A 41,779-nucleotide genomic window follows, 5' to 3' on the forward strand; every position below is an offset into this window, starting at 1 on the left:
CGTAACGACTTCTCGACTGTCTCAACCATAGGCCCGGTGAAATTGCACTACGAGTAAAGATGCTCGTTTCGCGCAGCAGGACGGAAAGACCCCGGCGCAGCCGACGCACTGCCTCGGGGTTCGGGGCGAAGCCCCGAGAACCTCGACTGCAGGCGCATCGTGGCTGATCGCGCAGTTCCCCGCGCCCCCTACCGGGCACCGGTCCGGCACCCGTGCCGCCGGCACCCGGTGCTCCGTCACCACGATCTCCCGTGCCGCAACGCCGGGTTCACCGGCGGACCGGTACGTCAGGACGACCACGCCTGCCGCCGCCACCGCTCCGGCCGCAACGGCCAGCAGGCCGCCGGCCAGGCCGTACCGGAAGCCCTCCCCCAGCACCACGACGCCGACGGCCGCGGCCACCACCGGGTTGACGATGGTGACGGTCGACAGCGGGGCCGCCAGTCCGGCGCCCCGGTAGGAGGCCTGGGACAGCAGCATCCCGGCCGTGGCGAGCACGGCGATCACGCCGAGGGCGGGCAGCAGCGTGCTCATGCGGTGCGCCTCCAGGTCCTCGTCGGCGGCCTTGGTGAAGACCGAGGCCATCCCGAAGGCCGCCCCGGCGGCCGCCGCGTGCACCACGCCGCGCACGACGGGTCTGCGCATGCAGCGCGCGAGCAGCAGCAGCGCCGCCACGGCCGCGAGCACGGCGACGGTGAGGAACGGGCGTTGGGCGCCGCCCAGGGACTCGGTGCGCGACGGGCCGGTCAGGCTCAGCAGCCCGGCGAGGCCGACGGTGGCCAGGAGCGCGCCGCGCCATCCGGCGGCCCCGACGGGGCGCCGGTCGAAGAGCGCCGCCATGGGCAGCGCGAAGACGATCGTCAGCGCGCCGAGCGGCTGCACCAGGCTGAGCGGCCCGAAGGCGAGCGCCACCACGTGCAGCCCTGCGCCGGCGCACGTCAGGGCGACCGCGCCCCACCAACCCGCGCGGCGCAGCGGCAGATACGCCCCTCCGCCGTCCTCCCCGGTGGCGGCGACCCGCTCCTGCGCGATGGCCGCGGCCGCGTAGCAGCCGGCGGAGACCAGGCAGAGCAGGACGGACACCACCAGCGCGCTCACTGCTCTCCTCTGCGAGCCGTCCCGAAGTCGTCCATGCCTCCACGATGCCCCGCGCCGGAGGCTCCCGTCGTCGTCCCTGAGTACGGATCTTTTCCTACTCCCGGGGGAGTACGGACCTGACGCGGCCTCGGGGTACCGGGCCGCGTGCTCGGGCCCGCGACCGCAACGGGCGTATGCCGTCTAAGCATTCGTCGACACCTGCGAAGAATCCGGTACGGGTTTGCGGGCTGTCCTGAAACTTTATTGCACTCGTCAGGCGTCTATGAAAACTCTATGAGGGCTCAAACGGGGAATTGATGCACATTTACGGGGGGAAAATTCCATGTCCGACACCACGCGGATTTGGCATGCTCGCGACTTCGGCGGGCCGGCCGGCGGGGGCGGTCACGTCACGGTCATAGGCGCCGGAATAGCCGGCCTGGTGGCCGCCTACGAGCTGGAGCGGCTCGGGTACCGGGTGGACGTGCTGGAGGGCAACACGCGCATCGGGGGTCGCATCCACACCCATCGTTTCGGCTCCGGCCCGGGCGCGCCGTCCGTGGAACTGGGCGCCATGCGGATTCCGACGCACCACCGGCGCACTCTCGAATACATTCGGCGGCTGCGCCTGGGCAGCAAGCTGCGCGTGTTCACGACACTCCTGTCGGAGGAAAATGCATTTCTGCAGACGGCGGGCGGTTTCGTCCGCATCAAGGACGCGCCCGGTCCGCTGCGCGAGGCGTTCCGGGCCGACCTGGCAGCGCACTGCCCCGGACGTGAGTACTCCGACGACGTGGTGACGTTCGGCGCGTGGCTGACGGCCATCGTCGACGCGACCGCCCCGCCGGACCTGCGCGAGGCGCTCCGCGAGGACCTGCGCCGCCAGCTGCTGGACCTGGTGGCCCACGTGGACCTCGCCCGCCACCTGCGCGGCGCCGCCCGCGACCGGGTCGACCTGCACTCGCTCTTCACGGCCCACCCGGGCGTCCGGGCGGGTTGCAGCGGGCGGCTCAACAGCTTCCTCGACGACATCCTGACCGAGACGTCCCCGGCGCTGCTGCGGCTGGACGGCGGGATGGACCAGCTGCCGCGGCGGCTGGCGGGGCAGTTGCGCGCGCCGGTGTCCTTCGGGCACCGGGTCGTGGGCATCGACGTGCGCAGCGACGACGTGGTGCTGCGCATCCGTTCGGGCCCGCGCATCATCGTCCGGCGCAGCGACTTCGTCGTCTGCACGGTGCCGTTCCCGGCGCTGCGGCGGATGCGTCTGACGGGGCTGGACCCCGACAAGGTGGCGGTGCTGGAGGAGGTCGACTACTGCCCTGCCACCAAGGTGGCGTTCCACTGCCGTGAGCCGTTCTGGCGCGAGGGCGGGATACGCGGGGGCGCCTCCTTCACCGGCGGGCGGATCCGGCAGACCTACTACCCGCCCGTCGACGGCGACCCGGGCCGCGGGGCCGCGCTGCTGGCCAGCTACACCATCGGCGACGAGGCCGGGCGGCTGGGCAGGATGCCGGCCCGGCGGCGGCACCGGCTGGTGCTGCAGGAGCTGAGCGAGGTCCACCCCGAGCTGCTCTCGCCGGGCATGGTCCTGGACGCGGTGAGCGCGGCCTGGGCGGACTCCCCCTGGACGGGCGGGGGTTGCACCACCCGGTGGGGCAAGAGCGCGCAGGAGTGCGAGGAGGAGCTCGCGCGCTCCTCCCGTCCCGTGAACCGGCTGTTCTTCGCCGGCGAGCACTGCTCGACGGCCCCGGCGTGGATCGAGGGGGCGATCGAGTCGGCGCTGCGCGCCGTCGAGGAGGTCGAGTCCTTCGCGCCCGGCCGCCGGGCCCCGGCGGTATCCGGCCACCACGACCCTGCCGGAGCGTTGTGATGAGCGTCTTCGACCTGCCGCGGCTGCACTTCGCGGGCACCGCGACGACCAAATTGCCGACCGGCCCGCGCAGCGGGCTGGTCGACCTGGCCGCCCAGCGTGCGCTGGCGCACGACGGGCGGCCGTTCCCCGCGGACCGGCCCGCCGCCGAGTACCACGACCGCCTCCAGCAGGGCGGTCCGCGCTTCGGCGCCGACGGACGGCCGGATCCGCACGGGGAGTTCAGCGCCGCCAAGGGCTGGAACTTCGACGGCAACGGACACTTCTGGCTCGATGCGCGCATCGTGAGCGTAGAAGGACAGGACGGACGCGCAGACACCGGCGACCCGGTGGTGGGCCGGACGGTGGACGTCTGGGGCCACTACAACGAGTATCTGCGCACCACCGTCAACCGCGCCCGGATCTTCGATCTCGACCCGGCGTCCCGCTGGACCACGGCCCTGATGGTGGGGCGGTTCGGCTTCGGGCGCGTGGGGCGCTCGCACGACGAGGGCAGCGGCTACATGCTCAGCGGCCCGGTCGGCGGCTTCCTGCCGCCGCGCTGGGTGGACTTCGCCCGGATCCGGGATCTGGGCGAGGCCTCCGGGCACCCGTGGGCGTCTCAACTGCGCTACTGCGCGGTGCACCAGTTCGTGGTCACCGCGGACGGCGACGGCGGCGGGCCGGAGTGGCTGCCCGACGCGGAGTCCTCCCCCGCGGTACGTACGCTGCGGGAGGCCGTCGAAAGGGGTGCGGACGGGCTCGTCGTGCAGTTCGCGCTGGACGGCATGACCACACCTCTGGTCCCGGACGCGCCGAGCCACTGGCGCGTCCGGGGCACCATCGCGCCCTGGCACGCGCACGAGCTGCGCACCCACCCGGCCGGGCGGCTCATGGTCCCCCGGCAGGAGCGCGTGCTGCACCACCTGACCGTCGATGTTGCCGCCGGGCGGGCGCAGTTCAACATGGTCTCCGCGGTGCCGGTCACCACCCGGGCCGCGCAGCCGGGCCCCGGCCCGCTGCACCGGCTGGGCCCGCCGCTGGACGCCGGGGACCTGGAGCTGCGGACCGCGGCAGCCGGGCGCCTCGTCGCCCGGCTGCCGGCCGCCGTCTACCGCGCCGGCGACCTCACTTCGGGCCTCGTCCACGTGCCCGCCGAGCCGGGCTGGGAGGAGGCGGAGCACCAGGCCCTGTGCCTGACCGCCTCCACCCCGGGCGGGCGGCGGGTGACACTGCTGACCGAGAAGGAGACCACCGTCCACACCGACGACGCGCTCCTGGTCCTGCACCACCGCGACCTCGCGCGTGAGGACGACCACGCCGTGCGCGTACCGCTGCGCTCGTACGTCCGCGGCCGCCCCGCGGGCGTGGAGCGGGTGCACGTCCGCCAGTACTTCAACCCCCGCGCCCTGCCCGCCGACAAGGCGGCGGGCTCCTCGCAGGCCCGTACCGGCGACGCGGTGATCGTGGGCGTGGGCGACGGGGCCGGCGGCCACGCGGAGGAGTGCGTCGTACGGACCGACGAGCACGGCGACGGAACGCTCGTGCTGCGCGGCGAGCGGGCGGGCACCTGCCGCGTCCTGCTCTCCGCCGACCCCGACGACGTGCCGTGTCCCGGGCCCGGCGGCCCGGGCTCGGCGTGGGAGGCGTACGACGACGCCGACGCGCTCGGCTTCTGGGCGGGCGCCGGCTGGCTGGCCGTGCGCGTCCTGCCCGACGACTGGCACCTGGACGACATCCCGCGCCAGGACGTGGACTTCGCCCTGCTGCACGAGGAGATCTTCGCCTACTACGAGCAGATCTCCACCTTCATGCGCTCGGAGGTCTTCAGCCTGGCCGACCAGTGCAAGGTGGAGACGTACGCGGAACTCGCCTGGCAGATGTGCGACCCGCGCAACAAGCCGAAGACCTACTACATGCCGCCCACCCGCGACCTGTCCGACCCCAAGGCCCGCCTGCTGCTGGCGTATCTGCGCAACCAGCAGGCGCGGGTGCGCCCGCCGCTCACCGTCCCGGCGCTGACGGGCACCGGCCCGGCGATCAGCACCCGCGGCGAGCTGTGGGCCACGCTGAAGCAGGCGGCCGCACTCGAACTGGCCGTGACGCTGGAGTATTTGTACGCGGCCTTCTCCGTACCGGCCTACGGCGCCGGGCAGGAGTACGTGCGGCGCGGCCTGTGGACGCCGGAGCAGCTGGAGATCGCCTGCGGGCAGGGCGGGGCGACGCTGGACGACGGGATCCGCGGCAGCCTGCTGAACGTGGCCCGCGAGGAGATGATCCACTTCCTGCTGGTGAACAACATCATCACGGCCCTGGGCGAACCGTTCCACGTGCCGGCGATCGATTTCGGCACGCTCAACGCGGAGTTGCCGGTGCCGCTGGACTTCGCCCTGGAGGGGCTGAGCATCGGCAGCGTGCAGCGCTACATCGCGATCGAGCAGCCGGCGGGCCTCGCCCCGGACGTCCGCCGGGAGAACGGCGGCGGCCGCAGCCGCGTGGTGCCGCTGGGCTTCACGTGGAGCTCGGTGAGCGATCTGTACGCGGGCATCCGGGAGGGCCTGCAGCGCGTTCCCGACCTGTTCCTGGTGGAGAAGGGGCGCGGCGGCGGCGAACACCATCTGTTCCTGCGGGAGTCCGTCAACGACCGTCACCCGGACTACCAGCTGGAGGTGGACGACCTCACCAGCGCCCTGTTCGCCGTCGACCTGATCACCGAGCAGGGCGAGGGCGGGGCGGTGCCCGCGGGGGCCGCCGGGCCCGCGGAGGCGTCGCACTTCCACACCTTCCTGCGGATGGGCGAGGTGCTGACGAGCGAGCGCGTGCCGGGCCCGCACGGCAGGCTGCTGCCGTGGAACCCGGCCTACCCGGTGCTGCGCAACCCCACCCTGGGGGCGGGTGACGCGGCCAAGGAGTCGGTGACCGACCCCGAAGCACGGGCGGTGGGGCGGCTGTTCAACCGCTCGTACCACATGATGCTGCAGCTGATGGTGCAGCACTTCGGGGAGAGCCCGGACGGCAGCCTGCGGCGGTCGAAGCTGATGAACGCCTCCATCGACGTGATGACCGGCATGATGCGCCCGCTCGCGGAGCTGCTGGTCACCATGGAGTCGGGGCGGCGCGGCCGGACCGCGGGCCCGACCTTCGAGCTCGACGCCGTACCGGCCTGCATCCCCCGCCCGGACGTGGCGCGCCGTTCGCTGGCGCTGCGCTTCGAGCACCTGTCGGCGGCCGCGCGCAAGTGTGCTCCGGTGCCTGCGCAGGTCGCCGAACTGAGCGCTTTCTTCGCCGACTTCTTCCGCCGTGAGGGGACCTGAGGCATGACGCACCAGACGACACCGACGATGCTCGACACCGACGTCCTCATCGTGGGTGCGGGCCCGGTCGGCATGGCGCTGGCCCTGGACCTGCGGTACCGCGGCATACGGTTTCTGATATTGGACGCCTCGGACGGCACGGTCGTCCACCCGAAGGTGGGCACGGTGGGCCCGCGGTCCATGGAACTCTTCCGCCGCTGGGGAGTCGCCGGGCGGATCCGCGACGCGGGATGGCCCGGCGATCACCCGCTGGACGTCGCCTGGGTGACCGCGGTCGGCGGCCACGAGATCCACCGGCTCCCCTTCGGCACCGCCGACACCCGCCCGCCCCTGCCGTACACCCCCGAGCCGGAGCAGGTCTGCCCGCAGCACTGGCTCTCCCCGTTGCTGGCGCGGGAGGTGGGCGTGCACCCCGAGGGGCCGCTGCGGCGCGAGTGCCGGGTGGACGGCTTCCGCCAGGACCCCGACGGCGTCACGGCGTGGGCCACCGACCTGCGGAACGGATCCCGATTCACCGTCACGGCCCGCTACTTGGTCGCCTGCGACGGTGCTTCGTCCCCGATGCGCAAGACTGCCGGCATCCCTGCACCGTCCCGGCACGCGACCCGGGTCTTCCGCAACATCCTCTTCCGGGCACCGCAGTTACGCCGCCAGCTGGGCGCGCGGGGCGCCCTGGTGCACTTCCTCACCCAGCCGCCCGCCCTGCGCTTCCCGTTGCGCTCCATGGACGGGCGCGAGCTGTACCGGCTGACGGTGGCGGCGAGCGGGCACGCCGGGAACCGCGACCTCGACGAGGACGCCCTGGCCATGGTCCGGGCGGCCATCGCCTTCGACACCCCGCTGCAGATCGTCTCCGAGAACGTCTGGTACCTGACCCACCGCGTCGCCCGGCGCTTCCGCAGCGGCCGGGTGCTGCTGGCCGGCGACGCGGCGCACACGCTCTCGCCCTCCGGCGGCTTCGGCATGAACACCGGCATCTGCGACGCCGCGGACCTGGGCTGGAAGCTGTCCGCCGAACTGGCGGGCTGGGCGGGCCCCGGCCTGCTCGACTCCTACGACACCGAGCGGCGCCCGGTGGCCGAGCGCAGCCTGGAGGAGGCCAACGTGAACCTGATGCGGACGATGGCCCGCGAGCTGCCGAAGGAGATCCTCCTCAACTCGGAGGACGGCGCCCGGGCCCGCGCCGAGCTGGCGCAGGAGCTCGAACGGGGCGGGGTGCGGAGCGAGTTCGAGGCGCCGGACGTGCACTTCGGCTTCCGCTACGCCTCGGACCTCGTCGTCGGCGACGGCGACGGCGACGGCGACTGGCGCACCGACGCGGTGCCCGGCGGCCGGGCCCCGCACGCCTGGCTGGACGAGGGGACGTCGACGCTGGACCTCTTCGGGCAGGGCTTCCGGCTGCTGTCCTTCACCGACGAGCCCGCGGCCCCTCCGACGGCCCTGACAGCCCTGACAACGGCCTTCGCGGACCGGCGGGTTCCGCTGGAGACGACCCGCTGCCACGACGCATCGGTCGCAGCCCTCTACGGAAAGCCCCACGTCCTGGTCCGCCCGGACGGACACGTGGCCTGGCGCGGTACGCAACTGCCCGCCGATCCGGGCCGGCTCGCCGACACGGTACGAGGTGCGCGATGACGGTACAGACCCCCGACCCCTTCCGCACGGCGGACGTCCACCTCCCGGACCCGTACCCCCTCTACCGGCACTACCGCGCACACGACCCGGTGCACCGGGCGGAGGACACCTGGTACCTCTTCCGCCACGACGACGTGGCCCACGTGCTGACCCGGCGCGAGTACGGACGCGGGGCGCTCCCCTCCCGCATCCCCGGCACCTGCCCGCACCTCAAGCGGACCGCCTCGCACTGGATGGTCTTCATGGACCCGCCGGAGCACACCCGGGTACGGGCGCTGGTGGCCAAGGCCTTCACCCCGCGCATCGTGGAGGGCCTGCGCCCGCGCATCCGCGAACTGGCGGCCGGCCTGATCGCCGAGCTGGGAGCGGAGCGGGAAGCCGACCTGGTGGACTGCTTCGCCGCGCCCCTCCCCATCCTCGTCATCAGCGAACTGCTGGGCGTGCCACGGTCGGACCGCCCCTGGTTCCGCGCCCGCGCGGTGGACCTCCAGCAGGCCACCAGCTCGCGGGTGGCCCGCAGGCCGGACGCCTTCGCGGTCGCGGACGACGCCGCGCGGGAGCTGGACGCCTACTTCCGCGAGGAGTTGGCGAGGCGCCGGTCGAAGGAGGACGGTGAGGACGGTACGGACCTGATCGCGGCCATGCTCGCCGCGGCGGAGCCGGACGACGACGACACGCTCGTGGGCACGTGCATCCACCTCCTGACGGCGGGCCACGAGACGACGACGAACCTGCTGGGCAAGGGCCTGCTGGCACTGCTGGCCCACCCGGAACAGCTCGCGCTGCTGCGCGAGCGGCCGGAACTGCTCCCGGCGGCGGTGGAGGAACTGGTGCGCCACGACTCGCCGGTGCAGATGATCAGCCGCTGGGCGCACCGGGACGACGAGATCGGGGGCCGAACGATCAAGAAAGGCGACAAGGTCACCATGGTCCTGGGCTCGGCCAACCGCGACCCGGACCACTTCACCGACCCCGACCACCTGGACATCCGCCGGGACGCACGACGCCATGCGGGCTTCGGCATGGGCATCCACTACTGCGTCGGCGCCCCGCTGGCCCGCGCGGAAGCGGAACTGGGGCTGGGGGAACTGCTGCGGGGCCTGCCGCGGCTGACGCTGGCGGACGAACCGGTGCGGTACGCGGAGGACTTGGTCTTCCACGGACCGGAACGACTGATGGTACGGCCGGGTGACACCCCGCAAGGGGCGCGGGGAACGGCGCGACCGGCCGAGGAGGACCCGCAGCCGCCTTACTGAGCAGGCGGCTGCGGAGCGCTCTCGCTCAGGACTGCGGCCGCCTGCCGTGGTTGGCGGCCTTCACGCGCGACTTCCTCTTCTTGCGGCGTCGTTTCGAGGACATGCCGTCCCTCCTCTCCCGTACACCTTTAACCAATTTATCCCCATTGGCCGGGACGCGCCGGTCGAGCGGCATGCGCCCCGAAGGGGCGCGAGGAACTGCGCGACCAGCCACGACGCACCTGCAGCCGAAGAACCGCTCACCCCTTACCGGAGAACCACCGCTGCAGGTAGGCCTCCAGATCGTCCGCCCGATCGGCAACCAGCCCGATATGCCGATCGGGCCGCACCAGCACAAGCCCGGCGCCCGGCAACCTGCCCGGCGCCCCCCGCTCCAGCCGCGGCCGGAACACCTCGACCGGCACGGCGCACCGTGCGAGGACGTCCCCCAGCTCGCCCCCGTCCACGTCCGCGCCGGGCGCGACGAGCAGCGTCCACCGCTCGTACGAGAGCAGGTCGTGCAGCCGCCACGGCTCCCCGTCCACCGTGACGGGAAAGTCCGGCAGCCTGTCACCGGCCCGCAACCCGCCGCGTGCGGCGCGGTGTTCGGCCAGTGCGCCCTCACGGTGATGCATGGTGAGGTCGCTGAGGATGGCGCGGATGCGCGCCGGGAACCACGTACTGCCGAGCAGCCGGGGCCCGAGCGTCCGCATGCCCAGCAGGGTCACGGCCGTGGGCGGCAGTTCGAGCACGTCGTGCTGCATCTCCCGCATCACCTTCTGCGCCGTGATCCGCTGCTCGGAGGCGTAGGTGTCGACGATCTCCTCGCCGGCCCAGCCGCGCTGCACGGCGGCGAGCTTCCAGGCGAGGTTGTGCGCCCCGCGCAGCCCGGTGTTGAGCCCGTGCCCCCCGATGGGGGCCCACAGGTGCGCGCTGTCCCCGGCGAGCAGGGCCCGTCCCTCGCGCAGTGTCGCGGCGAACCGGTCCTGGAAGCGGGCCCGGTTGGCCCACGGCGGGTCGGTCGGCACGAGCCGCACGTCGGGGTCGTGGACGGTGTCGGCGAGGAGCGCGCGCATCTCCTCGACACCGGGCGGCTCGACCTGCGAGGGGTCGGGATCGGTGCGGAAGCAGAAGAACCGGTACCCGCCGCCGGGCCGGGGCGAGACGCCCATCGACGCACCACGCTCCAGGAAGAAGAAGCTCTGGTCCGGCCGGTACGGGTGTTTCCACTCGACTTCGGCGTTGAGCTGCACGCACTGCAGGTTGGGCCGCCGGTCCCCCTCGAAGGGGATGCCGAGCGATTTGCGCACGATGCTGCGGGAACCCTCGCACCCCACGACCCATGCGCACCGCACGGTCCGCTGCGTCCCGTCGGCCGAGCGCAGGTCGACCTCGGCGCCGCCCTCGTGCGTCCGTACGGCCACGGCCTCCGTGGACCACTCCACGTCACCGCCCACTTCGGCGAGCCGCTCGCCGAGCAGCCGTTCCACGGCGTCCTGTTCGATGGCCAGCGGCCGCGGGAACGGTGTGCGGGAGGCCGTCAGATCGATCGCGCCGACCTTGCGCCCTTCGGCGTGCACCTCGACGCGCTGCAGCGGGAGCCCGGCGGCGAGAAACCTTTCGGCGCACCCGAGGTCGTCCAGCACCTCCAACTCCCGCTGCCAGATGACCCCGGCCCGCGCCTCCCGCTTCTCCCGCGCCTCCTTCTCCACGAGGACCACGTCCACCCCGTACTGCCGCAACCCCACGGCAAGCGCCAGCCCCGTGGGCCCGGCACCGATGACCACCACGTCCCGGACGTCATTCGCTGCGTTCGCTGCATTCACTGCGAGCTCCTCCCCCTGCGGAGTGCATGGTGCTCCCACTGTGCCTCGGCGGGGTGGTAGATCGTCAGGAATTGGCGGAAAAAATCCGTCGATCGCCTGGTTTTACTTCCTGCCCGGGCGGGGTGAATCCCTTTGGTTCGCATCACTGAGCGTGTCCGGACGACTCTAAGGTGGCCGCGAGAATTCCGGAGTGGTAGCTGTACTTGTGTACGGCCAGGGGACGGTGATGAGGTTGGCGCACCCGACGGACGAGGACGCCGACCAGGGCGCGGCGGACTTGTTCCGCGTGCTGGGACGGCAAGTGAAGGCGCTGCGCGAGCGCGCCGGACTGACACAGCGGGAGCTGGGCCGACGGCTGGGATACAGCGAGGAGACGATCGCCTCGATCGAACAGGGGCGGCGGGTGCCGCAGCCGGAGCTGCTGGCGGCGATGGACGAACTGCTCGACGCCGGTGGCGTCCTGACGGCCGCGGCGGATGCGGTGGAGCGGGCAAGGCAGGCCATGCGTATCCGGCATCCGGTGTGGTTCAGGGATTACGCCCGGCTGGAAGCGGAGGCGGTCGAGTTCCACGAGTACGGAAACCAGGTGTTCCCCGGCCTGTTGCAGACCGAGGAACACGCCCGCGCGTTGTTCGGTATGCGCATGCCGCTGCTCGACGAGCAGACGAATCGAACAGCGCGTCACCGCCCGACTGGCCCGGCAGGAAATCCTCACGCGCTGGCCCGCGCCGCTCGTGACGAGCGTCATCGAGGAGTCGGTACTGCACCGCCCGCTCGGCGGGCGAGAAGTTCATCGCAGGCAGCTGGAACACCTGCTGCGACTCGGGCAGATGCGGAGCCTGCAGCTCCAGGTGATGCCGACGGACCGCACCGAGCACGCAGGACTGGGCGGGGCTTTCATCCTGCTCACCCCGAAGGGACAACCGCAGGTGGGGTATCTGGAAATCCAGAACGCCAGCAAACTGATCACGGATCAGGAAGAGGTCCGTATGCTTGCCGCACGTTACGGCAGCATCCGGGCCCAGGCCCTCACGCCCCGTGACTCCCTGACGGCAATCGAGAAGTTGCCGGGAGAAACATGAGATCAGTCTGGTTCAAAAGCAGCCACAGCACCAATGAGGGCGGTGCATGCGTGGAGGTGGCCGTCACGGACGATTCCGTCCGTATAAGGGATTCCAAGGACGTGACGAGGCAACACCTCACCGTCCCACGAACGGAATGGGCCCGATTCGTGCGCACCGCGACGCACGGCTGAGCCGGCAAGAGCAGGCCCAGCCGCGCCCGGCGGCGAGGACTACGCGGACGCCTTCGCCTTCCGCTTCCGCGCCTGCGCAGGAATCGGCTGCGGCTCGCGCGACACGGCGAGGAACGGCTGCAGGGCCTCGAGCAGCTTGTCCATGGACTCCTTGCCGAGGTCCACCTCCCGCCGCTCGTGGGTCAGGCACGGGCGGGTGGCGAGCACGAGGCTGCCGTCCTCGTTCGTCTCGCCGGTCTCGTACTCCTCGGTGCCCACGACCGGAACGAGAATTTCGACGGTGAACACGTCTTCCGTCACTGCCGGGTTGAGATCATCGTGATGAATCTTCCGCCAGTACGTTGTGATTTCCTGACCACCGACCGGAACGGCGACCGGCTCGACTCCCGGTGCATCCTTTTCGGCTTCTTCGACCTGCTCAAATTTGGTTGCCATCAGGCCCTTCCCTCCACGGTTCCAGCGCCAAACGATATAAGGAACAGGGCTGTTGATCCAAACCGCCGGTCCGGGCAGCCGGGCTGACTACCAGCCACCCGCGCCGATCTCGACGCGGCCCTTGAAGCCGCCGCTGGAGCCGTCGTTCGCGTAGAGGTAGAGCTTGCCGGTCTCGTGCGGGGCGGAGGCCACGGCGACCAGGTCGGTCTGGCTGTCGCCGTCGAAGTCGCCGGCCGCGTAGTCGGAGATGCCGTTCCAGCCTGCGGTGCCGAGTTCGATGCCGGGGCCGTCGAACATCCTGCCCTCGGGGCCGGGGGCGGACTGGAAGAGGAACAGCTTGCCCGTCTTGGTCTCGGTGGCGATGAGCTCGGGTCCGCCGAGGGCGTCGAAGCCGTCGGCCGGGACGAGCTTGTTCATGCCGTTCCAGTTGCGGCTGCTCACCTTGACGCGCTTGCCGAGCATGTCGGTACCGGGCTTGCCCGTGTTGGGGTAGCGGAACAGCTCGCCGGTGTCGGCCTTCACCGCGAAGAGGCCGGCCCTGCTGCCGTCGCTGTTGTCTGCGGCGAGGTGGTTCATGCCGTTCCAGGCACCGGTACCGATCAGGACCCGGTGTCCGAGGGTGTCCAGCCCCTTGCCCTTGGTGCCGGGGTACAGGAAGAGCTCGCCGGTCTCCTTCTTGACGGCGACGAGGTCGTCCATGCCGTCGCCGTCGAAGTCGCCGACGGTCAGGTTCCGCATGCCGTTCCAGGCGGCGGAGCCGATCTCGATCCGCTGGCCGAAAGTGTCGAGGCCCTTGCCGTTGGCCCGGGGGTAGAGGAAGAGCTTGCCGGTGGAGACCTGGACGGCCAGCAGGTCCTTCTTGCCGTCATGGTTGAAGTCGCCCGCCACCAGCTCGGTCATGCCGGGGTCGGCGGGCAGCGGCTCCGACGGGAAGGGAGCGGCGTGCGCGGCCGGGCCGAAGGCGAGTAGGGACACGGCGACGGCCGAGGCGAGACCGAGCGGGCCGAGGAGCGTGCGGATACGAGAGGAAGCAGGCATGCCGAACCTATTCGTCGGAGGATTGCGGGGAATTACCCCGAGTCAGACACCTGCCGGTGGCTGCATTAATACCGCGTCGGGCAAAACAGCCCTGAAGAGCCGCGCCAAGCGACGAGAAGTTGATCTTACCTGTCCTTTACGTGACCTATCAACGCGCTTGACTCATTTGTGGGTTGAATGGCCGATAACGATCGGATCGGGCCACTGGGCAACGCGTGCGGTCCGATCTGGTCAGGTCGACCCGAACGCCATGGCGCCGCTTCACCCACACCGGTGCATACAGCCGGCCCGGTCTTTCCCGCCCGGGCCGGCGTGGACGACGATGATGTCCCATGGCTGCGGAACCCCTCCAGCGACCGCGCTTCCTCACCCCGACCTCCACTCACGCCGCACTGGCCGCGCTCCTCGGCGCACTGGCGTCCTGGCTGCTGAGCGCTCCTCCCGCGACCGCGGCTCCCTCCGCCCGGGCCGGCGGCGTCCCGCACTGCGAACTGGGCGCCTACGTGAGCGACTTGTACGACATCGACCCCGCGAAGGACAGGTTCTCGGCGCGCCTGTGGCTGTGGACAGTGTGCCCGAACCGGAGCGTCGACCCTCTGCCCAAGCTGTCCTACTCCAACGCCGACGCCCCCGACACGACGGATCCGAACGTGATCGAGCAGGGCGGCCACGTCCTGGACCAGGTACGGCTGCAGAGCTCGTTCCGGCAGGACTGGGACGTACGCGACTCCCCTTTCGACCACCAGCGCGCCGAAGTGCTCGCCACCGCACCCGAGGACACCGGTCACTTCCGGTTCACGGTGAACAACTCCGATTCGGAGTTCAACCCGGAGATCCAGCCACGCGGCTGGCGGGTCACCCGCTTCCGGCTGGTCACTGCCGACAAGCACTACACCACCACGTACGGCGACAAGACCCTCAAACACGGCAGTACGTACAGCAGGGTCCGCATCCAGATCGACCTCGCACGCCGCGACCCGACCGCCTTCTGGAAGCTGACCACCCCGATCTACCTGGCCGTCCTGATCGCCACGTCCACATTCCTCCTGTCCGCACAGCACGAGGAACTGGCAACGGCCGAAAGACTGGACGCCCTGCACAACCGGCTCGCCGTGCTCGGCGGGGCGCTGTTCGTGACGGTACTGAACATGCAGCAGGCGAACACCGTCATCACCAGCACAGACGGCCTGCCCCTCATCGACGACCTGCACCTGACGACCCTGGCGTTCCTCCTCATGGCGGTCGCCGGCACCGTGCTCTCCTGGCGCTGGACGGCCGGAGGCGGGTCCACGGCCCGGGCCGAACAACTCGGCCACCGGGGCGCGTGGATCGCGCTCGGCGCGTACGTCCTGGTGTGCGGCGCCTTGGTACTCCTGGCCGCCGGCGCGTGATGGCGCCCGGGAAGACTTACGGCCCCGGGAGCGCACACGGCTCGTGAGTGAGCCTGTGCTCTCGCGGTCGCTACTTGGCCGGCCTGCCGGGCTGGTCGTGGGTCGAGCAGTGGATGCCGCCTCCGCCCGAGGCGATGGTGTCGATCTTCACCTGCACGATGTCGCGCTGGGGGAAGTGGTCCTGCAGGACCCCCTTCGCATGGTCGTCGGCCTTGGCGTCGCCGAAGCGGGGCATGAACACCGCACCGTTGGCGACATAGAAGTTCGCGTAGGTGGAGACGAAGGCGTCGCCCCGGCCGGTGATCCTGTCGAGGTCGGGCTGGGGCAGGTCGATGACTTCCAGGGACTTGCCGCGAGCGTCCGTGGTGTCCTGGAGCACCGACCTGGCCTGGTCGGCTGCGCGGGACCAGACGTCCGGGGGGCTGCCGGGGAAGGCGCGGTCCACGAGGACGACACCCGGCGCGGTGAACCGGGCAATGCTGTCGACGTGCGCGTCGGTGATGTCCTTGCCGCGCACACCGGCCAGCCAGATCACCTTCTCGATGCCCAGACTGCTCTTGATCTCGGCCTCGATCCGGTCGCGGCTCTTCCCCGGGTTGCGGTTCTTGTTGACCACCGAGCTCTCGGTGATCAACAAGGTGCCCTCACCATCCGTCTCGAAGGAGCCGCCCTCGGCGACCAGCGGGGCCTTGGCGCGCGGGATGTCGTACTTCCCCAGCAGGAGTCGGCCGACCTGGGCGTCGTTGGCGTGCTCCTGCTTGTTGCCCCAGCCGCTGAAGTTGAGGTCGACGCCGAGGACGCCCCCGGAGTCCTCGACGAACAGGGGGACGGTGTCGCGCGCCCACAGGTCGTCGACCATGAGCGGGATCACCTCGACCTGGGAGCCGCAGGCCCGCTGGGCCGCGTTCTGATGCTCGGGGCGGGCCATCAGCACCACGGGCTCGTACTCCGCGACGGCACGGGCCACCCGCGCGATGTCCTCGCGCACGGACGGCAGTTGATCGCCCCAGACCGACTCCAGGGCGGGCCAGGACATGAAGGTGCGGGTGTGGCTCTCCCACTCGGCACCGAACCGGCGGCCCTTCTGCTTCCGGGGGGGACGACGAGGAGGCGGGGGCAGCCGGATTGTCGCCCGGACTGCAGGCCACGGCGCCGAGTGCGAGGGCGCCGATGCCGGCGAAGGAGCGCAGGACGTTGCGGCGGGACACAGGGGAATGGGACACAGAGAACTCCGGCGTTCAGCTGGCTACGGTACGGGTTCGTGCATGGTGGAGCAGTGGATTCCACCGCCGCCGTCCATGAGACGGTCGACGTCCAGCTGTACGACCTGGCGTCCAGGAAATGCCTCGGCCAGGGTGCGGCGGGCCGCGTCGTCCTTCCGTGCGTCGCCGAACTGCGCCGCGATGACCGCGCCGTTGACGAGATGGAAGTTGAGGTACGAATCGACGAACGCCGAACTCCGCGATCGGACGGTGTCCGGCCCCTCCACACGGATCACCCGCAGGCGCCGCCCCTTCGCGTCGGTCGCGGCCGACAGAACGGCGAACTGCTCACGCGCATCCCGGGCCCAGACGTCGTTCTGGTCGTCCGGGGGAACCTGCACCATGACGACGCCGGGAGCGGCGAAGCGGGACGTGACGTCGATGTGGTTGTCGGTGATGTCCCGGCCCCGGACGCCGGGAACCCAGATCATTTTCTCGGCCCCGTACGCCGCCAGGACCTCCCCTTCGATCTCGTCCCGGCTCATTCCGCGATTGCGGTTCTTGTTGACCAGACTGCTCTCGGTGGCCATCACCGTGCCGTCGCCGTCGGTCTCGATCGATCCGCCTTCTCCGACGAAACCCGCCTCGCTGATGGGGATCCCGTTGAATTCGGCGACGCCCCATGCCACTTCGGCGTCATCGCGGTGCGTCTGTTTGCGACCCCACCCGTTGAAGTTGAGGCTGACGGCATCGAGATTCCCGCGGCCGTCGCGCCGGAAGACGGCGCAGGTGTCGCGCATCCAGAGATCGTCCGTGGGGATCGAGCCGATGACGGTCACCCCTGGTCCGCAAGCGGCCCGGGCGGCCCCTGCGGCGGTTTCGTCCGGCGCACACATGATGACGGGCTCGTATGCCGCGACCGTGCGGGCGATGAGGGCGATGTCCTGCTGGACACCTGCCAGCCGGCGGCCCCAGACGGACCTCCGTGACGGCCAGGACATCCAGGTCCGGCTATGCGGAACGTCGTCGGCCGGCACGCGCCACCGGAGGTCGTTCATGGGGGCTCCACATCGAGTCTGCTGCACAGCGCCGCTGATGCCCTGCACTCTGGCACTGACTGAATTTTCAGTCAACTTGATCTGCAAGCGAGTCCCCGTGCACTCGCGGCTGTGGTGGGTGGGGGGTGCCGTGCAGGGCAGCGGAAACGCCGGGGCCTACCGGCCCCCCAGTCGCTCCAACTCCGCATCGACGGCGTCCAGCACCAGTTCGCGGGCATGCCTCAGGGGCAGGATGCCGCCGAGCCAGCGCATGCTGAGCCCTTCCACCAATGCTGTCAGCCGCTCGGCGGCGACGGCCAGGTCGGCGGCGGTCGTCATGGGGCGCACCCGGCCGAGCAGGTCGGCGATCTCCTGGACCCAGACCAGCGTGGCCTTGGCCAGGTCCTCCCGCAGGTGGGGCTCGAAGATGGCGCTGGCGCGCAGCTCTCCCCATGCGGTGCTGTTCTCCCGGACGGTCTCGTCGTCCTGGAGCTCCAGCAGCAGGGTCTGTTCCAGCGCCTGCCGGGGCTCGAGGGGGGCGGCGTCCGGACCGCGCTCGGTGGTGTAGCTCCCGGCGCGGTCGTTGATGAACTCCAAGGTCTGGCGCAGGATGCCTGCCCGGTCCTTGAAGTGGTAGTAGATGAGCGCGGTGGACACCCCGGCCTCGGCGGCCAGCTCCTCGACCCGCAGCCCGCGGACTCCGCGCCGGGCGATGACCCGCGCAGCCGCCTCCATGATCGCTGTTCTACGGTCGCTCACGGTCACCCAGCTTAACCAGCCCTCGCGCGCGACTTCCCTCGGGGGGACTGACTGAAATTTCAGTAGACTTCAATACGCTTCACTCGCCCCTGGCCCGTGTGCGGCGGGCGTAGGCGCGGGCCGCGCGGGCACGGTCGCCGCAGCGTACCGAACACCAGTGGCGGCGGGCGTGGGTGCGCAGCAGGTAGCGCCGGCAGGGGGCCGAGTCGCAGGCGGCAAGCCGTTCGGCGTCGGGGCCGGTGAGCAGATCGGCGGCGTCGGCGGCGAGGACTGCGAGGGCGTGGTCGACGATCCGGTCGGTGGGATGCGCCTGGACCCGGTGCAGGCCCTGCGCGGGATCCCAGCGCAACAGGGCGGCCGCGGGGGCGCGGGTCAGTGCATCGTTGACGGCGCGCAGCGCCTCGTCCGGCGCGGGGAGGGCGTCGGTCCGTGAGGCGAGCAGCGCCCGCAGCTGATCCCGCAGGGCACGCAGCCGGGCCGCGCACACCTCGTACAACTCGACGTCCGGCGGCACGAGTTCGTGTTCGGCCAGCCAGCGCGCCGCCGCCTCGGGCGAGCCGAGCAGGTCCAGGAACTGGCCGCCCGGAAGGGCGAGCGCAGTGTTGGCGAAGTCGAGCGCACGGTACTGCTCCGCGCCCGGCGCGGGCGGCGGGGCAAGGTCGGCGGGCTCGCTGGTCGCGGTCTCCTTCACACCTCTCATGCTAACCCTTGCAGTTTTCCGTGAGACTCGATTACCGTGCCTCACGGAAAACTTTCCATTTACCGTGAGGATGTGGATGCGATGACCGAGACCGGCACCCCCACCGCGCCGACGACCCCCGTCAGCGTCTTCGGCGGTCCGAGCGCCCTGATCGAGTACGGCGGGCTGCGGTTCCTCACCGACCCCGCCTTCGACGCTCCGGGCGAGTACCCCAGAGGCAACGGCCACGTCCTCACCAAGACCGCCCCCGCCGCCATCGACCCGGCCGAACTCGCCCCGGTCGACGCGGTCCTGCTCTCCCACGACGAACACCCCGACAACCTCGACCACTCCGGCCGCGCCCTGCTGGCCGGCATCCCCCTGACCCTCACCACCCGCGGCGGCGCGGCACGCCTCGGCGGCACCGCCCGGGGCCTGGCCCCCTGGGAGACCGTCGACCTCCCCCGCCCCGACGGCGGCACCCTGACCGTGACCGCCACTCCCGCCCAGCACGGACCCGAGGGCTGCGAACCCGTCACTGGCGAGGTGATCGGCTTCGTCCTGACCGCCCCCGACCTGCCCACCGTCTACGTCAGCGGCGACAACGCCTCACTGGACGTGGTCCGACAGATCGCCGACCGCTTCGCCCCCGTCGACACCGCCGTCCTCTTCGCAGGCGCCGCCCGCACCGCTCTCTTCGACGGCGCCCTGCTCACCCTCGACAGCACCCAGACCGCCAAGGCCGCCGCCCTCCTCGCCGCCCGCCGCGTGGTCCCCGTCCACTTCGACAGCTGGGGCCACTTCACCGAAGGCCGCACTCACCTGATCGACGCCTTCACCGCGGCCGGGCTGCTGGACCGCTTGGAACTGGAGGCGGCCTGAACCACGGTCGGGCTCCGCACGGAAGGCGCAGCGGCGCACGAGGCGGTACTGGCCATGCTGACCGCCGGGCCGGGCCGGAAAAACAGAAAAACCCCAGCTGAGCTGGGGTTTCATCTAATCTTGCTGGTGTCCGAGGGGGGACTTGAACCCTTCCTTCAGGCACGAGCCCTCAAGTGCGAGAGATCACCGATACGTCTTCGGCGGGCTCGCCTTCCACGCTCGATCGAGAGAATCGTCCCAATCGCCGTCCCGGTCGAAACTGGCGGCCCGGCAGCCACGAGACATCGGCGCCGCAGCGGTATGGCGCCAGGGAGCGTCCCCGATCCGGGCTATGGCGTGGCCGCAATGCCGACAGGTTGCGTGGCCCATCAGCTCCTCGGTCAGCCGCTCGACTTGCGCGGTGCGGTCCGCAACCTCCTCTTGGACGCCCCGCAGCACCTCCTCGGCGCTGGAAACCCCCGCTGATCCGATGAGGTTGCGTACGAGTGCCGCCGCTTCCGTCGCGATGTCCGCCCGCCGCGCGGCCTCTACCAAGTTCCGTGCACCACCGCTGTCATGCGACTTGCGCACTGTCCGTTCCGCCAGATCCACCGACGGAAGGCTCGACACCGTCGGCCGGTCATCGCCGGCCTCGTGGTTCGTAGCCTCGTCCCTCAGGCGTTTACGGGCCATTTCGAAGGCCCACGCCTCGGTGGATGCCTTCTTGGGGACGTTGAAATGAGTGCTGGTCGCCGCGTCCATCACCGTGTGGAACTCTGCCATCAGCGCTCCCCAGTGGTCGCCGCCGGCGAAGTCATCTGGGCACCAGCCGTAATGACGCACAAGTTCGTCACGGACTCGGTCGAAATGGTGCAGGCTCTTCCGTACCGGCCCGGACGTGTCGATGTGGAGGCCGACACGTTCTGCTGCGGCCAGCATCTCCGGCTCCACGCCGTCCCACTTCATATGGCCGTCGCGTTGACAGGCGTAGTCCACCCAGGACCAGAACGCCTCAGCATCCGCGACGTCGGGCGCCTCACGGTGGTGGCGCGAGCAGAGGAGGGCGAAGTTGCGGACATCGTTGGAACCACCGAGCGACTCCGGGACCACGTGGGCCCTTTCCACAGGCGCCTGCCAGCAGATGAGGCAAATCGGCTCATCGAGGCCGAGGTAGTCAGCGATAGCTCGGACCGGAGGTCTCGACCGGCGCGGGTCAGGATTGCCATCCCGGTTTCGTACGTGCAACTCGCGGTGGTCGTAGCCATGTTCGCGGTCAGGGTCTCGTACGTTGAGGACGTCAGGTATGTCCTCGCGTTGCGATTCAGGGTTCCTCACACGGTAGAGCGGTGTGCTGATCTCCGTGAGGTACGGGCCGAGGAACCCCAGTAGGAATTCGCGAATGATCTCCAGGGCATCGGCGTCATATCCACCGGCGGCATTGCGGTGCCCTTGGACGTCTAGGTAGAGGTGACGGGGGGCGCCTGGACTCGTCGCCGCAGCCTTCTTGAGGATCGAAAAAAGGCGGGTGGCGCACTTGGCGAAGTCCTCTTCGACTCGCATGTCGTGATACAGCGCGATGCCTTTGGGCTGCACATCGACTCTCGGCCCTTCAGGTGAGGCCGCGTCCTGCGTGACCTCGGGGTGGGCTGAGCACCGAGCCGTCGTCGATTCCCCTGCGGTTGCTTCCATGGGCGCACAGTAGGCGCGGCCACTGACAACGGACGTTTGCGGCGTCCGATCCGGGTGGAACGGTGCACACTACGAATCCACTCGGACCTGTCTGCTCCCGGTCTGACCTGGGGATTCGCTGGGCCGTTGGTTACGTGGTTGGTCACTCCATGCCCCAGAAAAGCAGAAGACCCCTGGTGAACAGGGGTCTCAGCCGGTGTCCGAGGGGGGACTTGAACCCCCACGCCCGATAAAGGGCACTAGCACCTCAAGCTAGCGCGTCTGCCATTCCGCCACCCGGACTAGGTGTTTGTCTCTGCGGGGCGTTCCCCGCGGCGACATGGATAACTCTATCAAGGTTTCGGAGTGCCGTTGACCAGCACCTTCGCCGCAGACATAAGGTCGGTTTATGGGCAATGACGGACACTCCTCCGCACCGCGGCGCGTGCCGCGCCCCCTGTCGCCGTTGCGGGAGCATCTGCGGGACACGTTCTGGTTCGCGCCGACCGTCGGGCTCGCCGGTGCCGTGGTGCTGGCCTCGGGGGTGCTGGAGGTGGATCACCTGCTGATCCGGACGCTGCAGGAGGACGGGGACTACGGCGACGTCGACGCGCTGATCAAGATCGCGAACGACGCCAAGACGATCATCGGCACCGTGGGCTCGGCGATGCTGACCTTCGTCGGTGTCGTCTTCTCGATCTCGCTCGTCGCCCTGCAGATGGCAGCCGGGCAGATGACGCCGCGCGTGGTGCGGCTGTACGTCCGCAGCCGGGTCACCAAGTGCACGTTCGCCGTGTTCCTGGCGACGTTCCTGTTCGCGCTGCTGGTGCAGGCGTCGTACGAGGGGAACACCGACCCGCGCACGGTGACGACCGTGCCGTTCGTCTCCGCGATCCTCTGCGTGCTGATGGTGCTGGTCAGCCTCGGGCTGTTCGTCGCGTACGTGAACTCCACACTCCGGCTGATGCGGGTCGCCCACGTCATCGACCGCATCATCCGGGAGTCCTTCCGGATGCTGGACCGGCACGTACGGACCGTCCCGGGCACCCCGGACCTCCCGCCCGCCGGGGCGGAGATCGTGCACCGGGGGCGGGCCGGGGTGCTGCGGGACGTCCACATCACGCGCCTGGTGCGGGTGGCCCGCCGGCACGGCGCGGTGCTGCGGCTGATCCCGCGGATCGGCGACTACGTGGTGCCGGGCACCCCGGTGCTGGCCGTGCACGGCGGGACGGTGCCGCCGCCGCGGGCGCTCCGCTGCACCGTGTCGGTGGGCGTGGAACGGACCTTCCACCAGGACCTGGGCTTCGGGCTGCGGCAGCTGTCCGACATCGCCCAGCGGGCCCTGTCCCCCGCCGTCAACGACCCCACGACGGCCGTGCAGTGCCTGGACCGCATCGTCCAGTTCCTGGCGGCCATCGCGGACCGGCCGCTGGGCTCGCTGCACCACCACGACCGCAAGGGCACCATCCGGCTCGTACAGGACCTGCCCGGCTGGACGGACCTGGTCGACCTCGGCTTCACCGAGATCCGCGGCTGCGCCACCGGTCAGCCCCAGGTGACGCGCCGTCTGATCGCCGGGCTGGACGACCTGCTGCACCTGGCGCCCGAGGAGCGCCGCCCGCCGCTCGAACGGCACCGCGCGCTCCTGGCACAGGCCGTGGAGCGGGAGGTGCCGGAGGCACCGAACCGCGTGTTTGCCCTGCTGCCGGACCGACAGGGGATCGGCTGAGCAGTCCGGTGACTGCGGGTCCGCTGTGGCTGGTCGCGCAGTTCCCCGCGCCCCTTACGGGGCTACGGCATCAGGTGGTACTCCGGGAAGTTCCCCGGCACCCGGTCCTCCCCCGGCCCCTCCGTCACCGCCCGCACCAGCAGTTCCCCTCCCACGAACGCGCCCCGCCACGACGCCCCGAAGCCGCCGAAGAGCTCCTCGCGGTCACCGCGCGAACGCGGCACGCCGCGGCCCACCTTGAAGGCGCGGATCTGCGGGGCGAGGCGCTCGTGCACCGCAGGATCGTCACACGACAGCGTGGCCACCAGCGCTCCGTTGCTCGCGTTCATCGCGGCGAGCAACTCGGCCTCCGTGTCGACGAGAACGATCGTGTCGACGGGCCCGAACGGCTCCGCGTGATGCAGCGGAGACGCCGGGGGCGGGTTGAGGAGGGTGACCGGAGGGACGTACGCCCGGGTGTCCTGACCCGGCAGGAAGCGGCCTTCGTCGAGCGTGCCGCGGTGCAGCGGAACGGCACCGCGATCCACCGCCTCGTCGATCTGGGCCCTGAGCTCCTCGGCCTTGGCCGCGTTGATGAGCGGCCCGAAGTCCAGCTCGGGCAGCTCGTCCGCCGGGTCGTCGACCGCCAGCGGGTGGCCGAGGCGCACGGACCGCACGGCCGGCAGGTACACCGCCAGGAACTCCGCGAACGCGCTGCGCTGCACGACGAAGCGCGGGTAGGCCGTGCAGCGCTGCTTCGCGTAGTCGAACGTCTTGCGGATCTGCGGGGCGAAGGCGTCCCAGGCGGTGAAGTTCCAGATGCCCCAGGCGTTGAGGCCCTCCTGCTCCAGGATGTGCCGCTTGCCGAGGTCGGCGACGGCGGTGGCCACGCGGGCGCCGGTGTCGCGGCCGCCGACGAAGGACACACAGCCGATCTCCGGGGCGCGCACGAGCGCCTCGGAGAGCTCCCCGCCGCTGCCGCTGACCAGGGTCAGCGGCAGGCCCTCCCGGGCCATGAGGGCGGCGGCCAGGGTCAGGCAGGACAGGCCGCCGTCCGTGGGCGTCTTGGCGATGGCGGCGTTGCCGGCCAGCATCTGGACGAGCACGGCGTGGACGAGCACGCTCATCGGGTAGTTCCAGCTGGCGATGTTGCTGACGGGGCCGGGCAGCGGGGTGCGCCCGGCGAGCATTCCGTCGATCCCGTCGACGTACCAGCGCACGCCGTCCACAGCCCGGTCGACGTCCGCCCGGGCGAGCCGCCACGGCTTGCCGATCTCCCAGACGAGGAGCAGGGCGAGGAGGTCGCGGTGCTCGGCGAGGGCGTCGAGGGCGGCGCCCACCCGTGCCCTGCGTTCGGCGAGCGGCAGGTCGCGCCAGGCGTGGTGCTGGTCCAGGGAGGCGCGCACGGCGTGGCGGGCGGTGGCCCGGTCGAGGCGGGGCGGGCCCGGGACCGGGGTGCCGTCGACGGGGGTGGCGGCGGGCAGCGGACGGCCGTCCAGCTGCCAGGCGCCGTTCCAGAGGTTGAGGACGCGGTCGTCCCGGAATGCCTCGGGGGCGACGGCCCGGCAGCGCTGCCAGGCGGTGGCCCATTCGGTGCCGGGTTTCAGAACCAGCGGAACGCGCGGAACGCGCGGAAAGGTGGGTGCCATCACGGATCTCCGCTCTCGGTGCACGATCGGGTCGTTCGGGGCGGGGAAGGTGGCGCTGCGGTGCTGTGCGCTGTGGTGCTGTGGTGCTGTGCGCTGCGATGCTCACAGCTTGCTACCGAACGGTAGCCCCGGTGCGGGTTGCAGGAAGGGTGCCCGGCTCCGATGAGGCCCAGGTCACGTGAGACGGTTTTCCCGACACTGCCGCCAACGCGCACCAGGACTGATCGACACATGGGACGGGTCACCGAACGACGCCGCGTCATCCGCATCCGGGACGGGGTCGCGACCGCCCGCCCCGACACGCTCGTGGCCGAGGAGCCGCTGGAGATCCGGCTGAACGGCAAGCCCCTCGCGATCACCATGCGCACGCCGGGCGACGACTTCGCGCTCGCAGCCGGCTTCCTCGTCAGCGAGGGCGTCCTGGGCGGCGCCGAGGACCTGGCGAACATCGTCTACTGCGCGGGCGCGACCGAGGACGGCCGCAACACGTACAACGTCGTCGACGTCCGCCTCGCCCCCGGCGTGCCCGTCCCCGACATCACGCTCGAGCGCAACGTCTACACCACGTCCTCCTGCGGCCTGTGCGGCAAGGCCAGCCTGGACGCCGTCCGCACCACCGCCCGCTGGCCGGTGGCCGACGGCTCGTCACCGCTGCGCCTGGCACCGGAACTTCTGGCGGAGCTGCCCGGGCGGCTGCGCGAGGCACAGCGCGTCTTCGACCGCACGGGCGGCCTGCACGCCGCCGCGCTGTTCTCGCCGGAGGGCGAACTGCTGGACGCGCGCGAGGACGTGGGCCGACACAACGCGGTCGACAAGCTCGTGGGCCGCGCCCTCCAGCAGGGCCTGCTCCCCCTGTCGGGCACCGTGCTGGTCGTCTCCGGCCGCGCCTCGTTCGAGCTGGCGCAGAAGGCGGTCATGGCGGGCATCCCGGTGCTGGCAGCGGTGTCGGCCCCGTCGTCCCTGGCCGTGGACCTGGCGGCGGAGACGGGGATGACGCTGGTCGGCTTTCTGCGGGGGGCGTCGATGAACGTGTATGCCGGTGAGGAACGCATTGCCCTGGAGGAGCGGGCCCCGGAAGGCCCGTGAGGAGAAGGCTCAGCTCTTCACAGGGCGGAGGGTTCGCTCGTACGCGGAGGGCGCCATCGCCGTCAGCAGGCAGTGGCCGGTGGATGTGCAGCAGGTGCAGGACGAGACGGCTGTCGCCCGCCTCGGCCGGCTGATCGAGCAACTCGACGCCTTCATGGCCCGCGCAGCGCGCGAGGGCGTCATCCGCCCGGGCCTTCCGGACCGTTGGGCCCGCTCCCTGCTCATCCATCTCACCAACCTCGCCTCGCACGAGATGCCGGAGCTGACCACAGCACAGGGAGCCGACATGGTGACCCAGTCCCTGATCAGCGGACTCGGCGCCGCGTGACGCGCCACGGGCTGTGACGCAGGCCACCGGGAAAGGGTGACAGGGCGTTGTCGCGGACAGCTGAGACTGTCGATGCATGACGATCCCCATGACGGCCCGCACGACGACCACGGACGAGGACTGCCTCGTCGAAACCCTGGCATTCAACGAACAGTTCGAGGCTGCGGCCGCAAGCCGCCCGCCTCGCGGGCAGGCGCCGGATGCCGCCATGCTGGCGTTCCTGCGGCGCAACCGGCTCGGCGGCGACACGCCGCCGGTGAGACTGCCGCAGGGGCAGGACCGCGTCGTGGCCGGCGGGGTGAAGGTCCGGGCGTTCGTGCCGGATCACGTCGACGGCGTGTACCTGCACATACACGGCGGCGGCTGGGCGTTCGGCTCGGCGGACGGACAGGACGAGAGGTTGTGGCGGCTTGCCGTGCAGGCGCGGCTGGCCGTGGTGAGCGTGGAGTACCGGCTGGCGCCGGAGCATCCGTTCCCCGCCGGACCCGACGACTGCGAAGCGGCCGCCCGATGGCTGGTGGACCATGCCGCGGCGGAGTTCGGTACCCAACGGCTGCTGATCGGCGGCGAATCGGCCGGCGCCCATCTGAGTGTCCTGACACTGCTGCGTCTTCGTGACCGGCACGGCATCACGGGCGCGTTCCGGGCGGCCAACCTGCTCTTCGGCCCGTACGACCTGTCGATGACACCGAGCCAGCGGTCGTTCGGCTCCAGGCGCCTTCTCAGCAACACCGACTCGATACGGGGCAGTTACGAGCTCTTCACGCCGGGGACGGGGGCGGAGCAGCGCCGCGATCCGGAGGTCTCGCCGCTGTTCGCCGATCTGACCGGCATGCCGCCCGCCCGCATCGTCGTCGGCACTGAGGATCCACTGCTGGACGACTCACTCTTCCTGGCCGGGCGGTGGCAGGCGGCAGGAGCCCCCGTGCAGCTCGGCGTCGTCGCCGGTGCGATGCACGGCTTCACCCTCTTCCCGCTGACCATCACCGAGCGCGAGCTGCAGCGGGAGCGGGATTTCCTGGCCGGCGCGTGACGGTAGCGTCGGCCTCATGATCGGCCTCATGAAGCGCACTGCCCGGCTCTATGCGCTGGTGGAAGAGTTGCGTGCGGTGGCGCCACGGCCGTTGACGGTCGCGACGCTCGCCGCGCGGTTCGAAGTCAGCACACGCACGGTGCAGCGTGACCTGCAGGCGCTGATGGAGACCGGCGTCCCGGTGCGCACCACGTCCGGGCGGGGCGGGGGCTGGTCGATCGACCCGGCGATGACTCTGCCGCCGATCCGTTTCACCGCCGATGAAGCCTCGGCGCTTGTCGCCGCGCTCGCCTCGGCCGACGCCTCGGCCCCCTACGCCGGTGCGGCCCGCACGGCATCCCAGAAGATCGCGGCCTCGATGACGGGTCCCGCCTCGGTGGCGGCCCGGGAACTCGCCGCCCGGATCGTGGCGTTGCCCGCCCGGACCGCGGAGTCGGTACGCGCCGCAGTGGAACAGGCCCTCACCCACGGAACGGTGCTGCAACTGTCCTACGTCGACGCGGCAGGACGGGAGAGCCACCGCGTGGTGGAACCGGCCGGACTGCTCACCGCCGACGGCAAGTGGTACCTCATCGCCTGGTGCCGCACGCGACAGTCCGGCCGGGGCTTCCGGCTGGACCGCATCACAGCGGCGACTCCGACCCGCGAGCAGGCGCCGCCCCATGACCTGGCCGGCCTGCTGCTGGGCTCGGCCGCCGCCGGGGCGGTGCAGCCCACCGCGCTGGCACCACTCGTCTAGTTGCCCTCTCTGACTGCCCAAGTTCGTCAGCCTGTCTCCGTGGGACCACATCCCGGTGCTGCGAGCGATCGCGACGAAGAATCCGGAGTGAGGCCCCGGGACAATGAGTCCGCGGGGCCTTTCGTCATCCTGTCGGCACCGCCGAGGAATGGTGGTTGACGATGAGCCACTTGCCCCGGCACCGCTCGTAGACGAACGTGTAGCGGGCGTCGACCTTGGACTTGCTGCCGTCCTTGTTGGTCAGCGTGAACTCGTACAGTCCGCTGTCGACGGCATCGTTACGGCCCAGGATCTTGATATGGCGCTCCTGGATGCGGCCGACCGGCTTGCTCTCCAGGAAGTGCTTGAAGTAATCGACCCGTGCCGCCCGCGTGGTGCGGATCTCGGAGGAGACGGTCGGCAGCAGCACGGAGTCGGGGGCGTACAGATTCGCGACACGGTTCGCATTGCCGCTGGCCAGAGCCGCGTTCCAGCGGTCGAACAGGGCCTTGATCTGCCCCTTGGTGGGATGATGGTGCTTCCCGGTTCTCGACTCGGCAGCATGCGCCGTCCCGGCTCCAGTGAACAACGGCAGCGCCAGCACCGCAACGGTGGCAACGGCGGTCGAGGCGGAGAGTCTGCGCCTCAGCATGGAACACCTCCTGCGTGGGAACAGGCTCAGCCTCCCCCGGCGCAGTCGATCCCGCATGTCGGCGCAGCAGCCGGGGGAATGGCCGGTTCCGCCGGCGCAGATCCTAGTTGCCCGCCTCGCCCTCGACGACGCGCTGGAGGAGGGCGAGGAAGAGCTCGCGCTCGGCGGGCGAAAGGGCGGACAGCAGGGCCTCGTTGGCCTCGTCGCCGAGCTTGGCGAGGCGGGTGAGGCGCTTACGGCCTTTGGGGGTGAGGGTGATGGCGTTCTTGCGACGGTCGTTGGGGTCGGGGGCGCGGGTGACGAGGCCCTGGTCCTGGAGGTCGTTGAGGATGCCGACCATGTCCTTGGGGTCGAAGCCGGTGGTGCGCCCGAGTTCGGCCTGGGCGACCGGTCCGAGGTCGGCGACGGCGGAGAGCACCGCGTGGTGCGGCATCCGCATCCCGTCGCGCGCGAGCGCCTCGGCCACGAGGCGGCGGCCGCGCACGGAGGCGCGGTTGAGCAGCCAGCTGGGGAGGGCCTGGATCCGGTCGAGCGCGGGCGTGGGGTCCGCCGCGGTCCGTGCCGTGGCCCCTGCCGTGGTCTGCGCCTTGGTGTCTGCCATGGGGTGAGCCTATCCGGAAAACCATTGGAGTTCCCAATGAAGTCGTGTACGGTGGAGTCATTCATTGGGAAGCCCAATGATGGGGTTCCCAACGATGGGGTTCCCAGCGACGGGGCCCTGACGGCTCCGACCAAGCCCTGCCGAAGTCAATCTGTGGAGGTGCATGCCATGCGTCGCGTCCGGTATCACGAGAACGGCGGCCCCGAGGTCCTGCACATCGAGGAGACCGAGGTGCCCCGGCCCGGCCCGGGTGAGCTGCTCGTGCGCACCGAGGCGATCGGGGTGACGCTGCCCGTCGTCCGCAAGGTGCGCGAGGGCGGAATGCCGCTGCCGGCGAGCCTGGGCGGCGAGGTCGCCGGGGAGATCGTCGCCGTCGGCCCGGAGGTGACGGAGTTCGCGGTGGGCGAGCGCGTGACGGGCCTGTGCTTCGGCGACGGCTACGCGGACTTCGCTCTGCTGCACACCGCGATGGCCTCGCGCATCCCCGACGGGGCGACCTCGGCCGACGCCGTCGCGCTGGTCCGTTGCGGTCTGGTCGCCCTCGGGGCGTACGAGGCCGCCAGACCGGCCGAGGGCGAGTCGGTGCTGGTGACGGGCGCGGCCAGCGGCGTGGGCCACTTGGCCGTGCAGCTCGCCAAGGCGCGCGGCGCAGGGCGGGTCGTGGCGGCGGTGGGCTCGGCCGCCAAGGCGGAGTTCGTGCGGTCCCTGGGCGCGGACGAGGTCGTCGCATACGAGGAGGCCTCCTGGGGCGACCCGGTCGACATCGCCCTGGACGCGGTCGGCGGCGAGCTGCTCTCCCCGTGCCTGGCCGCGCTCGCGCCGGGCGGACGGCTGGTGACGTACAGCTCCGGCGGCGGCACCCTGCAGGCGTACGACCTCCTGGTGGGCGCGAAATCCGCCATCGGTTTCCAGATGGCGCTCATAGCGCGCAATCGACCCGCGCTGATGGAGCAGTGGCGGCAGGAACTGTGGGAGCTGTTCGCGGCGGGCCGGCTGCGGCCGCACGTTCACGCGGAACTGCCGCTGGAGGATGCGGCGAAGGCGCACGAGATCATCGAGTCGCGCACCAATCAGGGCAAGGTGATACTGCGGCCCGCGTAAACCTTTGTGCCTCCTTCGACTGACGGTCGCCGAGGGTTCCTTGTGAGAGCGGAGACCGCCCCGTACGTTGACCCACCGGACACGTGGGGCCCCGGCGGGCCCGTACGCGAAAGGGACGGGCCATGGCGGCGGCGCATCTTCCCAACAGCCATTCCAACAGCCTTTCCAACAACCTTCACTTTGCGTTCATCAGACACAGCATCAGTTGTCGTTTCCGACGGTTCGTCACCACCAGTTCTCGTAAAGCCAGACGGGCCACGGCGGCGTTGCTCTCCGGCGCCCTGCTCGCCCTGCTCCCCCACCCGGCCCCGGCCGGGGCCGAGGGTGCAACTGCGAACACCGGTGACGCGCGCGGCGGTTTCGAGGAGCGCGTGCTGTTCAAGGCGGAACAGGACCCCGGATACGCCTGCTACCGCATCCCCGCCGTCGTCACCACGACCCACGGCACCCTGCTCGCCTTCGCCGAGGGCCGCAAGCACAACTGCGGTGACGCCACCGACATCGACATCGTCCTCAAGCGCTCGACCGACGGCGGCCGCACCTGGGGGCCGCTCCAGGTCGTCGACCCCGGCGACGGCGACACCCACGGCAACCCCGCGCCCGTCGTGGACCGGCGCACCGGGCGCATCGTCCTGGCCAGCACCTACAACGAGGGGCGCGACGACGCCGCGAACTGCGACGTGCCCTGCAATCGCACCCCGCATCTGCAGTACAGCGACGACGACGGCGCCAACTGGTCGGAGCCGCGCGATCTGACGGCCTCGCTCCGGCCGTCCGGCTGGAACTCGTGGTACGCCACCGGTCCCGGCCACGGCATCCAGCTCGCGCGCGGCCCGCACCGCGGCCGCCTGGTGATCGGGGTCAACGCCGAGAGCCATGACGGCGTGCACACGTCCGCCAACCACGCCGCCCTCGCCCTGAGCGACGACGGCGGAGCCCACTGGCGCCTCGGCGCCACCGATACCTATCCCGTCGCCCGGGACGGCACCTACCGCCAGAAGCCTTCCGAACTCACCCTTGCGGAGCGCGATGACGCAGACATCTATGTGAACGGCCGCGAACAGGGCGGCACGGACCTCGGCAACCGCGACGAGGCCGTGAGCCGGGACGGCGGCGCGAGTTTCGCCGCACCGTTCCGGGCGCTGCCGGATCTCTACACGCCCATGGTGCAGGGAGCCGTCGTCCCCCTGCACCCCGGCCGCTGGCTGATCTCGGCGCCCGCCGATCCCGACCGGCGCCGCACCATGACCATCCGGTCCTCCTACGACCAGGGGCGCACCTGGGAGAGCGCCGATCACGGCCGGCGGGTCACGGCCGACTGGTCGGGGTACTCCGACATGACCGTGACCGGCCCGGGCACGGTCGGGCTGCTCTACGAGGCCGGGAAGCGCGACGCCCGCGACGAGATCCGCTTCGCCCGCTTCACCGAGGACTGGCTCGGCCCCCGGCGCGGGCCGGACCCCACGACTCCCGACCGCGCACCCGGCGCGGAGGGCGCCGCGGTCCTGGGCGGGGCGCGCCCGGTGGCCGGCCGGTTCGGCGGGGCGCTCGCCTTCGACGGTGAGGACAGCGCGGTGCACCTGCCCTACCGGAGCGAACTGCCCCTCGGCACCCGGGAGTTCACCGCTTCCCTGTGGTTCCGCTACAGCGCGGAGGACGGGGAGCAGCCGTTCCTGTGGATGGGCGGGGTCGGCGGGTCCCCGCAGGTGTCATTGCGGGGCGAGCCGGCAGCGGGGCGGGTCGCGGCGCAGGTCACCGCCGTCGCCGGGTCGGCGCCGGCCCGGACGGCGACGGTGTACTCGGCCGGGGCGCACAACGACGGCCAGTGGCACCATATGACGCTGCGCCGCGCGGCGGGCCGGCTCACGCTGACCGTCGACGACACCGCAACAGCAGTGCCCGACGTCCCCGGGTCGGTGAGCCGCACGTCGACGTTCGGGGTGCACCTGGGCCAGAAGCCGGACGCACGCGAGTTCCTGACGGGCGAGCTGGACGAGGTGAAGGTGACGTCCCAGGGAGACACCGTGCTGTGGCTCCCTCTGGACACGGTCAACACCCCTGCCCCGTAAGGGGCGCGGGGCTGATACATCATGCGGCTCCGCCGCGTGGGCGCGACCAGCCACGAACAACCCGCACGCGCCGTCAGACAACAGCCCCCTCCGCCACCCCCACGGGCGCAGTCGCCCCAGACTGCCGCCCGTACCGCTTGGCGAGGACCGCACAGACCATCAGCTGCAGCTGGTGGAAGAGCATCAGCGGCAGAATCATCAGCCCGGCGTCCGCGCCGAACAGCACGGTCGCCATCGGCAGCCCGGCCGCCAGGCTCTTCTTCGATCCGGCGAAGGTGATGGCGATGCGGTCCTCGCGCCCGAAGCCGAGCCGGCGGGTGCCGAGGCTGGTGAAGGCGAGCATGACCGCCAGCAACATGGCCTCCACCCCCAGGAGCGCCACCAGCCGCAGCGGTGTGACCTGGTGCCAGATGCCCCGGACCACGCCCTCGCTGAACGCGGCGTAGACGACGAGGAGGATCGAGCCCCGGTCGACGTAGCCCAGGACCTTCTTGTGGCGGGTGATGAAGCCGCCGATCCAGCGGCGCAGGAGCTGTCCGGCGACGAACGGCACCAGGAGCCGCAGGACGACGGACAGGAGGGAGTCGAGGGAGAAACCGACGGCGTTGTTGCCCAGCAGCGCCGCCGCGAGGAGCGGGGTCAGCACGATGCCCACGATGCTGGAGAACGAGCCGGCGCAGATCGCGGCCGCCACGTTGCCGCGGGCGATGGAGGTGAAGGCGATCGAGGACTGGATGGTGGACGGCACCAGGCACAGGAAGAGCAGCCCGGTCTGCAGCTGCGGGGTCAGGACGTAGGGGACGAGGCCGCGGGAGGCCAGGCCGAGCAGCGGGAAGACGGCGAACGTGCAGGCCAGGACGGTCAGATGGAGCCGCCAGTGGCGCAGGCCGTCCATGGCCTCACGGGTGGAGAGCCGTGCGCCGTAGAGGAAGAAGAGCAGGGCGACCGCGCCGGTGGAGGCGCCGTCCACGGTGGTCGCGGCCGTGCCGCGGGCCGGCAGCAGGGCGGCGAGGAGGACGGTGCCGAGCAGGGCGGCTATGTAGGGGTCCACGGGGAGGCGGGTGAGGATGCGGCGCATGCCGTCCAGCCTGCCCTTCCCCCGTCTCATCGGGAACCCCGTTCACCGTGCTCACTGCCATCACGCAATCCGATAACCAGAGCTACTCTGGCCATGTGTTCGATCCGACGCAGCTGCGCACGTTCCTCACCGTGGCCCAGACGCTCAGCTTCACCCAGGCCGCGCGCCGCCTCGGGGTGCGGCAGTCGACGGTGAGCCAGCAGGTGCGGCGCCTGGAGGAGGCCGCCGGGCGGCAGTTGTTCGCCCGGGACACGCACAGCGTGACGCTGACCGAGGACGGGGAGGCCATGCTCGGCTTCGCCCGCACGATCCTGGAGGCCAACGAACGGGCCGCGAGCTGGTTCGCGGGCACCCGGCTGCGCGGGCGGCTCCGCTTCGGCGCCTCGGAGGACTTCGTGCTGACCCGGCTGCCGGAGATCCTGGAGGCCTTCCGCCGCGACCACCCCGAGGTGGACCTGGAGCTGACCGTCGAGCTCTCCGGCACCCTGCAGCACCGGCTCGCGGCCGGGCGGCTGGACCTGGTGCTCGCCAAGCGCCGCCCGGACGACCCCGGCGGCCCGCAGGAGCCGCCGGGCCGCCTGGTCTGGCGGGACCAGCTGGTGTGGATCGGCAGCGAGCGGCTGCGCCTGGACCCGCACCGGCCGCTGCCGCTGGTCGTCTTCCCGCCGCCCGCGGTGACCCGGGCCCGCGCCCTGGAGGTGCTGGAGCAGCATGGCCGCGCCTGGCGGGTGACCTGCACCAGCGGCAGCCTCAACGGCCTGGTGGCGGCGGCCCGCGCGGGCCTGGGCGTCATGGCGCACACCAGCGGCATGATCCCGCCGGGCCTGGTGCGGCTCCCGGCCCGGGCCGGGCTGCCGGAGCTCGGCGGCATCGATGTGGTGCTGCTCCACGGCGCCGCCCGGGGCAGTGCGGCCCGCGGTGCCGCGGAGGCGCTCGCGGAGGCGGTCCTCGCGGGCGGCGACCGTCTCCAGGCCCCCGCGGCCACGGCGACAGGCCCGTGACGCACTAGCGCCCCGTGGGGGGCGCGGGGAACTGCGCGACCAGCCCCCACCAGCCTGCAGCCGACGCACCACCCCAGAGCCCCGGGACTTCGACCGCGGGCGCGTCGTGGCTGATCGCGCCCACGCGGCGGAGCCGCTGGGGGTACCTCCTGGGGGCACCCCCAGCGGTAGCTGGGGGAGGTAGCTCGGGGAGAAACGGCCCCGCGCCCCCCACGGGGCGACATGGTGCCCTGATACCCGTGGTCCTGCCGGGCCCCGCGGGTCCGTGACGCTCCTGTGCGGATCGCCGGTGGACGGCGCGGAGGTTCCGTGCGGATCCCGTCGAGGCCGCGCGGCGTGGCGCGGCGGAGGGGTTCGCTCCGCCGAGGAGCCGGGTACGGTCACGGCGCTGTGCGGGCACCCTGCCGTGCCGCGCCGGCCGTGCCGCCGCACGCCCGGACACCGCGAGGAGCGAGGAGCCGTTGCGCGAAGTCACCGAGCCGTCGCTGGTGACGGCGCCCCAGGCCGGAGGTCTGGCGGACGTCGTCTTCGACCATGCGGAGGCGGACCCCGGGCGGGTCGCCCTCGGCCGCCGCGTGGCCGGCGAGTGGCAGGACGTCACGGCGGCCGCCTTCCGGGACGAGGTGCTCGCCCTGGCCAAGGGCCTGCTCGCGCAGGGCGTCCGGTTCGGCGACCGGGTGGCCGTCATGTCCCGTACGCGCTACGAGTGGACGCTGTTCGACTTCGCGCTGTGGTGCATCGGCGCCCAGCCCGTGCCGCTGTATCCCACCTCCTCCACCGAGCAGGTGTTCTGGATGCTGCACGACGCCCGCGTGACCGCCTGCGTCGTCGAGCACGAGGACCACGCCATGACCATCGGCTCGGTCATCGGCCGGCTCCCGCACCTGGCCCGGCTGTGGCAGCTCGACGCCGGGGCGCTGGAGGAGCTGGCCGAGGCCGGGGCCCGCATCGACGACGAGGTCGTGCACCGGCACCGCATGGCCGTCACCCCCGACTCGCCGGCCACCGTCATCTACACCTCGGGCACCACGGGCCGCCCCCGCGGCTGCGTCCTGACCCACGCCAACTTCATGACGGAGACCGACAACCTCGTCCGCCGCTACGAGCCGGTCTTCCGCTCCCGGCCCGGCGACGAGGCGTCCACCCTGCTCTTCCTCCCCCTGGCCCATGTCTTCGGGCGGATGGTGCAGGTCGCGGCGGTGCGCGGCCGCGTCAAACTGGGCCACCAGCCCCAGCTGTCGGCCGAGGAACTGCTGCCCGATCTGCAGGCGTTCCGGCCGACGTTCGTCCTGGCGGTGCCGTACGTCTTCGAGAAGGTCTTCGCCACGGCCCGCCGCGAGGCCGAGCGCACGGGCCGGGAGGGCCCGTTCGAACGGGCCGCCGAGGTGGCCGTGCGCTACGCGGAGGCGCAGGAGGCCCGCGCCTTCGGCACGGGGCCCGGGCCCGGCGCCGCCCTGCGCCTGCAGCACCAGGTGTTCGACCGGCTGGTCTACGCGCGCTTCCGCGAGGTGCTGGGCGGGCGGGTGCGCCACGCGATGTCGGGCGGCTCGGCGATGGAGCGGCGCCTGGGGCTGTTCTTCGCGGGCGCGGGCATCACCGTCTTCGAGGGCTACGGGCTGACGGAGACCACCGGCGCCGCCACCGCCAACCCGCCCGAGCGCACCCGTTTCGGCACCGTCGGGGTGCCCGTGCCCGGCACCACGGTGCACATCGCCGACGACGGCGAGGTGTGGGTGCGCGGCGGCCAGGTCTTCAGCGGCTACCTCGGCGATCCGCGGGCGTCGGAGGCGGCGCTCCGGTCGGGCTGGCTGGCCACGGGGGACCTGGGCTCGCTGGACGAGGACGGCTATCTGACGATCACCGGCCGCAAGAAGGAGATCCTGGTGACCTCCGGCGGCAAGAGCGTCTCGCCGCTGGTGCTGGAGGAGCGGGTGCGGGCGCACCCGCTGATCTCCCAGTGCATCGTGGTCGGCAACGACCGCCCCTACGTCGCCGCGCTGGTCACCCTCGACCCGGAGGCCGTGGCCCACTGGCTGCAGATGCGCGACAAGCCGCCGATGGAGCCGGCGGAGCTGGTGCGCGACCCGGATCTGGAGACCGAGATCCGGCGAGGCGTGGTGGCCGCCAACACCCTGGTCTCGCAGGCCGAGTCCATCCGGACCTTCCGGATCCTGGGCGCGCAGTTCACCGAGGAGCAGGGCCTGCTGACGCCGACGCTGAAACTCCGGCGCAGGGCGATAGAGAAGGCGTATGCCGTGGAGGTCGAGGCGCTCTACGGCAAATGAGTCCACTTGGGTCCCTGAGCGGGAATGCGGCCAGAGTGGTTCCGGTTGACGCTTGGAGTAAGCGCTTCCGAAACCGAACCAGTAAGGATCGATTGCTCGTGAGCAAGGTCCCGTCCATCACCCTCAACAACGGCGTCGAGATGCCGCAGCTCGGCTTCGGCGTCTGGCAGGTTCCGGATGCCGAGGCGACCGCCGCGGTGTCGAACGCCCTCGAGGCGGGTTACCGCAGCATCGACACGGCTGCGGTGTACGAGAACGAAGCGGGTACCGGCAAGGCGCTGACCTCCTCGGACATCCCGCGTGACGAGCTGTTCGTCACCACCAAGCTCTGGAACAGCGCGTCCGAGACCTGGACGCGCGACGGCGTCCTGCGCGAGTTCGACGCGTCCCTGGCCAAGCTGGGCCTGGACCACGTGGATCTGTACCTCATCCACTGGCCGCGCGCCATGCGCGACGACTACCTGACCATCTGGCGCGCCTTCGCCGAGATCGCCGAGAGCGGGCGGGCGAAGGCCGTGGGCGTCTCCAACTTCCAGGTCCCGCAGCTGGAGCGGCTGCTCGCCGAGACGTCGCTGGTCCCGGCCGTCAACCAGATCGAGCTGCACCCGAACTTCCCGCAGTCCGAACTGCGCGCGTTCCACGCCGCCCACGGCATCGCGACGGAGGCGTGGTCGCCGCTCGGCCAGGGCGGCGAGCTGCTCAAGGCCCCGGTGCTGGCCGGTATCGCCGCCAAGCACGGCAAGTCGGCGGCCCAGGTGGTGCTGCGCTGGCACCTGCAGCTGGGCAATGTGGTGATCCCGAAGTCGGTGACGCCGTCCCGCATCCGCGAGAACATCGACGTCTTCGACTTCACCCTCGACGAGGACGACATGAAGGCGATCGCCGCCCTCGACAACGGCACCCGACTGGGCCCGAACCCGGACGACTTCGACTGGAACTGAGTCGCCGCCGTCGCCGACACGGTCGCTGACACGCCGGACGGGCCGCTTCGGTCCGTCCGGCGTGTCCGACGTGCGGGGTCACCGTGCGCCGTGCGCGGACGCAACCGCCTCCACCCGGCGGGCCAGTTGCACGTCCAGCTCCGTGACCTTGCCCCCGGCACTGTGCGTGTTCACGGCAAGTGACACCGTGTTGTACCCCAGCACCACATCCGCGTGATGCCCCAGCTCCTCCTGGATCTGCGCGATGTGGATCACCATGGCGGCAGCCGGGAAGTGCCCGTCGAAGGAATACGTCCGGGTGATCCGGTCACCGTCGACGGCCCAGCCGGGCAGTTCCTGAAGGCGTACCTCCACGTCCTTCTGCGAGAGCGGTTCGACAGCCATCGCCCATCCCTTCGTCGTCGCATCCGCAGTGATGCAAGCGTCCCATGGGACTGGGGCGTTGTCGCGCCCGCGCGCACCGTCCGGACCGCTGTGCACGGCCACGACGGCCGTTTGTACGGTCGGTCCATGACAACTGTGGTGGCACCCGGAACCGGTGCGGGCGGCGTGGGCGCGCTCTTGCGCGACTGGCGTACCCGGCGCCGTATCAGCCAGCTCGAACTCGCCCTGCGTGCCGAGTCCTCCGCCCGGCACATCAGCTTCATCGAGACCGGGCGCTCCCGCCCGAGCCCCGAGATGGTGCTCCGCCTCGCGGATCACCTGGACGTCCCCGTGCGCGAGCGCAACGCCCTGCTCGTGGCCGCCGGTTATGCCCCGCACTACCCGGAGCGTCCGCTGGACGACCCGGCGCTGGACGGCCTGCGGGAAGGGGTCGAGAGCCTGCTGAAGGGCTACGAGCCCTTCCCCGCGCTGGTGGTGGACGGCTCCTATCAGGTGATGGCGGCGAACAGCGGCATCGCGATGCTCCTGGAGGGCGTCGCGGAGCCGCTGCTCACTCCTCCGTTGAACGCCATGCGTCTCACCCTGCACCCGGACGGCATGGCCCCGCGCATCCGCAATCTCCGCGAGTGGCGCGGGCACCTGCTGCACCAGATGGAGCGGCAGCTGGCACACATGCGGTCGGCCGCCCTGCGGGCCGTCTACGACGAGGTGAGCGCGTATCCCCTGCCGGAGCGGCCGGATCGGCCCGGTGAGGAGGTCACGGCGGCCGGGCGGGCGGCCGCGCCCTTCGCGCTGCCGCTGGTGATCGAGCACGGTGGCCGGACCCTGTCGTTCGTCTCGACCATCACGACGTTCAACACCCCCATGGACGTGACCGTTTCCGAACTGGCCCTGGAGGCCTTCCTCCCCGCCGATCCGGAAACGGCCGCAGCCCTCAAGGAGTTCACGCGCTAGCGGCGGGCACCCGGTCGAGAAAGCCGAGGACGGTACGGATCCGGCCGTCCCCGGCCAGGGTGATCACGTCCGAACCGGCGACGGGCGCCGACCCGTCGGCGGCGGACACCAGCTCCCACGAGAACCGCGCGGTGTCGTGATGGCCGTCCACGGCGCCGCTCTGCCGGAACACGAAGCCGGGGAACTGCTCGTGCGCACCGGCTATCACTGCCGCAAGGTGCTCGTGCCCGCTGACGTCGGCGAGCGGGTCGGTGTAGGAACCGTCCTCGCTCCACGCGGCGGCCACGGCCTCGGCCCGGGCGGCGGGGTCGGTGGCGTTCCAGGCCGCGAAGTAGCGGGCGACGGCGGTCTCGTACTGCGACATGACGGATCTCCTCGGACGGCTGAAGGGGCTTTCGAAGGATGCTGAAAGCAAAGGGCCACGGTCCCTCCGGCCCCGCGTGTGCGGGTCCGGAGGTCCGTGGCCATCACCTTGCCGTGGGAGGGATCCCGGCGCGATTACCTCAGAAGTAAGGGGCGTCAGCCGGCGACGGACTCCGCCACCTGCTCCGCGGCCGGCTCCGCGGAAGCGGGAGCCGCATCGGCGGCCTCGGCCGCCTTGCGCCGCCCCGCCATCCACACGTAGACGAGGATGCCCGCGAACAGGAACAGCGTGCCCTGGTACACGGCCGCGTAACCGGCGCCCGCCACCAGCCAGAAGGAGAACGCGAACGCGCCCACCGCCAGCACCATGTCCCGCGTCATCCGGCCGGGGTTGACCTTGTGGCCCTGGCCCGTCAGCAGGAAGTACACCTGCGCCGCCGCGGCGAGCAGGTACGGGACCGTCGCCGAGAACGTCGTGACCAGGACGAGGATGTTGAACACCCCGCCCGAGCCGGACGTGTAGTTGATGACGGTCAGGCCGGTGGCCAGGACGGCCGCGGCCAGCACGCCGAAGGTCGGCACGCCGCGCTTCTCCTTGGCGAACGCGGCCGGGAACAGGCCGTCCTTGGCGGCCGCGAACGGCGAGTGGGCGCTCATCAGCGTCCAGCCGTTGAGCGCGCCGAAGATGGAGATCGCCGCGGCGGCCGCGATGAGCATGCCGCCCCAGCTGCCGCCGAACATCACGTCGACGGCGTCGGAGAACGGCGCGGTGGACTTGACCAGCTTGTCGTGCGGGACACTGCCGAAGACCGACAGGGTGCCGAGCAGGTAGACCAGAGCGGCACCGATGGTGCCCAGGACGCTCGCGCGGCCCACGTTGCGCTCGGGGTTGCGGACCGCGCCCGCGCTGACGGAGGCGGACTCCACACCCACGTAGCTGTAGAGCAGGATCGCGGCGGACGCGGTCAGGCCGCCGGTCCAGTTGCCGCCGCCCTCGGTGAAGGGGCCGAGGTTCTTCGGGTCGAAGAAGAAGATGCCCACGACGGCCACGAACAGCAGCGGCAGGAACTTCAGCACCGTGGAGACCATCTGCACCGCACCCACCCAGCGCGTGCCGGCGAGGTTCGCCAGCGCCGGGAGCCACAGGAAGGCCAGGGCCACGGTGAGGTCGGCGCCCGTCGAGGGCTTCACGCCGGTCAGGAAGTGGAAGTAGCCGACGCCCGCCACGGCGAGGGCGGCGTTGCTGACCCAGGTCATGGTCCAGTACGACCAGGCCGAGAGGAACCCGGCGAAGTCGCCGAAGGCCTCACGCGCGTAGACGTACGGACCACCGGTGCGCGGGTCGCGCTCGGCGAGCCGGCCGAAGACCAGGGCCAGCGCGATGGCGCCGACGGTGAGCACGCCGAAGGCGAGCAGGCTGACGGTGCCGAAGGGGGCGACGGAGGCGGGCAGCAGGAAGATGCCGCCTCCGATGATGTTTCCCATGACCAGCGCGGTGGCCGTGGGGAGGCCGAAGCGGCGGGACTGCGTGCCGTCGTCGGTGTCGTGCATGGGTGTGGTGCGCCTCTCGTCTGGCGTGGCAGGTCGCCGGTTCCGGGCGACAGCACAGGGCTGTGCGACTGCACATGTTCACCCTGGCATCGCACCCTGCAAAATCAGCGATTTTTGTCCCGCGAGGAGCGCATGGGAACCGTAAAAGGTGTGGTGATCAAGGCCGGTGACCGTGATTCGTCCATGATCCGGAGACTGTGTTGCAGTAACGGTTCGCCCGCAACGGCACAGCGCAAAGGCGCAGGAAAAGGGGCGCACGGGTGACATCCCCGTCCCCGCGGGCAGGATCCCCCCATGACGACCTCCCTGTGCACGCCCCGGCTGACGCTGCGCCGCTGGCGCGAGGACGACCTCGACGCGATGGCGGCGATCAACTCCGACCCCGAGGTGATGCGCTGGATCGGGGACGGCTCGGTGCAGGACCGGGAGCAGACTGCGGCGCGGATCGCGGTGTGGGAGCGCACGTGGGAGGAGCGCGGGGTCGGGCTGTTCGCGGTGGAATGCCGGGACAGCGGCCAACTGGCCGGATTCGCCGGGTTATCGGTGCCACTGTTCCTGCCGGAGGTACTGCCCGCCTTCGAGATCGGATGGCGGCTGGGGCGGCCGTTCTGGGGGCGCGGGCTGGCCACCGAGGCGGCCCGCACGGCGCTGGACTTCGCGCTGCGCGAGCGCGGCCTGGCCCGGATCGTGAGCATCAGCGCCGTCGGCAACGCCGCCTCCCAACGGATCATGCGCAAGCTCGGCATGCGCGCGGAGCGCGACACGGTGCACCCGGAGTTCGGGGTGCCGCTGCGTGTGCACGTCCTGGAGACGCGCCCCTGACAGGGCGCCCCGTCAGGGGCGCGGGGCCGTTTCAGATATGCGGCTCCGCCGCGTGGGCGCGACCAGGCGCCCCGAAGGGGCGCGGGGAACTGCGCGACCAGCCCCCACCGGCCCGCAGCCGACGCCCTCTTTGTCGGGCGTCTGTGCGGCCCTGGCCAGTACAAGATCGGTAAAACTGCGGTAGCCGTCCAACG

At 71.2% G+C, this 41,779-nt stretch carries 34 protein-coding genes, 1 tRNA gene and 2 pseudogenes; 20 read left to right on the top strand and 17 right to left on the bottom strand.

Annotated elements, in window-relative coordinates:
- Positions 1-21: 21 nt before the first annotated feature.
- Entirely contained in the window at positions 22-1,098 is a 1,077-nt protein-coding gene (locus tag ACWD4B_RS23550; protein ID WP_451422596.1) for a DMT family transporter, read from the bottom strand.
- Between the two features lie 322 nt (positions 1,099-1,420).
- On the opposite strand from ACWD4B_RS23550, the gene ACWD4B_RS23555 reads away from it, so the two are divergent.
- Genes ACWD4B_RS23555 through ACWD4B_RS23570 form a run of 4 tightly spaced genes read left to right on the top strand, consistent with a single transcriptional unit; the run spans position 1,421 to position 9,131 of the window.
- Positions 1,421-2,947 (top strand): flavin monoamine oxidase family protein, encoded by a 1,527-nt coding sequence (locus tag ACWD4B_RS23555; protein ID WP_451422597.1) that lies wholly within the window; start codon positions 1,421-1,423, stop codon positions 2,945-2,947.
- Complete coding sequence (locus ACWD4B_RS23560) at positions 2,947-6,240, top strand: ferritin-like domain-containing protein (protein WP_451422598.1); 3,294 nt, start codon at positions 2,947-2,949, stop codon at positions 6,238-6,240. The genes ACWD4B_RS23555 and ACWD4B_RS23560 overlap by 1 nt, the downstream gene beginning before the upstream one ends.
- Positions 6,241-6,243: 3 nt before the next feature.
- Positions 6,244-7,875: an FAD-dependent monooxygenase gene (locus tag ACWD4B_RS23565; RefSeq protein ID WP_451422599.1), complete on the top strand. Its 1,632-nt coding sequence runs from the start codon at positions 6,244-6,246 to the stop codon at positions 7,873-7,875.
- A complete protein-coding gene (locus ACWD4B_RS23570) occupies positions 7,872-9,131 on the top strand; it encodes a cytochrome P450 (RefSeq protein ID WP_451422600.1) in 1,260 nt (419 codons plus the stop codon). Before ACWD4B_RS23565 ends, ACWD4B_RS23570 begins: the two co-directional genes overlap by 4 nt.
- 239 nt (positions 9,132-9,370) lie before the next feature.
- On the opposite strand, the gene ACWD4B_RS23575 is transcribed toward ACWD4B_RS23570, so the two are convergent.
- The gene (locus tag ACWD4B_RS23575; RefSeq protein ID WP_451422601.1) at positions 9,371-10,936 is read right to left on the bottom strand and encodes an FAD-dependent monooxygenase; all 1,566 of its coding nucleotides are present in this window, start codon (positions 10,934-10,936) and stop codon (positions 9,371-9,373) included.
- Between the two features lie 226 nt (positions 10,937-11,162).
- On the opposite strand from ACWD4B_RS23575, the pseudogene ACWD4B_RS23580 reads away from it, so the two are divergent.
- Together ACWD4B_RS23580 and ACWD4B_RS23585 are read left to right on the top strand one after the other, a co-directional pair.
- Positions 11,163-12,018: pseudogene (locus tag ACWD4B_RS23580) on the top strand (helix-turn-helix domain-containing protein).
- Positions 12,015-12,191, top strand: a complete 177-nt coding sequence (locus ACWD4B_RS23585) for a DUF397 domain-containing protein (protein WP_451422602.1) — start codon at positions 12,015-12,017, stop codon at positions 12,189-12,191. Before ACWD4B_RS23580 ends, ACWD4B_RS23585 begins: the two are co-directional and overlap by 4 nt.
- Before the next feature lie 39 nt (positions 12,192-12,230).
- Here ACWD4B_RS23585 and ACWD4B_RS23590 read toward each other — a convergent pair whose 3' ends face one another.
- Entirely contained in the window at positions 12,231-12,626 is a 396-nt protein-coding gene (locus ACWD4B_RS23590) for a hypothetical protein (RefSeq protein WP_336414008.1), read from the bottom strand.
- Positions 12,627-12,713: 87 nt separating this feature from the next.
- Positions 12,714-13,664 (bottom strand): FG-GAP-like repeat-containing protein, encoded by a 951-nt coding sequence (locus tag ACWD4B_RS23595; protein ID WP_451422603.1) that lies wholly within the window; start codon positions 13,662-13,664, stop codon positions 12,714-12,716.
- A gap of 332 nt (positions 13,665-13,996) precedes the next feature.
- Here ACWD4B_RS23595 and ACWD4B_RS23600 point away from each other — a divergent pair, with 332 nt between their 5' ends.
- A complete protein-coding gene (locus ACWD4B_RS23600) occupies positions 13,997-15,055 on the top strand; it encodes a hypothetical protein (RefSeq protein WP_451422604.1) in 1,059 nt (352 codons plus the stop codon).
- Between the two features lie 70 nt (positions 15,056-15,125).
- Here ACWD4B_RS23600 and ACWD4B_RS23605 read toward each other — a convergent pair.
- From ACWD4B_RS23605 to ACWD4B_RS23620, 4 genes and pseudogenes are all read right to left on the bottom strand, one after another.
- Positions 15,126-16,278 (bottom strand): annotated as a pseudogene (locus tag ACWD4B_RS23605) (agmatine deiminase family protein).
- Between the two features lie 23 nt (positions 16,279-16,301).
- A complete protein-coding gene (locus ACWD4B_RS23610) occupies positions 16,302-17,315 on the bottom strand; it encodes an agmatine deiminase family protein (protein ID WP_451422605.1) in 1,014 nt (337 codons plus the stop codon).
- Between the two features lie 156 nt (positions 17,316-17,471).
- The gene (locus tag ACWD4B_RS23615) at positions 17,472-18,029 is read right to left on the bottom strand and encodes a TetR/AcrR family transcriptional regulator (RefSeq protein WP_451422627.1); all 558 of its coding nucleotides are present in this window, start codon (positions 18,027-18,029) and stop codon (positions 17,472-17,474) included.
- Positions 18,030-18,132: 103 nt separating this feature from the next.
- Positions 18,133-18,753 (bottom strand): ABATE domain-containing protein, encoded by a 621-nt coding sequence (locus ACWD4B_RS23620; RefSeq protein ID WP_451422606.1) that lies wholly within the window; start codon positions 18,751-18,753, stop codon positions 18,133-18,135.
- Positions 18,754-18,834: 81 nt separating this feature from the next.
- Between ACWD4B_RS23620 and ACWD4B_RS23625 the strand changes: the two genes are divergently transcribed.
- Positions 18,835-19,614: an MBL fold metallo-hydrolase gene (locus ACWD4B_RS23625; RefSeq protein ID WP_451422628.1), complete on the top strand. Its 780-nt coding sequence runs from the start codon at positions 18,835-18,837 to the stop codon at positions 19,612-19,614.
- Between the two features lie 183 nt (positions 19,615-19,797).
- Here ACWD4B_RS23625 and ACWD4B_RS23630 read toward each other — a convergent pair whose 3' ends face one another.
- Together ACWD4B_RS23630 and ACWD4B_RS23635 are read right to left on the bottom strand one after the other, a co-directional pair.
- Entirely contained in the window at positions 19,798-21,282 is a 1,485-nt protein-coding gene (locus ACWD4B_RS23630) for an HNH endonuclease (RefSeq protein ID WP_451422607.1), read from the bottom strand.
- Positions 21,283-21,479: 197 nt separating this feature from the next.
- Positions 21,480-21,564: transfer RNA gene (locus ACWD4B_RS23635), tRNA-Leu, on the bottom strand.
- A 106-nt stretch (positions 21,565-21,670) separates the two neighbouring features.
- Between ACWD4B_RS23635 and ACWD4B_RS23640 the strand changes: the two genes are divergently transcribed.
- Entirely contained in the window at positions 21,671-22,990 is a 1,320-nt protein-coding gene (locus ACWD4B_RS23640) for a DUF2254 domain-containing protein (protein WP_451422608.1), read from the top strand.
- A 62-nt stretch (positions 22,991-23,052) separates the two neighbouring features.
- Here ACWD4B_RS23640 and ACWD4B_RS23645 read toward each other — a convergent pair whose 3' ends face one another.
- Positions 23,053-24,618 (bottom strand): aldehyde dehydrogenase family protein, encoded by a 1,566-nt coding sequence (locus tag ACWD4B_RS23645; RefSeq protein ID WP_451422609.1) that lies wholly within the window; start codon positions 24,616-24,618, stop codon positions 23,053-23,055.
- Between the two features lie 231 nt (positions 24,619-24,849).
- Here ACWD4B_RS23645 and fdhD point away from each other — a divergent pair, with 231 nt between their 5' ends.
- The 4 genes from fdhD to ACWD4B_RS23665 all read left to right on the top strand — a co-directional run bounded on the left by fdhD (position 24,850) and on the right by ACWD4B_RS23665 (position 27,804).
- Positions 24,850-25,704, top strand: coding sequence for a formate dehydrogenase accessory sulfurtransferase FdhD (gene fdhD / locus ACWD4B_RS23650; RefSeq protein WP_451422610.1), 855 nt, complete (start codon positions 24,850-24,852; stop codon positions 25,702-25,704).
- 79 nt (positions 25,705-25,783) lie between these two features.
- A complete protein-coding gene (locus ACWD4B_RS23655; RefSeq protein WP_451422611.1) occupies positions 25,784-26,032 on the top strand; it encodes a hypothetical protein in 249 nt (82 codons plus the stop codon).
- 76 nt (positions 26,033-26,108) lie between these two features.
- A complete protein-coding gene (locus ACWD4B_RS23660; protein WP_451422612.1) occupies positions 26,109-27,065 on the top strand; it encodes an alpha/beta hydrolase in 957 nt (318 codons plus the stop codon).
- Between the two features lie 28 nt (positions 27,066-27,093).
- Positions 27,094-27,804 carry a helix-turn-helix transcriptional regulator gene (locus ACWD4B_RS23665; protein WP_451422613.1) on the top strand — a complete coding sequence of 237 codons (711 nt, stop codon included), beginning with the start codon at positions 27,094-27,096 and terminating at the stop codon, positions 27,802-27,804.
- Between the two features lie 124 nt (positions 27,805-27,928).
- On the opposite strand, the gene ACWD4B_RS23670 is transcribed toward ACWD4B_RS23665, so the two are convergent.
- Positions 27,929-28,435, bottom strand: coding sequence for an SgcJ/EcaC family oxidoreductase (locus ACWD4B_RS23670; RefSeq protein ID WP_451422614.1), 507 nt, complete (start codon positions 28,433-28,435; stop codon positions 27,929-27,931).
- A gap of 103 nt (positions 28,436-28,538) precedes the next feature.
- A complete protein-coding gene (locus ACWD4B_RS23675; protein WP_451422615.1) occupies positions 28,539-29,036 on the bottom strand; it encodes a MarR family winged helix-turn-helix transcriptional regulator in 498 nt (165 codons plus the stop codon).
- 168 nt (positions 29,037-29,204) lie between these two features.
- Here ACWD4B_RS23675 and ACWD4B_RS23680 point away from each other — a divergent pair, with 168 nt between their 5' ends.
- Both ACWD4B_RS23680 and ACWD4B_RS23685 read left to right on the top strand, forming a co-directional pair.
- Positions 29,205-30,137, top strand: coding sequence for a quinone oxidoreductase family protein (locus ACWD4B_RS23680; protein WP_451422616.1), 933 nt, complete (start codon positions 29,205-29,207; stop codon positions 30,135-30,137).
- A gap of 266 nt (positions 30,138-30,403) precedes the next feature.
- Positions 30,404-32,206: an exo-alpha-sialidase gene (locus ACWD4B_RS23685; RefSeq protein WP_451422617.1), complete on the top strand. Its 1,803-nt coding sequence runs from the start codon at positions 30,404-30,406 to the stop codon at positions 32,204-32,206.
- Between the two features lie 73 nt (positions 32,207-32,279).
- Here ACWD4B_RS23685 and ACWD4B_RS23690 read toward each other — a convergent pair whose 3' ends face one another.
- Positions 32,280-33,314 carry a bile acid:sodium symporter family protein gene (locus ACWD4B_RS23690; RefSeq protein WP_451422618.1) on the bottom strand — a complete coding sequence of 345 codons (1,035 nt, stop codon included), beginning with the start codon at positions 33,312-33,314 and terminating at the stop codon, positions 32,280-32,282.
- Positions 33,315-33,379: 65 nt separating this feature from the next.
- Between ACWD4B_RS23690 and ACWD4B_RS23695 the strand changes: the two genes are divergently transcribed.
- The 3 genes from ACWD4B_RS23695 (at position 33,380) to ACWD4B_RS23705 (ending at position 37,511) form a co-directional block, all read left to right on the top strand.
- Positions 33,380-34,285, top strand: a complete 906-nt coding sequence (locus ACWD4B_RS23695) for a LysR family transcriptional regulator (protein WP_451422619.1) — start codon at positions 33,380-33,382, stop codon at positions 34,283-34,285.
- 461 nt (positions 34,286-34,746) lie between these two features.
- Positions 34,747-36,570 (top strand): AMP-dependent synthetase/ligase, encoded by a 1,824-nt coding sequence (locus ACWD4B_RS23700; protein WP_451422620.1) that lies wholly within the window; start codon positions 34,747-34,749, stop codon positions 36,568-36,570.
- A gap of 98 nt (positions 36,571-36,668) precedes the next feature.
- Positions 36,669-37,511 (top strand): aldo/keto reductase, encoded by an 843-nt coding sequence (locus tag ACWD4B_RS23705; RefSeq protein WP_451422621.1) that lies wholly within the window; start codon positions 36,669-36,671, stop codon positions 37,509-37,511.
- Positions 37,512-37,589: 78 nt separating this feature from the next.
- Here the strand turns inward: ACWD4B_RS23705 and ACWD4B_RS23710 are convergent, their stop codons facing one another.
- Positions 37,590-37,895, bottom strand: coding sequence for a 4a-hydroxytetrahydrobiopterin dehydratase (locus ACWD4B_RS23710; protein ID WP_451422622.1), 306 nt, complete (start codon positions 37,893-37,895; stop codon positions 37,590-37,592).
- 126 nt (positions 37,896-38,021) lie between these two features.
- On the opposite strand from ACWD4B_RS23710, the gene ACWD4B_RS23715 reads away from it, so the two are divergent.
- Positions 38,022-38,849 carry a helix-turn-helix domain-containing protein gene (locus tag ACWD4B_RS23715; protein ID WP_451422623.1) on the top strand — a complete coding sequence of 276 codons (828 nt, stop codon included), beginning with the start codon at positions 38,022-38,024 and terminating at the stop codon, positions 38,847-38,849.
- Here ACWD4B_RS23715 and ACWD4B_RS23720 read toward each other — a convergent pair.
- Together ACWD4B_RS23720 and ACWD4B_RS23725 are read right to left on the bottom strand one after the other, a co-directional pair.
- Positions 38,839-39,213 (bottom strand): nuclear transport factor 2 family protein, encoded by a 375-nt coding sequence (locus tag ACWD4B_RS23720; RefSeq protein ID WP_451422624.1) that lies wholly within the window; start codon positions 39,211-39,213, stop codon positions 38,839-38,841. The two genes, ACWD4B_RS23715 and ACWD4B_RS23720, sit on opposite strands and share 11 nt — an antisense overlap.
- 155 nt (positions 39,214-39,368) lie before the next feature.
- Positions 39,369-40,763, bottom strand: a complete 1,395-nt coding sequence (locus tag ACWD4B_RS23725) for an amino acid permease (protein WP_451422625.1) — start codon at positions 40,761-40,763, stop codon at positions 39,369-39,371.
- Positions 40,764-41,057: 294 nt separating this feature from the next.
- On the opposite strand from ACWD4B_RS23725, the gene ACWD4B_RS23730 reads away from it, so the two are divergent.
- Entirely contained in the window at positions 41,058-41,585 is a 528-nt protein-coding gene (locus ACWD4B_RS23730; RefSeq protein WP_451422626.1) for a GNAT family N-acetyltransferase, read from the top strand.
- Positions 41,586-41,779 lie beyond the last annotated feature (194 nt).

It is taken from the genome of Streptomyces sp. NPDC002536 (genome assembly GCF_053594995.1).

What these genes read in the sequence shown, in the direction of transcription:
- ACWD4B_RS23585 (WP_451422602.1), top strand. Translation starts at nt 12,015, where the DNA reads ATGAGATCAGTCTGGTTCAAAAGCAGCCACAGCACCAATGAGGGCGGT.
- ACWD4B_RS23555 (WP_451422597.1), top strand. Translation starts at nt 1,421, where the DNA reads ATGTCCGACACCACGCGGATTTGGCATGCTCGCGACTTCGGCGGGCCG.
- ACWD4B_RS23640 (WP_451422608.1), top strand. Translation starts at nt 21,671, where the DNA reads ATGGGCAATGACGGACACTCCTCCGCACCGCGGCGCGTGCCGCGCCCC.
- ACWD4B_RS23660 (WP_451422612.1), top strand. Translation starts at nt 26,109, where the DNA reads ATGACGATCCCCATGACGGCCCGCACGACGACCACGGACGAGGACTGC.
- ACWD4B_RS23620 (WP_451422606.1), bottom strand. Translation starts at nt 18,753, where the DNA reads ATGAGAGGTGTGAAGGAGACCGCGACCAGCGAGCCCGCCGACCTTGCC.
- ACWD4B_RS23670 (WP_451422614.1), bottom strand. Translation starts at nt 28,435, where the DNA reads ATGCTGAGGCGCAGACTCTCCGCCTCGACCGCCGTTGCCACCGTTGCG.
- ACWD4B_RS23725 (WP_451422625.1), bottom strand. Translation starts at nt 40,763, where the DNA reads ATGCACGACACCGACGACGGCACGCAGTCCCGCCGCTTCGGCCTCCCC.
- ACWD4B_RS23600 (WP_451422604.1), top strand. Translation starts at nt 13,997, where the DNA reads ATGGCTGCGGAACCCCTCCAGCGACCGCGCTTCCTCACCCCGACCTCC.
- ACWD4B_RS23625 (WP_451422628.1), top strand. Translation starts at nt 18,835, where the DNA reads ATGACCGAGACCGGCACCCCCACCGCGCCGACGACCCCCGTCAGCGTC.
- ACWD4B_RS23690 (WP_451422618.1), bottom strand. Translation starts at nt 33,314, where the DNA reads ATGAGACGGGGGAAGGGCAGGCTGGACGGCATGCGCCGCATCCTCACC.
- ACWD4B_RS23560 (WP_451422598.1), top strand. Translation starts at nt 2,947, where the DNA reads ATGAGCGTCTTCGACCTGCCGCGGCTGCACTTCGCGGGCACCGCGACG.
- ACWD4B_RS23590 (WP_336414008.1), bottom strand. Translation starts at nt 12,626, where the DNA reads ATGGCAACCAAATTTGAGCAGGTCGAAGAAGCCGAAAAGGATGCACCG.
- fdhD (WP_451422610.1), top strand. Translation starts at nt 24,850, where the DNA reads ATGGGACGGGTCACCGAACGACGCCGCGTCATCCGCATCCGGGACGGG.
- ACWD4B_RS23595 (WP_451422603.1), bottom strand. Translation starts at nt 13,664, where the DNA reads ATGCCTGCTTCCTCTCGTATCCGCACGCTCCTCGGCCCGCTCGGTCTC.
- ACWD4B_RS23570 (WP_451422600.1), top strand. Translation starts at nt 7,872, where the DNA reads ATGACGGTACAGACCCCCGACCCCTTCCGCACGGCGGACGTCCACCTC.
- ACWD4B_RS23665 (WP_451422613.1), top strand. Translation starts at nt 27,094, where the DNA reads ATGAAGCGCACTGCCCGGCTCTATGCGCTGGTGGAAGAGTTGCGTGCG.
- ACWD4B_RS23615 (WP_451422627.1), bottom strand. Translation starts at nt 18,029, where the DNA reads ATGGAGGCGGCTGCGCGGGTCATCGCCCGGCGCGGAGTCCGCGGGCTG.
- ACWD4B_RS23680 (WP_451422616.1), top strand. Translation starts at nt 29,205, where the DNA reads ATGCGTCGCGTCCGGTATCACGAGAACGGCGGCCCCGAGGTCCTGCAC.
- ACWD4B_RS23675 (WP_451422615.1), bottom strand. Translation starts at nt 29,036, where the DNA reads ATGGCAGACACCAAGGCGCAGACCACGGCAGGGGCCACGGCACGGACC.
- ACWD4B_RS23730 (WP_451422626.1), top strand. Translation starts at nt 41,058, where the DNA reads ATGACGACCTCCCTGTGCACGCCCCGGCTGACGCTGCGCCGCTGGCGC.
- ACWD4B_RS23630 (WP_451422607.1), bottom strand. Translation starts at nt 21,282, where the DNA reads ATGGAAGCAACCGCAGGGGAATCGACGACGGCTCGGTGCTCAGCCCAC.
- ACWD4B_RS23610 (WP_451422605.1), bottom strand. Translation starts at nt 17,315, where the DNA reads ATGAACGACCTCCGGTGGCGCGTGCCGGCCGACGACGTTCCGCATAGC.
- ACWD4B_RS23720 (WP_451422624.1), bottom strand. Translation starts at nt 39,213, where the DNA reads ATGTCGCAGTACGAGACCGCCGTCGCCCGCTACTTCGCGGCCTGGAAC.
- ACWD4B_RS23565 (WP_451422599.1), top strand. Translation starts at nt 6,244, where the DNA reads ATGACGCACCAGACGACACCGACGATGCTCGACACCGACGTCCTCATC.
- ACWD4B_RS23710 (WP_451422622.1), bottom strand. Translation starts at nt 37,895, where the DNA reads ATGGCTGTCGAACCGCTCTCGCAGAAGGACGTGGAGGTACGCCTTCAG.
- ACWD4B_RS23645 (WP_451422609.1), bottom strand. Translation starts at nt 24,618, where the DNA reads ATGGCACCCACCTTTCCGCGCGTTCCGCGCGTTCCGCTGGTTCTGAAA.
- ACWD4B_RS23715 (WP_451422623.1), top strand. Translation starts at nt 38,022, where the DNA reads ATGACAACTGTGGTGGCACCCGGAACCGGTGCGGGCGGCGTGGGCGCG.